The organism is Salmonella sp. 32120201201600049SM, assembly GCF_017572835.1.
Classification (GTDB): domain Bacteria; phylum Pseudomonadota; class Gammaproteobacteria; order Enterobacterales; family Enterobacteriaceae; genus Salmonella; species Salmonella enterica.
The window spans coordinates 1-57671 of record NZ_JAGESA010000010.1; the positions used below are offsets into that span (position 1 = coordinate 1).

Here is a 57671-nt window from a genome sequence, read left to right on the forward strand (position 1 = left end):
TCGACCTGCTCAACGACGGCTATTTTAAAGGATAGAGGATAATCGCGTTGGGTGCGTTTGAACTCAGTCATCATCACGTTCTCCGGATTTAAGTCTGGAACGTGTCAACGCTATTCAGGACGGGTCAAGCGAATAAAAAAAGCCCGTCCAGTGGCGGACGGGCAAATAAGGGTAACAAACAGGGTTAATGAGGGTTGGAGCAGTGGGTCTGTTGGCAAACAGACGAGGGTAATACCCGTCAGAATTCAAACAACAGCGATGTTACAGCCTGAAATCTGGCGGGCAGGTAAATTATTTATAAATCACCGCAGTGCCGCTCATTTTGTCATTACCTACGGCGGAGGTGATGTTATAAGCGCTTGCGCCAGCAGCGGCGGCTTTTTCAGCCAGTTTAGCTTCCAGGCCATCCAGCGTGGTGGCGCCATCGGCAGACACTACGCCGATTTTATGCAGGTTTTGCGTCTGAGACGCGCTAACCGGTTCTGCGGCAAAAGCGCCAAAAGAAAGGGTGGAAAGCGCGATGGCTGCAACAGCATATTTAATGGTTTTCATGATTAATCTCTCGCAGGTTATTCTGTTTATGGGACGATGTTCCGTCGATGTGATGAGTATCACGGTTTTTTGCGAAAGATAAAATCGAATAGAATTGACGGCCTTGCTCAAAATTTTTGAATGACAAATAACCTATTGATTATTAATTAATTCAACGGTGGAATTTACCGTTCTTGTCATCTGGCTTTACAGAGTCGAGGTTAACGGCACATTCTGCGACGCAGAACGCTAAAAAGCATGAGCGTAAAGGAATGGATGATACTGGCGGTTTCGGTAAAGAAAAGTCAGCGTAACTGGCTGTCTTTTGAACCTCTGCGATTATATCCTGAAAATGTTGCGTTATGTAAATCTTTCTCCTGCTGGCAGGATATGCATAACCGAACGCCCGGTACGGCTTTACGCCGCGCTTCAGGGATAGGGTCGCCGCACGATTCGCATTCATCGCGACTTTCGCCGTGAGGAAGTTCGCCGCGAGCGCGGGCAACAGCATCTTCAATAGTATTGTTGATTTGTTCATTCACTGCGTCGTCATTTGCCCAGCCGGATGCCATCACGCTCTCCTGATTTTAGGGTACCTGAGGTTAAGTGTAGCGCCGTCAGGTGAAAAAATCGCATCGCGCGATCTTTTCAGACCATGAGCAGAGCCAATGTCATTCAGATATCCGATAAAACGAGCGAGGCAGGGAATTCGCGGTGGTATATTTACCCCGTGGCGTTATACGGGTATCTTACGCCGCTGCTAAAAGGAGAATGCCATGTCCGCCCAGAAACCGGGGTTACACCCGCGCAACCGCCACCAACACCGTTATGATCTCGCCGCACTGTGTCAGACCACGCCGGAATTGACGTCCTTTCTTATCCGCACGCCCGCCGGTGAACAGAGCGTTGATTTTGCTAATCCGCAAGCGGTAAAAGCGCTCAATAAGGCGTTGCTGGCGCATTTTTATGCCGTTACACACTGGGACATTCCGCCAGGGTTTTTATGTCCGCCGGTGCCTGGTCGTGCGGATTATATCCATCATCTGGCGGATCTGCTTGGCGAAACGACAGGGAGTATTCCGGCGCAGGCAACTATTCTGGACGTGGGCGTGGGCGCCAATTGTATTTATCCGCTTATCGGCGTCCATGAATATGGCTGGCGATTTACCGGTAGTGAAGTCAGCGACGCAGCGATGTCCAGCGCGCAGGCTATCATTCAGGCTAATACGGGGTTAAGCCGCGCCATTCGTCTGCGTCGGCAAAAAGATCCGGCGGCCATTTTTACCGGTATCATTCATAAAAATGAATTTTATGACGCAACGCTTTGTAACCCGCCTTTTCACGACTCCGCCGCCGCAGCCCGCGCAGGCAGCGAGCGTAAGCGCCGCAATTTGGGGCAGAATAAAGATGATGCGCTGAACTTTGGCGGTCAACAGCAGGAGCTATGGTGCGAAGGCGGCGAAGTCGCCTTTATTAAAAAAATGATTGCTGAAAGCCAATCCTTCCGCCGTCAGGTGTTGTGGTTTACGACGTTGGTGTCGCGCGGCGAGAATTTACCGCCGCTTTACCGGGCGTTGACGGAGGCTGGCGCGGTGAAAGTGGTGAAAAAAGAGATGGCCCAGGGGCAAAAGCAAAGCCGCTTTATTGCCTGGACCTTTATGGATGACGACCAGCGTCGCCGTTTTATCACCCGTAAACGCTAAATCGTCGGTTCGCGCGGCGGCAGCGAATCAGGCGACGGGCCGCCGACGGGGGCGGGCAGAACCTGATACGTTTGCACCGGCGCGCGCACATTAGCCAGATCAAAATGCTTTTTCACCTGGCTATCAAGGGCAAAACGCACCGTCCACTGCTTGAGCGGTAGCGTGGTGAACGACACGCGTAAAGTAAACGCCGTGTTCGTTAAACCGACAATACCGGCGAACGTGGGTTCGCCGATAATCAGCCCGCGAATATCCTCCGTCTCCATCAGCGCCGTTACCGCGTCTTTCAGCGCCTGATTCGCTTTATCCGCATCCTCATGGCGATCCACGTCATAGTTGGCGACAACAGAGCCGATACCGCGCACAAAGTTGGCGAAAGTGGTGATCGAGGACCACGGGATAATATGGTATGCCCCGGTATCCTGCCGCACGCCGACGGAACGAATCGACATTCTTTCGACCGTCCCCGTCAGCGGGCCTATGGTGACTAAGTCGCCGGTATTCATCCCGTTTTCAAACTGAATAAAGACGCCGGTGATAATATCTTTCACCAGGGTTTGCGAACCGAAAGAGATAGCCAGACCTAACGCGCCCGCGCCAGCCAGCAATGGCGCGATATTGACGCCGATTTCCGATAACACGATCATGATGGTTATGGTACTGATAATCACTGCCAGCGCATTGCGGAACAGCGTCAGCAGCGTGCGCGTGCGGGCGCTGGGTAGCGGGCGGCCATGAATATCGGAGGCCAGACGATTCTCAATCAGACTGGCGAGGATCGTCCATCCCACGGCGGAGAAGAATAAGATTAACGCGATACGGATAAGGATATCGACCATCTTTTCCCCCGCGCCATAATGTAGCCAGTGCCAGAAATCGAATAGCCCCCAGGCGTTGAGCAACAGCATAACGGCGACGCAGACGGTCAAAAAGCGTGCGACTTTTAGCGCCGAGGAGAGCCAGCCGTTAAGCCGCTTTTGTAATTCCGGGTAATTGCGCTGCGTATGGGGCGACAGGGTGATGGTTTTCGCTATCCAGCGGGTAAACATACCGGAGATAAACGCCGCGATGCCAATAATCGCCAGACTGCGCACGGTCGCGCCCATCATAAACTTCAGGCTATTGCCTGGGTCGAATAACGAGAAGAAAAACAGCACGATAAAGTAAGCGCTGGCCAGCCAGTGCCACACCAGCGCAAAGGCGCGGATAAACAGGCTAAAAAAGGCTAATGATCGTTCCGCCAGACTTAATAAATGTTGCGTAATCTCCGCTTTGTTTTTAAAGATCAGGTACAGCGCCCAGATGGTGATGCAGAGCATGATCGCCACGTTCGCCATCGCGCCAACCTGAACATTCACCTGGTTGGAAATAATCGGAACGGCAACAATCAGCCCGTAGCCAATCAAACTGCTAAGGGAACTCATACGGCGATTCCAGTAACGCGCTGTCGCATCCTGAATCGCGAATGGGCGTAATTCCGGTACATTAGGGCAAAAAATAAGCCGCAGAATCGCTTTAAAGAACTCTATCAGCGCGAAGGCATTCAGGAACAGGCTTTGCTGAAAAGCGATAGTTCGACTTCCCGCATGGAAATTATCACTGAGCATCTGACCGATAAATAAGGTGAGCGCCAGTAGCAGCAGGTCGATAATAAACGCGCCGACGATCATCGCCGGGAGCTGTAACCAGTTGCTGCGTTCACGGTTTTTCTTGCGCGCCCACAGGCCCATTTTTCGATATAACGGCAGGGCGCAAAGCCGTATCACGCTATAAAAACCAAATACCGCGACGGCCAGAAATAAAAAGTGGGTTAACGCGTTGGTGAAGGTTTGCGAGTTAAACGGTTTGTGCGGCGCATCGGTGATGTTGCGATAAAGCTGGGCGAAACGGGTAGCGAAAGCATCGCCGTACTGACGGGTAACGGTGGTGACGTTCTCCAGTACCGTTTTCTCATCTTTGGCCGCAGGCGGCGCAAGCGCTGGCGCCGGCTCGGTCGGCGTGGTTGAGGCTTCGCGGAGTTGCGCTATCAATTCGTTACGTGAAGCCTCGTTCTCCAGTACGTCAGCCAGGGCCGCATAGGCCGCTTTTTTTTGTTCAGGACTGGGCTCTGGCGCTGCTTGCTGGCTGGTTGATGTCCCCGTGGTCACGCCGGGTATGGCGACCGCATGGGCAGGCGCGCCCAGTAGACAAAAAAGGATGAACAGGGTCCACCGCATGACTCCTCCAGTGAGAAAAGAGACGCAAAACACTAAGTATAGATGGCGCAGGGGAGGGAAAATGAAATGGGACTATTCCATGATGCCCTTCCTGCCGCAGGGCAGGAAGGGCGATATCTCAGGAGACGTGCTGTAAAAATTCCTGTAAACGTGGGCTTGGCGGGTTTTCGATCAACGCCTGCGGACTGCCATCTTCGGCAATACGGCCTTTATCGATGAAAATCAGCCGTGAGGCGACTTTTTCGGCAAAGCCGATTTCGTGAGTCACAATGACCATGGTCATGCCTTCTTCCGCCAGATCCTGCATGACTTTCAGCACTTCATGGCGCAGTTCAGGGTCCAGAGCGGAGGTTGGCTCGTCAAAGAGCATCATTTTCGGCTTCACTGCCAGCGCTCGGGCAATGGCGACGCGCTGTTGTTGACCGCCGGAAAGCTCGGAGGGGTAGTGGTGCGCCCGTTCCGCCAGTCCAACTTTCGCTAACAGAGCTTTCGCCTGTTTTTCCGCTTCTTCTTTCTTTACGCCGCGCACGCGCAGAGGACCGAACATCACGTTTTCGAGCGCGGTCAGATGCGGGAACAGATAAAACTGTTGAAACACCATGCCGGCTTCCTGGCGAATCAGCCGTTCGTCTACTTTAGGATCGTTGACTTTCAGACCATCGACAATCAGATCGCCGGAGGTGATCTCTTCCAGTTTATTGATACAGCGTAATAACGTGGATTTACCCGAACCGGAAGGGCCGATAATCACAACCACTTCGCCCTGACGGATGTTTAAATCAATGTTATGTAGCACCTGGGTGGGGCCAAAGTGCTTGGAGACGTTTTTAAATTCAATCACAGGATTTTCATCCTTCTTTCAAGACGACGCAAAATAAAGCTCAGCACCAGCGTAATGATCAAATAGAAGACGGCCACGGCGCTCCAGATTTCCAGGGCGCGAAAGTTACCGGCAATAATTTCCTGGCCCTGACGGGTCAGCTCGGCTACGCCGATAACAATAAACAACGAGGTGTCTTTGATGCTAATGATCCACTGATTGCCCAGCGGCGGCAGCATACGGCGCAGAGCAAGCGGTAAAATAACATGGCGGATGGTTTCCCGGCGAGAAAGGCCCAGCGCCAGACCCGCTTCGCGAAAACCTTTGTGAATGGATAGTACTGCGCCGCGAGTAATTTCCGCGATATAAGCGCCGGAGTTAATCATAATTGTCACGACCGCTGCGCTGAACGGATCAATACGCAAATCATTAAATGCCATCGGCAGGGCAAAGTAGATAAACATGACCTGGACAACGATGGGCGTGCCGCGAATAATTTCAATGAAAACCAGGGCGATGTGGTTGGCGAACCAGCCGCCAAACGTACGGGCAAAACCTGCCGCCAGTCCAATAACCAGGCCGCCAGCCAGACCGAGGACCGAGATCCACAGGGTCATTTTAGCGCCCTCAAGCAAAAGCGGAATGGCGGGCCAGATGGCGCTCCAGTCAAACTGCATATGTCGTTCCTGTTACCGTGGTGTAAATAGTCAAATGCTCTATCCGGCGCGGAAATGGCGTGAAAGTGTCTTATCCGTCACGGAAAAGAGCTGTAGGCCCGGTAAGCGTCCTCACTACCGGGCCACAAGCCAACATCAGGTCGTTTTATTTAGGTTCTGTACCGAACCATTTTTTGTAGATTTCGTTATAGGTGCCATTCTCACGCAGCGTTTTCAGCGCGCCGTTGACTTTCTCGCGCAGTTCATCGCTGCCTTTCGGGAAGGCAACTCCGTATTGCTGTGCTTCCAGCGATTCGCCTACCGCCTTGAACTGGCCGTTGCCTGCGGTTTTGATAAAGTACAGGATGTTCGGCGTATCGTGCAGAACGGCGTCTGCGCGGTTGGTGCCTAATTCCATGTACGCGTTATCAATGTTCGGGAACTGACGCAGGTCTTTGGTTTTGATATTCGCTTTCGCGTAATCCACCGACCCGGTTCCGCTCTTCACGGCCACGACTTTGCCATCGAGGTCTTTAACGCTTTTAATGTCGTTATTGTTGGCTTTCACCATCACGAGCAGACCGCTTTTGTAATAGCCATCGGAAAAGTCGATCGCTTTTTTACGTTCGTCCGTAATCGTAATACCCGCCAGCGCCAGATCGATATTTTTGGTTTGTAATGCCGGAATAATGCCGCTGAAATCCATCGGTTTCAGGGTGTAGTCCAGCTTCAGTTCTTTCGCGATAGCGTCCCACAGATCAACATCAAAACCGACGTATTTGTCGCCCTGTTTAAATTCAAACGGAACGAACGCCGTATCGGTTGCCACAACGAGTTTCTTATCCGCGGCGTGCGAAGACACCGCAAAAGCCAGGGTAAGTGCAGCCAGTGAAACTTTTAATAGAGACTTCATAGCATTTCCTTTTCTATCCACGGGGCGATCCCCTGCGAGAACATGTAGCGTAATGAAAAAATCATGCCAATTATGTAACTCATTGTTTTAACAGAAGCGTGAATCATTCCTGTGCACAATAAGTCGGGCAAAACCAGTATGCCGCACCGTTTTGGGGCACTGATTTAGTGCATGAATAACAAAGTAGAGATACAGGGTCTATTTAGCGTAAAAATTGTTGTTAAAACAATCTTTAATTAACGATTGTGTGATGTAATTATTACAAATAATTCACTTTTATCGGAGGGGAGTACAAGACGTGTGCACTATTTAAGTGCAAAACCCCTGTGCCAGGCAGGGGTATAGGGATGACTTATATACCTGTGTACATCAAGTTGCAGGTGCGTTCGCTTCAGTGACCGACGGAAGTCAGGCTTCTGCGGATTCGCTGCGTTTGTACCTTCCTGCAACTCGAAGTAGTCAGGGTAGAGATAGATTTATTCGATGTTGGATTCGATAAACCACAGGAATTTATCGAGGTCGCGTGATGCGGCGGTAAAGATATCGGCAGTGTCTTCATCTTTGGCTTCACCGATAGCTTTGCGAACATCATTAGCGACAACAGCGTAGCGATCGGCCAGTTCTTTTAAGTGATCCTGCACGTTATGGATGTCGAGCGGATAGCTTTTCAGTGGAGTTTTGCTGTTGATAACTTGCGTGGTGCCTAACGCCACACCGCCAAGCTGTACGGCGCGCTCGGCCATAGTATCCAGATGATCGGTCAGTGCGGTACGGAAGCCATCCAGCATCTCATGAACGGCAATAAAGTTAGCACCGCGCATGTTCCAGTGGGCCTGTTTCGTGATCAGCGACAGGTCAATGAACTGGATCACCTGACGATTAAGCAACTCAACCGTCGCTTTTTTATCGCTCTCTGATACATCGTTACGGGTATAAAGCAGATTAGACGCTTTTGTTTTTACCAGTTTAGCGGTACTCATAATCTCATATCCTCTTGATGTTTGTGTCCCAGGTAATTAACGAAAATAAGTATAGCACCGGTTTTTAACTTTGCTTTTTTGAATTTACCTATCACTTTAATAGTACAGACAAGATTTAATATTTATTTTGATTAAAAATCAATTAGTTAGATGGGTTTGCTGTTTGGTGGGTAATAATTCTCATTTTAATGTAAAAAATGAGAAAAAATATGACAAAAAATGACGAAGTAATAGCGCGATAATAAAAGGTGAATAACAAGGTGATATTCTGCATGATTATGCACATCATGCAGAATAAGAAACTATTTTACGTCAACTTGTTTAATTTGCGGTTCGCGTCGAATCGTTAGGGTAGATCCCATTGAGGCGGCAATGATGGCGCACAGGGCCAGGATTTGTATGCCCGTAAGCGTTTCGCCCAGAAAAATCATCCCGGAAACGGCGGCCAGCGCGGGTTCCATGCTCATCAGCGTACCGAAGGTGCGGGTTGGCAGGCGCGTCAGTGCAATCATTTCCAGTGAATAAGGCAGCGCCGTAGAAAGCACAGCGACCGCTAACCCTAAGGGAAGAATCGACCAGTGCCATAGCGCGTCGCCAGCCTGAACTGCGCCAATCGGCACGAAAATGATGGCGGCAATCAGCGAGCCTACCGCCACCGTGGCCGGACCATGTTCCGCGCCTGCTCGCTGGCCGGTAAGAATATAGACAGCCCAACAGGCGCCAGCGCCGAGCGCCAACGCGGCCCCGGTAAGATCGACGTGAGACATATCTTGCCCTAATGGCAGCAGGAACCAGAGCCCAAGCACAGCCAGTACGACCCAAATAAAATCTACCGGCCGCCGGGATGAAAACAGCGCGACCGCCAGAGGACCGGTAAATTCCAGCGCGACCGCAATACCCAACGGCACCGTCTGAATCGACAGATAGAATAGATAGTTCATCCCGCCCAGCGACAGACCATAAAACAGTAAAGGCAGCCGCTGCTCTTTGGCAAAACGCAAACGCCAGGGTTTGAAAAAGGCGATAAGGATAAGCGTTCCCAACGCCAGACGAAGCGCCGTTACGCCCGGCGCGCCGACAAGAGGAAATAACGATTTCGCCAGTGAAGCGCCACTCTGAATAGAGGACATGGCAATGAGCAAAACCAAAATGGGCAACCAGACTGGTAGTTTACGTGTTGACCCCGGCATCCTTTCTCCTGTCAAAAAATGTCAGTACGAGTAAAGGTGGCAGTGTAATGGAAATTCCCCGTGGCGGTTGAGGATTCGTTGAAAAAAAATTTCCAGGATTCCATAAAATGAACTTAAATTGATGGATAAATAGACTGTTAGTTTAGGAATAATCTGGATGAATGTATCGCGTCGCACGCGCATTATTGGTGCAATCAGCCGGAAAAGTGATGTTAATTGAATAAGATAGCGCGATATGGAAACGTTCTGTTACATGAAAGGCGCCCTTAGACACCGTGAATCGCAAAGAGTTTCCCATTAATTTTTGATATATTTAAAACTTAGGACTTACTTGAAGCACATTTGAGGTGGTTATGAAAAAAATTGCATGTCTTTCAGCACTGGCCGCTGTTCTGGCTTTTTCCGCAGGTACTGCAGTAGCTGCTACTTCTACCGTTACCGGTGGTTACGCTCAGAGCGACGCGCAGGGCGTAGCGAATAAAATGAGCGGTTTCAACCTGAAGTATCGTTACGAGCAGGACGACAACCCGCTGGGCGTAATCGGTTCCTTCACCTACACCGAAAAAGATCGTACTAACGGTGCGGGCGATTACAACAAAGGTCAGTACTACGGCATCACTGCCGGCCCGGCTTACCGTCTGAACGATTGGGCGAGCATCTACGGTGTAGTCGGTGTGGGTTACGGTAAATTCCAGACGACCGATTACCCAACCTACAAGCATGACACCAGCGATTATGGCTTCTCCTATGGCGCTGGTCTGCAATTCAACCCGATGGAAAATGTTGCTCTGGACTTCTCTTACGAGCAGAGCCGTATTCGTAGCGTTGACGTTGGCACCTGGATTGCTGGTGTGGGTTACCGCTTCTAATCACGTCGGTGAAAATGAAAAATCCGCCTTTCGGGGCGGATTTTTTTTGCCTGAAACATGCATTATTTTAGTGAAAAAATATCGCTGCCCAGATGGTTATAGTCCACTTTCTGTAATTTGAAATTGGTGATATAAACGGGCCCGGCTTTTTGCTCGGAAATAAATCGATAGCGATTTTTGATCTCTTTAGCGCTAATTCCTGTCCATTGCGAGAAAAAACTCAGGAAATCGTTCGCGGAACGGCGAGCTTTAATGATCCGATGCGCTTTACTGTCGCTGGATAGCACCATAAACGGCACCTGGAAGTTTTGCTGGAATTTGTCGTCATGCGCCAGGTACTGTACCGCTTTGCCGCGCTCTTTAAACGCCAGCCCGTGATCGGAGAAATAGACGAGCGAAAAACTGTCGCCGCTATGACGAAGCTGAGTATAGAGCTGACGGAGCAAATCGTCGGTTTGCGTCATGGTGTATAAATAACAAGACGTCTCTTTCGACTGGACAAACGTCGCGTATTTTCCCTGAGTACGGTCGCAGGCCTGGGGATGCGATCCCATTAAATGCAACACAATCAACTGCGGTTGCGTGCGTTCTGTCGCCAATACCTGCGCCGTCATGGTTAACAGCGCGTCGTCGCGAGTATTTTTATCCGCTTCAAAATCGCCGTTTTTCAGGAAATGCGCTTCATCGGCGCGTTTGGCGATACTGGCGATGGTCGTGTCGTATTCACCGATTTGCCCCTGATTGGAAAACCACCATGTCTGAAAACCGGCGCGGTTAGCCAGCGTGACGAAGTTATCCTGATACTGCGGTTTGTTATCCACCACGCGATTGAGCGTTAAACCGAGCGATTTTTGCGTTGAGCCGCTGGCGGCGATGTAATCCATAAAGAAGTCGCCATTCACATGGCTGGCGAAGGGGGTATTATCCCAGTGGCCGCCGAAAGCGCCCATGGCATCCCGTCGCGCGCTTTCACCTATCACCACGACATAGATGTGATATCTGGGTTTCACCGCAGTAACCGTCCAGCTATCTTTTATGCCGGATAGCTGCGCCATACGGTGCTGCTCTTCAATGACTTCGTTGTTATTGACGATAACGTCTTTAGCGAAGCGAAAAACCGGATAGCCGGTATCAATAACCTTAAAAACGCCGCCCCACGCCAGATTTTGTACCGGCGCGACGAAAAATGCCGCGACGCTGATCAGCAGGCACAGGCTGTCGAGGCTATTCCAGCGCGGCCTGACCTCTTCTTTTCGGCGGCGAAGCGCAATAATACCCAGCGCAAAAATAAAAAGTCCGGTCAGGTAGCTATACCACGGGAAGATGGTCAGGATTTCGCTCGACTCTTCCATATTGGTGGAGTGCAGCGCCAGCAGCGTATTAAAGTTCGGCGCGCCGTAAGCCTGGCCAAAGGGAAAATAGCAAGCAGCTACCAGCGAACAGATGCCGAGCAGCGCTTTTTGTCCGCGGGGCAGGTAGCGCCAGAGCAGCAGCAACAGGCAGGTAAACGCCGCGGTATAAAGCAGGCTAAAGGGGTAGCCGAGCGCGAGGTTAATCAGCAGCGACTGTAAAAAGTAGAGGCCCGCCCACGGGCTTACAGCCCGACGACGGGCGAGAAGTGAATCGATAAGGGTTGAATTCATATGCCACTATTGCAAAAACGCCATGTGCTAACCCTGGCGCGAAGGGTCATTACCTGCCTGATTATGCGTAAAAAAGGTATTGGGTTCGCAACGGCGAGTCGCAAAATATTCAGGGCTGCCAGAAGATAGAGCGTGCGGGTAAGAAGGTCAACCGCCGGAAAGAAAATGTTTTGCGAAGAGAATAGCAAAACCACAAAAAAACAGGGGAAATGGGCGCCATTTCCGTTGAGGATGCAAAATAAAGCGGCGTACCGCACCGCCGCGTTATTTCGTGGAAGGGTTATCCTGTTCCAGTTTGCCGTTGATCATTTCGCACAACATAGAGAGCAGCATTAACCGGACTTTAAAGGGAGAGTGACTGAACACGCGTATACACCTCTTAAATTCGTTCATATAAACCTCCTGATGTTTCTATCCCATCGATCCGTGAGGGATGTCTGCATTACATACAGATATAGCACAGGCTATGTTTTATAGCTATTGCTAAAACGTTAATTTTTTGTGCCCGGACAACTCTGGTTTACAATGAGCGCTCTGTCAGCTGACGCGTTAACGCGTCACAGAAACGAGGAAGCAAAATGGGTCGTCGCGCAGGTACGCCAACAACAAAAAAAGTGACGCAATTGGTGAACGTAGAAGAACACGTTGAAGGATTTCGTCAGGTCAGAGAGGCGCATCGCCGTGAGTTGATAGACGATTACGTTGAGCTGATTTCCGATTTAATTATTGAGGTAGGGGAAGCGCGTCAGGTGGATATGGCGGCTCGGCTCGGCGTCTCCCAGCCAACTGTGGCCAAAATGCTTAAGCGCCTGGCATCGTTAGGATTTATTCAAATGATCCCCTGGCGCGGCGTTTTTCTGACGCCGGAAGGGGAGAAGCTGGCGCAGGAAAGCCGCGAGCGGCACCAAATTGTCGAAAATTTTTTACTGGTGTTAGGCGTAAGTCCGGAGATCGCGCGTCGTGATGCGGAAGGGATGGAACACCATGTCAGCCAGGAGACATTGGATGCCTTTTTGGCCTTCACGCAACAGCATGGAACATCTGCAGAATGAATCTGGCCTTTTTACGGGCGCTGCGGCGTGACCGTTTTTTTCAGTTGTTGATCATTGTGGGGATGGCGCTAAGCCTGTTTGTTCCTTTTGCGCCCCGCGCCTGGCCTGGCGCGATTGACTGGCACACCATTATTACCCTCAGTGGGTTAATGTTGCTCACTAAAGGCGTTGAGCTGAGCGGCTATTTTGATGTGCTGGGACGCAAGATGACGCGCCGATTTCATACCGAGCGGCAACTGGCGATGTTCCTGGTGCTGGCTGCGGCGGCGCTGTCGACCTTTCTGACAAACGATGTCGCGCTGTTTATCGTTGTGCCGCTGACGATAACGTTAAAAAAACTGTGTGCGATTCCGGTCAACCGATTGATTATTTTTGAAGCGTTGGCGGTGAACGCCGGTTCGTTGCTGACGCCTGTCGGTAATCCGCAAAATATTCTGTTGTGGGGACGCTCCGGCTTAAGCTTTGCTGAATTTAGCGGGCAAATGGCGCCGCTTGCCGTCATGATGATGCTGACGTTACTGCTCCTGTGCTGGTTTTGTTTTCCGGGTAGGGCGTTACAGTACCATACCGGTACGCGTTCGCCGCAGTGGCAGCCCCGTCTGGTGTGGAGTTGCCTGGCATTATATGTCGTTTTTCTTACCGCGCTGGAGCTCAGGCAAGAGTTATGGGGACTGGTGTTGGTGGCGGCTGGGTTTATTGTGCTGGCGCGCAGGGTGATAGTCAGCGTGGACTGGACGCTGCTGCTGGTATTTATGGCGATGTTTATTGATGTCCATCTGCTAACGCAATTGCCGGCGTTGCAGGGCGTTTTCAACCAGGTTGGCGCACTGTCTCACCGGGGACTTTGGCTAACCGCTATCGGCCTGTCGCAGGTTATCAGTAATGTACCCAGTACCATTCTCCTGCTGAACTATGTACCGGCCTCGACGCTGCTGGCGTGGGCGGTGAATATCGGCGGGTTTGGTCTGCTGCCGGGGTCGCTGGCAAATCTTATTGCTTTACGGATGGCGAACGATCGCCGCATCTGGTGGCGATTTCATTTCTATTCGCTGCCGATGCTGGCATGGGCGGCGCTGGTGGGATATGGATTATTGCAACTGATGCCGTAAGAGAAGCCCGATAGTGTCTATCGGGCTTCGCAGGCAGAGTCTGTCAGTTCAGACGAACCGGCATCCCGGAACGATCCTGAACCGCCTGTTGTACGACGGTCTGATCAACGTCAGGCTCGTTGGTAACGGCCAGGATACTCTTATTAAGCGTGATCGGCACCGCTTCCTTACCTTCAAACTGCGCCTCCGTCGTTGACAGCGGGTTATGCACCTCAATGTAACGGCTACCGTCCGGCTCGGTGGTGGCTTTTACCGGTTCATCGATAAACTGCACGCGGGTACCGACCGGCACATTTTCAAACAGGAATTTGATATCGTCGTTGCGCAGACGCACGCAGCCGTGGCTCACGCGAAGCCCGATGCCGAAGTTGGCGTTGGTGCCGTGAATAGCATACAGGCGACCGATGTACAGCGCGTACAGGCCCATCGGGTTATCCGGGCCCGCAGGTACGACGGCAGGCAGCGGCTCGCCGGCGGCGCGATATTCAGCGTGCATTTTTGCCGTAGGCGTCCAGGTCGGACCGGCTTTTTTACGTTCAACTTTGGTCGTCCAGTTGATAGGCGTGTCTTTACCTAACTGACCGATCCCAATCGGCAGGACGATAACGGTGTTTGTGCCTTTCGGGTAGTAATAGAGGCGCATTTCCGCGCTATTGATGATAATGCCTTCGTGTACGGTATCCGGCAGGATCAGCTGCTGCGGAATATTCAGCACGGTACCGCCCTTCGGCAGGAAGGTATCCACGCCAGGGTTGGCTTCCAGCATGTTGGAGAGCCCCATCTGGTACTCCGCGGCAAAATACTCCAGCGGCTGGGTATTGCCCTCCGGAACGGTGATGACCTGATTTTGCCCAATTAAACGGCTACCATCGGTAGGCAGCGGGTAAGTGACTGCTGAGGCTGTTTTACAAAAACCAACTACAGCGAAAGCCGCCGCGAAAAGCGTTGTTAATTTCATATTCATGTTATGCGAGATTCTGTGCCAAGCAGGCTAGTAGGTTGAGAATTCTGTCATGTTGGGAGCGCATTATAGGTGCATTCCAGTAAACAGGGAATTCAGATGTGTACGAAATCACGTTTTTTTCCCTTACGATTCAGTGTAGCCCTTTGTACAGGGCGCGATCTTATTTCAGACTTGTGGCATAATAAGCGGTTTGTCACATCTTTTTTCAGGATAAGCCTGTGTTAGTTTCCAGCAACGTTACCATGCAGTTCGGCAGTAAGCCGCTGTTCGAAAACATTTCCGTCAAATTTGGCGGCGGCAACCGTTACGGCCTGATCGGCGCCAACGGTAGCGGAAAGTCCACTTTTATGAAAATCCTCGGCGGCGACCTGGAGCCGACGCTGGGCAATGTTTCCCTCGATCCGAATGAGCGCATCGGTAAGCTGCGTCAGGATCAGTTCGCTTTTGAAACATTCACCGTACTTGATACTGTCATTATGGGGCATGGCGAACTGTGGGAAGTCAAGCAGGAGCGCGACCGTATCTACGCCTTGCCGGAAATGAGCGAAGAAGACGGCTATAAAGTCGCCGATCTGGAAGTAAAATACGGCGAGATGGACGGTTATTCCGCTGAGGCGCGCGCGGGCGAACTGCTGTTGGGGGTGGGCATCCCGCTGGAGCAGCATTACGGTCTGATGAGTGAAGTCGCGCCAGGCTGGAAATTGCGTGTGCTGCTGGCGCAGGCGTTATTCTCTAATCCGGACATCCTGTTGCTCGACGAACCGACCAACAACCTGGATATTGATACTATCCGTTGGCTGGAGCAGGTGCTGAACGAGCGCGATAGCACGATGATCATCATTTCGCACGACCGTCACTTCCTGAATATGGTTTGTACGCATATGGCGGATCTGGATTACGGCGACTTGCGCGTCTATCCGGGTAACTATGATGAGTATATGACGGCGGCGACCCAGGCGCGTGAACGTCTGTTGGCCGATAATGCGAAGAAAAAAGCGCAAATTGCCGAGCTGCAATCTTTTGTTAGCCGTTTTAGCGCCAATGCCTCTAAATCGCGTCAGGCAACGTCGCGCGCGCGGCAGATTGATAAAATCAAGCTGGAAGAGGTGAAAGCCTCCAGCCGTCAGAACCCGTTCATCCGTTTTGAGCAGGATAAAAAACTGTTCCGTAACGCTCTGGAAGTGGAGGCGCTGACGAAAGGTTTTGATAACGGTCCGCTGTTTAAAAATGTCAATTTGCTGCTCGAAGTCGGCGAGAAGCTGGCAGTACTCGGCACCAATGGCGTGGGTAAATCTACGCTGCTGAAGACGCTGGTTGGCGATCTGGACGCCGATCATGGCACCGTTAAATGGTCGGAAAACGCGCGTATTGGTTACTACGCGCAGGACCACGAATATGAATTCGAAAATGACCTGACGGTGTTTGAATGGATGAGTCAGTGGAAGCAGGAAGGCGACGACGAGCAGGCAGTGCGCAGTATTCTGGGCCGCCTGTTATTTAGCCAGGATGATATCAAAAAGCCTGCGAAAGTCCTTTCCGGTGGCGAGAAGGGCCGTATGCTGTTCGGCAAACTGATGATGCAAAAGCCGAATATCCTGATCATGGACGAACCGACTAACCACCTGGATATGGAGTCGATCGAATCGCTGAATATGGCGCTGGAGCTGTATCAGGGCACGCTGATCTTTGTTTCGCACGACCGTGAGTTCGTCAGCTCGCTGGCAACCCGCGTCATTGAAATTACGCCGGAGCGCGTGGTGGACTTCAGCGGCAACTACGACGATTATTTGCGTAGTAAAGGGATTGAAAGCTAAACACTGACGCCCGGTGGCGTTGTGTTTACCGGGCCTACGTATCCTGGCGCGTAGGTCCGGTAAGACGGGTGCGCCCAGACAAAGGGCGCACCGCAGTTAAGCGGGCAGGGCGGTACGACCGTCAAACGTCCATACCTAATGCCCGTTTACCGTGAATATTCAGATCGCGCAGCGTGAAGCGCCCTTCCCAGGTGGTTTCATAGTCCTCGCGCGGGAAATCGCCCGGTGATGCGCCTGTCTCCAGCGCCGCTTTCACCTTACGCGCATAGGCCAGGTTTTTCTCACACATTGGCGCGGCAGGAATGTACATCACATTGCCCCAGCCCTGCTGATTTTCGACGGGGGCGACGGAGTGGATGACATCGCAATGCCACCACACGGAATCCCCGGCTTCCAGCGGCGGAATGCTGGTTAACGCCGCTATCAGTAAAGGATGCCACTGTTCAGAAATCGGCAGCACCCGGCCCGGCGCGACGCCGCATAATTCATCTTCCGGGACATCATCCAGCAGCGGGCGCAGCAGAATATACGCCATCGCCTCCGGGATAGGGACGACATGAAGCAACCCCTGACCGGGCAGCATATCGGAGAGCGCGGTCCAGCCCTGGAAGGTGCGAAATACCGAGCATTTGGTGGTGTTATCCACCGTATACTCTTCAACTTCGGTACGGTGCGCCGCATTCCACGGATCGTACTGCTCAACGTTGCCGTTAAACACGCTGGCGAATACCTGCTGATAGGCTGGTAGCAGCCAGCGCTCCAGCGCGCCGGAGTCGGTATGCGCTCCCAGTCCTTTGGATGTGGTGCCCGGCGGGCGGCGACGGATGCGATCCGGGTAAATGATGCTGATATCCGGATTAAACCATCGCTTGCCGTCGTGCTCTACCTGCCATAGACGGTTGAGGAACGACTGCGCCAGCGCCATCTCTTCACTTTGGCGGGCCTGCATTTGCGCCTGCGACCAGTAGACAGGATAGATTTCAGGCCGGGAGGCGCTCAGCGTACCGAAAAAATTATCCCCCGGTCCTTTATACACCTCGTCAAAATGGTTCTTGTCCAGATAGTCGAGCATCGACTGGTTCCATGCCAGCGCCTGTTCGCGTGGAAAATGACCTTTAATCACCGCGCACCCGCGGCGCTTAACCTCGGCGCGGGTGGCATCGCTAATGTTGCCCATCGCCAGTTCGCTAAAAGGGATAATTGGCCATACCGGCTGTCCCTGCGCCTTCAGATCGTTAATTTCCGCCACCCGGGCTGCTATGGTGGCACTCAAACGGTCGAACACCGCCTGTACGTCGCCGATTTGCGCGCGTAGCGCCTGCTTCATCTGACGAATGGCCGCTTTTGGGTCGGCGGGCAGCGTTTCGTGGGTAAAAGGAGTCGTCATATCAACCTCATCATCTTTCGTTCGAAAGTAAAATTAGTTATATATGATACTTTAAGTTAAAATAAGGTTAATGCAAGTTTAAAATATTGCAGGGGAACACAAAGAGGGAAGCGAGAGGAAAACGTAAGGTGGCCAGGACGCCTTAATGTCTTATGCGGCTATTCCTTTCGTTCAGCTACTTTTCATTCGAAATAAATTTGTGGTTCTGCTCACATTGTTATTAAAATGTTTCTGGTCGCAGTTACAGCCAGGAGCTTAAGTATGACCGTTAACGTTGTCGTTACCGATATGGACGGCACTTTTCTCGACGATGCCAAGCAGTACGATCGTGTACGCTTCATGGCGCAATACCAGGAACTGAAAAAACGTAATATCGAATTTGTGGTCGCCAGCGGTAATCAGTACTACCAGTTGATCTCCTTCTTCCCCGAGCTGAAAGACGAAATTTCCTTTGTCGCAGAAAATGGCGCGCTGGTGTATGAACATGGCAAGCAGTTGTTTCACGGGGAGCTAACCCGGCATGAATCGCGGATTGTGATTGGCGAACTGCTGAAGGATAAGCAGCTTAACTTCGTCGCCTGCGGTCTGAAAAGCGCTTATGTCAGCAAAAACGCTCCCGAGACTTTCGTGGCGCTGATGGCCAAACATTATCACCGCCTGCAGCCGGTAAACGATTATCACGACATTGACGATATCCTGTTTAAGTTCTCCCTGAATTTGCCCGATGAACAAATTCCGCTGGTTATCGACAAACTGCACGTATCTCTGGATGGCATCATGAAGCCCGTCACCAGCGGCTTCGGTTTTATCGACCTGATTATCCCGGGACTGCATAAAGCGAATGGCATCAGTCGTCTGTTAAAGCGCTGGAACAGGTCGCCACAGAATGTCGTCGCCATTGGCGACAGCGGTAATGATGCGGAAATGTTGAAAATGGCGCATTACTCTTTTGCCATGGGCAATGCCGCAGACAATATCAAAGCGCTTTCACGTTATCACACTGATGATAATAACCATCAAGGCGCGCTCAACGTCATTCAGGCCGTGCTTGACGGCACCGATCCCTTCTGATTAACAGGCCTGCGCAGGCCTGTTAAACGTAGCGCCATCAGGCAGTTCGGACATATTGCCGATGGCGCCTGGGCAAATTACAGCATATGTTCGGTACGGGCGATGATATCGTCCTGCGCATCCGGCGACAGCGCGGTGAAGAAGGCGGAGTAGCCTGCCACACGCACGACCAGATCGCGGTACTGGTCCGGATGTTTTTTCGCATCCAACAGCGTTTCGCGTGACACGATGTTGTACTGAATATGCCAGCCTTTATGCACCTCAAAGAACGTCCGTAGCAGAACCATCAGTTTCTGTTTGTCGGATTCGTTTTCCAGCGTCGTTGGGTTCAGTTTCTGATTGAGCAGCACGCCGCCGAGAATGGAACCGGTAGGTAATTTGCCTACGGAACCGATCACCGCCGTCGGGCCGAGATGATCCGTACCCGATGCAGGGCTTGCGCCTTCCGCCAGCGGTGTATGCGCTTTGCGACCATCCGGGGTAGCCATAGTCGCGGCGCCAAACGGCACGTTTGCTGAGATAGAGGACGTACCGGCGTAATAGTTGCCGCCCACAGGGCCACGACCGTAGCGCGGGTTATGGTATTGCTTCAGCTCATCAATATAGGTCTGATAAGCGCGCGCCAGCAGGGTATCGACACTGTCATCGTCGTTACCGTACTTCGGCGCGCCGTTAATCAGACGCTGGCGCAGCTGCTCATGGGTCAGCCCGTCAAAGTCATCGGCCAGCGCGGCGGCAAGCTGCTGTTGACCGATAACGCCCTGTTCGAAGACCAGTTTTTTCACGGCGGCGAGGCTGTTGCCCAGGTTGGCGATACCGACCTGGAGACCGGATACCCAGTCATATTTCGCGCCGCCTTGCTTGATACTCTTCGCGCGTTCAATACAGTCATCTACCAGCGCTGAGCACAGAATATCGTGGACGTTCTCTTCCAGCATGGTGTCGACCACATACTCAATTTCGATCGATTTGCGCGTGTAGTAGCGAATTTGGGTATCCCAGGCGGCCATCACTTCGTCAAAATTGTTAAAGTTGCCTGCGGAGAGCGCCTTTTCCTGCGGCAGAAATACCTTGCCGCTGGTGGCGTCGCGACCGCCTTCCAGCGCCGCCAGCATGACGCGGGCGAAGTTAATAAAGCTCATGCCGGTGCAGCGATAACCCCATTTCCCGCCGACGGCGGTTTCGATACAGCCGATCGCCGCATAATCGTAAGCGTCCTGCGGTTCGATCCCCAACTTGATAAATTCCGGGATGACGATTTCATCATTGTTAAACGCCGGCATCCCAAAGCCGCAGCGGATGACCTGGACGCAGGCGTCAAGGAAATCGTTACTCATTCCGGCGTGATAACGCACACTGAGGTTGGGCTGGGTAGAACGCAGACGTCCACAGGACTCCAGAATGGCGTAAGACAGCGGATTCACTGCGTCCATTGGCTGACCGTTGATGAGATTCTGACCGCCAATGGTGACGTTTTGATACAGCGGGCTGCCTGCGGAAGCTTTAGAGTGCGAACCGGAGCGGATCTTGTTTACTTCCAGCAGTTTCAGCCAGCAGCTGTGCAGCAGTTCAATGGCGTGCTCACGATCCAGCGTCTGGTTTAGTTCGACATCGCGACGATAATAGGGGTAAAGATACTGGTCCATACGACCAAATGACACCGAGTGACCGTTAGACTCAATTTGTAGAATCAGCTGGATGAAGTAGCACAATTGCAGTGCTTGCCAGAAGGTCTGCGGCGGTTGGTGGGCGATCACCTCGCAGTTTTCGGCGATGGTAAGTAGCTCTTTACGACGGCTTTCACGGGACTCTTCGCCCGCCATCTGGCGCGCCAGCGCGGCAAAGCGCGTGATGTGCTGGCTTACCGCGTCCAGCACAATATCAATCGCCTTCAGGAACTGCTCGCCATGCAGATCTTCCAGCACGGTCAGGTTGATGCGTGAGCGGCGCTCGGCGACTTTATCGCGCAGGCCATCAAGCCCTTTTTCCAGCAGCAGCGGGAAGTTCACCGCCAGGTGCGCGTCACCGGAGGTCATATTGCCTTCGGCTTTGATAATGCCAGTCGCCAGAAGCCCTTTTTGTTCATCGGTAAACATGCCGTAGCAGCGATCCTGGACGGTTTGACCGCGCCACCACGGACAAACGTCGTGCAGAATACGCTTGTTTTCTTCACTTACGGAAAAACCTGCGCCGGGTCGGTCCGCCAGGTCGTCGATCTCTTTTTCAATCCACGAGACGGTATATTCCGGGAAAATCGGCGCGGCGCGGACTTCACTTGCCTGGTTGCCGACGATCAGTTCATCGTGTTTTATCCAGATAGTGCGTTCCGCCAGGTGATGGGCCAGCGCCAGCGCACGGCGTACCGGAATCGGTTTATCCAGATGCTGCTGGTACATTTCGGTATAATGCTGCGCGCGCTCGGTACAGATCGGCGGTTTCACGATATGTACCAGCGCGGTTTTGTGCGCCTTAATGCGGTCACTGAGCGTGTCCAGTTTCAGTTGGGTCATGATAATTATCCTCGTAGGGTCGCGGTTAAACCTTTTTGGCAGGCGTACTTCTGGGCAAAATCAAGTAACGCCGGCGCATCCAGTGGTTTATCCGGGGCATGATAGGGTTGACTGAGTAAGTGGTATTTATTGATGCCCAGCGTGTGGTAGGGCAGAAAATGAATTTCCCCGACGTGCAGTTCGTCGGCGGCAAAGTCGGTAATGGCTTTAATGGCCTCCTCATCGGCATTAAATCCCTGAATCAGCGGGACGCGAATCACCATTTTTTTGCCCGCGGCGGCGAGTTTCCTGAGATTTTCCAGCACCCGCGAGGCGCTGCCATCGGTCCACTGCTTAAACGGCCCGTCGGCGACATGTTTCAAATCAGCCAGAAACAGATCGATATAAGGCAGTGAGGGCGCAATGTATTTCCATGGAACATGCAGACAGGTCTCAACCGCAGTATGAATACCGGCGTCATGGCTGGCTTTAAACAGCTCTGCCGCCAGTTCCGGCTGCATAAACGGTTCGCCGCCGGAAAGCGTAAGACCGCCGCCGCTGCGATCGTAAAAAGGTTTATCGCGCAGTACCGTCGCCATGATCTCATCCACGCTTTTTATTTCGCCGCACACGGTTAACGCCTGTGTGGGGCAGCAATGCGCCAGGATGGAAAAATGGGCGTCGGTCAGTTTCTCGCGATGGATGAGCAGGCCGTTTAGCGCGCGCTCAATGACGTCCGGCGCGGCTTGTGCGCACAGGTCGCATCCTTCGAGACACAGCCGCGCGTCGTATAACAGATCCTGAGCGCGGGCGCGGCTTTCCGGGTTCTGGCACCAGCGACAGCCCAACGAACAGCCTTTGAGAAATACTACGGTACGGATACCGGGGCCATCGTGGGTAGAATAGCGCTGAATATTGAAGATCATAAACGGCCTCTCTTATTTCATATAAAGATTAAATTACTTTCGAATGAAAGTTATCTTGATGTGCGTCAACGAATGGAGAGGTTCTGACAAAGAGGCGTTAAATGAGGTACAACATCACGGTTTGAGGTTGTGGTATGGTGTTTAAGATGATGCCGCGCTGCTTGAGCCGATCGTCAGTCGGAGCTTGGGTAAGCTGGCTTTGCGTCTGATGACAGTAATTATCTGTTGATACAGCACGGCCATAAACCGTGCTTCGGTATGTTTATCCGTAAAGTGGCTACTGTCCGCAGACTTCACAGCCGGGGTTGCGTATCAACTTCATTTCGCGGAACTGACAGGTCATCGCATCGTACATGACGATTTTTCCGCTGGCAGGCTGACCGTAATGCGCCAGCAGCTTAATGGCCTCCATTGCCTGTAGCGAACCGATCACGCCAATCAGTGGCGCCATCACCCCTGCCTCTACGCAGGTCAGAGCGTTTTCGCCAAACAGACGGCTCAGGCAGCGGTAACAGGGTTCGTTTTCCCGATACGTAAAGACGGTAACTTGTCCTTCCATACGAATTGCCGCGCCGGAGATTAGCGGCACTTTCGCGGTATAGCACCCGGCGTTAAGTTGATTACGTACGCTAACGTTATCAGTACAGTCCAGTACCAGCGAATGCCCGGCAATCAGGCTGGTCATAGCGTCGTCGTCCAGCCGCGCGTTAACGGGCGTAATGGTAATATGCGGGTTGATTCGCGCCAGCGCGTCGCGGGCGGACTCAACCTTTGGCTGCCCGACCGTGGCGTCGCTGTGCAAGGTTTGACGCTGGAGATTGGAAACGGAAACGGTATCAAAATCGAGTAGCGTCAGTTGCCCGACGCCAGCGCCGGCCAGATACTGCGTTGCCGCGCAGCCGAGTCCGCCCAGCCCGACCACTAATACCCGCGCATCTTTTAACGCTTCCTGCCCTTCAAAATCGAAGCCGCGCAGAATAATTTGTCGGTTATAGCGCAGCATCTCCTGGTCGCTAAGTTCCGCCATTACAGGCCTCCGAACAGAGCATTAAACGGCTCGACTTCCACCCATTCTCCCGGCTCAACATTGCCGCGTTCACGCTCCAGCACAATAAAGCAGTTGCCCAGACTAAACGAGCTGAAAATATGTGAACCCTGGTGTCCGGTGGTCGTGACCTCCAGTTCGCCGTTGGCGCTACGTTGCAGAATGCCGCGCTGGAAATCGAGACGCCCCGGCGTTTTCTTCAGGCGAGATGCTGTGCGTACACGCTGGCGCGGCGGCACTGCGCTTGCCGTGTTGCCGCCAAGCTTCGCCAGTAAGGGCTGAACCAGTTGATAAAAAGTGAGCGCCGCAGAGACTGGATTCCCCGGCAGGCCACAGAACCAGCTATTACTGAGTTTGCCGAAGGCAAACGGTTTGCCTGGCTTGATAGCCAGCTTCCAGAAGGCGATTTCGCCCAGCTCCTCAAGGATGGTTTTGGTATAGTCCGCTTCACCAACCGAGACGCCGCCGGAGCTTATCACTACATCGGCCTGGCTGTCGGCGTCGATAAATGCGGCGCGAAGCTTACCGGGATCGTCAGGAATAATGCCTAAATTGATCACTTCGCAGCCAAGCTGTTGCAGCATCAAATGTATAGTTAGACGGTTAGTGTCATAAATTTGTCCCGCCTCCAGCGGCTGGCCCGGAAGCTGGAGCTCGTCGCCGGTCGAGAACAGCGCTACGCGCACTTTACGTACAACCTGCGCATCGGCAATTCCCAGCGACGCCAGCACTGGCAGTTCGGCAGTAGTCAGGCGCGTACCGGCCGGAAAGACCACCGCATCCTGGCGAATATCCTCGCCGCGGCGGCGGATGTTTTGTCCGCAACGAACATCGGGGGTAAAACGCACGCCGTCATCGGTTTGTTCCGTCTGCTCTTGCATAACTACCGCCTCGCAACCTGTCGGCACCGGGGCGCCGGTCATAATGCGAATGCAGGTGCCCGCAGGCCACTCTCCCTGGTAAGGCTGACCGGCAAATGCTTTGCCGGCGACGGGCAGCGGCTTATCGGCGGACAAATCCGCCATACGTACCGCATAACCATCCATAGCTGAATTATCAAAGCCGGGAACATCGAGGGGAGAAACGATATCGGTCGCCAGGATGCGGCCAAAGCAGTTCACCAGCGGCAACGTTTCTACGGCGGTGAGCGGGGTAATACGTGAAAGCATCTGTGTCAGCGCCGTTTCAAGCGGCATCAATCCGGCGGAAAATTCCATGAACATACTCCTGCGAGGCAAAATCGAATCCGGCTATTATGTCAGAAAACAGTGGCGGGCAGTATGCTACCTCGGTCTTAGAGACGGCCTTGCGCCTTTACATACCTTACGCATCTTTCTATATTCAAAAATCGAATGAATAACTCACAACAATTCTGATAGTTATAGTAAAAGTTGTGTGCCACCGTAATGGACCCTAAAAATGAATAAAGCAGTGATTGCGATTCACGGCGGCGCAGGCGCGATTGCTCGCGCGCAAATGAGCCATGAGCAGGAGCTACGCTATATCCAGGCGTTGTCAGAGATTGTTGAAAGCGGGCAAAAGATGCTGGAAGCAGGTGACAGCGCGCTTGATGTAGTGACGGAAGCGGTGCGTCTGCTGGAAGCGTGTCCGCTCTTCAATGCGGGTATCGGCGCGGTCTATACCCGAGACGGGACTCATGAACTGGATGCCTGCGTGATGGACGGCAATACCCTGAAAGCCGGAGCCGTCGCGGGCGTGAGTCATGTTCGCCATCCTGTGCTCGCCGCCAGACTGGTGATGGAGCGCAGCCCGCATGTACTCATGGTGGGGGAAGGGGCGGAAAACTTTGCCTTTTCACAGGGGATGGCGCGCGTTTCGCCGGATATCTTTTCCACCCCGGCGCGTTACGAGCAATTGCTGGCGGCGCGTGCGGCGGGCGAAATGGCGCTCGATCACAGCGGCGCGCCGCTGGACGAAACGAAAAAAATGGGTACAGTCGGCGCGGTGGCGCGGGATAAATTCGGTAATCTGGCGGCGGCAACGTCTACCGGCGGGATGACCAATAAATTGCCCGGGCGCGTCGGCGACAGCCCGCTGGTCGGCGCTGGGTGTTATGCCAACAACGCCAGCGTCGCCGTTTCCTGTACCGGAACAGGAGAGGTCTTTATTCGCACGCTCGCGGCTTACGATATCGCCGCATTGATGGAATATGGCGGACTCAGCCTTGCCGACGCCTGCGAGCGCGTGGTGATGGAAAAATTACCGGCGCTGGGCGGCAGCGGTGGATTGATCGCCGTTGATCACGAAGGTAATGTCGCGTTGCCGTTTAACAGCGAAGGGATGTATCGCGCCTGGGGATATGCCGGGGATACGCCGACCACAGGAATTTACCGGGAATAAGGAGCCGCAGGTGCCGCACAGCGATGAACTGGATAGCCGCGATGTTCTGTCCGTAAGTGGCCTGAATATCGCGTTTCACCACGAAGGGCAACAGGTAGACGCCGTGCGTAATGTGTCATTACGCCTGAAGCGTGGAGAGACTCTGGCGATTGTCGGCGAGTCGGGCTCGGGAAAATCGGTGACGGCGCTGGCGTTAATGCGGCTGATTGAGCAGTCGGGCGCGAACGTGCGCTGCGGCGAAATGCTGTTGCGTCGGCGTAATCGCCAGGTGATTGAGTTGTCTGAGCAGAGTGACGCGCAGATGCGGCGTGTGCGCGGCGCGGATATCGCCATGATTTTCCAGGAGCCAATGACCTCGCTCAACCCGGTATTTACCGTTGGCGAGCAAATTGCCGAATCTATTCGTTTGCATCAGGGCGCCAGCCACGAAGAGGCGCTGGCGGAAGCGAAACGTATGCTCGATCAGGTACGGATCCCGGAGTCGCAGGCGATTTTATCGCGTTATCCGCATCAGCTTTCCGGCGGGATGCGCCAGCGAGTCATGATCGCGATGGCGCTATCCTGCCGTCCGGCGGTATTGATTGCCGATGAACCCACCACGGCGCTGGATGTCACTATCCAGGCGCAAATTCTGCAACTTATCAAAGTGTTGCAGCAAGAGATGTCGATGGGCGTGATTTTTATCACCCACGACATGGGCGTCGTGGCGGATATCGCCGATCGCGTGCTGGTGATGTATCAGGGCGAGGCCGTGGAAACCGGCAGCGTAGAGCAGATTTTCCATGCGCCGACGCATCCTTATACCCAAACGTTACTGGCCGCCGTCCCTCAGCTTGGCGCGATGCGCGGCCACTCGCTGCCACGCCGTTTCCCGTTGATTTCCGCTGACGAACCAGCCCTTTATGAATCGCAGATTGAGCAAGACACGGTGGTGGAAGGCGAGCCTATTCTCCAGGTTCGGGGGCTGGTGACGCGATTCCCGCTGCGTAGCGGTCTCTTTAACCGCGTTACGCGTGAAGTTCATGCCGTTGAGAATATCAGTTTCGATCTCTGGCCCGGCGAAACGCTATCGCTGGTGGGCGAGTCCGGTAGCGGAAAATCGACGACCGGACGCGCGCTGCTGCGGTTGGTTGAATCCCGGCAGGGGGAGATTATCTTTAACGGCCAGCGCATTGACACGCTGTCTGCGGGTAAACTCCAGCCGTTGCGCCGCGATATTCAGTGTATTTTCCAGGACCCTTACGCCTCGCTCGACCCGCGCCAGACCGTGGGGTATTCCATTATGGAACCTTTACGGATTCATGGCCTGGGGCAGGGGGACGCTGCGGCAAAGCGCGTGGCCTGGTTGCTTGAGCGTGTCGGATTACGTCCTGAACATGCCTGGCGTTATCCGCACGAGTTTTCCGGCGGTCAACGTCAGCGCATCTGCATAGCTCGCGCGCTGGCATTGAATCCTAAAGTGATTATTGCCGATGAGGCGGTCTCCGCGCTGGATGTTTCCGTTCGCGGGCAGATCATTAATTTACTGCTCAATTTACAACGGGAAATGGGGATCGCCTACCTGTTTATTTCGCATGATATGGCGGTCGTGGAGCGAATTAGCCATCGCGTGGCGGTGATGTATCTTGGTCAAATTGTTGAGATGGGGCCGCGGCGCGCCGTTTTTGAAAATCCGCAGCATCCTTATACGCGTAAATTGATGGCGGCGGTGCCGGTTGCCGATCCTTCCAGACACCGGCCGCGGCGCGTTCTGCTATCAGATGATATACCCAGCAATATTCATAAACGTGGCGAAGAGACGCCCGCCGTTTCATTACAGTTGGTCGGGCCGGGACATTATGTTGCGCGGCCGCTGCAGGATAATGCGCTCTCGCGCTTATAACATTCAGACAGGCAGGGTTTCAGGAGAACAACATGACGCAATTTATTACGCATAAATGGCTGGCGGCGCTGGGACTGGCCTCATCCATTGCGGTTTTTCCGGCCCTGGCGGCCAAAGATGTGGTGGTGGCTGTAGGGTCTAATTTCACCACGCTCGATCCGTATGACGCCAACGATACGCTCTCGCAGGCGGTGGCGAAGTCATTTTATCAGGGGCTGTTTGGCCTGGATAAAGACATGAAGGTAAAAAACGTCCTGGCGGAAGGCTATACCGTTTCTGATGACGGTCTGACCTACACCATTACCCTACGGCAGGGGGTGAAATTTCAGGACGGCGCGGATTTTAATGCGGCGGCGGTAAAAGCGAATCTCGATCGCGCCAGCAATCCGGATAACCACCTCAAGCGTTATAACCTGTATAAAAATATCGCAAAAACGGAGGTCGTCGATCCGGCAACGGTAAAAATTACCCTGAAACAGCCGTTCTCCGCTTTCATTAATATTCTGGCGCACCCGGCGACGGCGATGATCTCGCCGCAAGCGCTGGAAAAATATGGCAAGGATATTGGTTTTCATCCGGTCGGTACCGGTCCATACCAGCTTGAAACCTGGAATCAGACCGACTTTGTCAAAGTGAAGAAGTTCGCCGGTTACTGGCAGCAGGGCTTACCCAAGCTGGATTCTATTACCTGGCGTCCGGTTACTGACAACAATACCCGCGCGGCGATGCTGCAAACCGGCGAAGCGCAATTTGCTTTTCCTATCCCTTATGAGCAGGCCGCGTTATTGGCGAAAAATAAAAACCTCGAACTGGTCGCCAGCCCGTCCATTATGCAGCGTTATATCAGTATGAATGTGACGCAGAAGCCGTTTGATAATCCTAAGGTGCGTGAGGCGTTGAATTACGCTATCAATCGTCAGGCGCTGGTTAAAGTGGCGTTTGCCGGATACGCCACGCCGGCGACGGGCGTGGTGCCGCCGTCGATAGCCTATGCGCAAAGCTATCAGCCGTGGCCCTATGATCCGGCTAAAGCGCGCGAACTGCTGAAAGAGGCGGGGTATCCAGACGGTTTCAGTACCACGCTGTGGTCATCGCATAACCATAGCACCGCGCAAAAAGTGTTGCAGTTTACCCAACAGCAACTGGCGCAGATTGGCATTAAAGCCCGGATAACCGCGATGGACGCCGGCCAGCGCGCTGCGGAAGTCGAGGGCAAAGGGCAAAAAGAGAGCGGCGTGCGAATGTTCTATACCGGCTGGTCGGCGTCGACGGGCGAAGCTGACTGGGCGTTATCGCCGCTCTTCGCCTCACAAAACTGGCCGCCGACGCAGTTTAATACCGCTTTTTACAGCAACAAGCAGGTCGACAGCGATTTGGCGGCGGCCTTAAAGACCAACGATCCGCAGGAGAAAACACGATTGTACAAAGAGGCGCAGGATATTATCTGGAAAGAGTCGCCCTGGATACCGTTGGTGGTGGAGAAATTGGTTTCTGCGCACAGTAAAAATTTGACCGGTTTCTGGATTATGCCGGATACCGGTTTCAGCTTTGACGATGCGGATTTGAAGTAAGTAATGCGATGGGGCTGGATGGCGCGCGCGTTGTCCGCCATCCGGTAAAAGGTTCGTGTGATGCTTAACTATGTTCTCAAGCGCCTGCTGGGATTAATTCCTACGCTGTTGATTGTGGCAGTGCTGGTGTTTTTATTTGTTCATTTGTTGCCCGGCGACCCGGCGCGGCTGATAGCCGGACCGGAAGCCGACGCGCAGGTGATCGCGCTGGTTCGTCAGCAGCTGGGGCTTGATCAGCCGCTTCATGTCCAGTTTTGGCATTACATCACCCATGTTTTACAAGGCGATTTCGGGACGTCAATGGTTTCCCGCCGCCCGGTTTCTGAGGAGATCGCCAGCCGCTTTTTGCCGACGCTGTGGCTGACGATAACCAGTATGATATGGGCGGTGCTGTTTGGCATGGCGATCGGCATCGCCGCCGCCGTGTGGCGTAATCGCTGGCCTGACCGGGTAGGAATGACGCTTGCCGTGACCGGCATTTCTTTCCCGGCTTTTGCGCTGGGAATGTTGTTAATGCAGATTTTTTCCGTGGATCTGGGCTGGCTACCGACCGTGGGGGCGGATAGCTGGCAACATTATATTTTACCTTCCCTGACGCTTGGCGCGGCGGTGGCATCCGTCATGGCGCGTTTTACGCGCTCCTCGTTTGTCGATGTCCTGAGCGAGGATTACATGAGGACCGCGCGGGCGAAAGGCGTCAGTGAAACGTGGGTGGTGTTAAAACATGGCCTGCGCAATGCAATGATCCCGGTCGTCACCATGATGGGACTGCAATTTGGCTTTTTGCTTGGCGGCTCGATCGTCGTTGAAAAAGTGTTTAACTGGCCGGGGCTTGGGCGATTACTGGTCGACTCCGTCGACATGCGCGACTACCCCGTGATTCAGGCAGAAGTGCTGCTGTTTTCTCTGGAATTTATTCTTATCAACTTAGTGGTGGATGTCCTCTATGCCGCCATTAATCCGGCTATCAGGTATAAGTAAGGATGCGATTATTTAACTGGCGCCGTCAGGCGATTTTACATGCTATGCCGGTGGTAAAACCCGACCAGATACGCACGCCGTGGCGGGAGTTCTGGCGTCGTTTTCGCCGCCAGCATGTCGCGTTGGTCGCCGGGGGATTCGTACTGGCGTTAATTCTGGTGGCGATTTTTGCCCGTTGGCTGACGCCCTACGATGCGGAAAACTATTTTGACTACGATAGCCTGAACAATGGCCCCTCTTTGCAGCACTGGTTTGGCGTTGACTCGCTGGGAAGAGACATCTTTAGCCGGGTTCTCGTTGGGGCGCAGATCTCACTGGCTGCGGGCGTGTTCGCGGTATTTATCGGCGCGATAATCGGTACGGTGTTGGGATTGCTGGCGGGATATTATGAAGGCTGGTGGGATCGTTTTATTATGCGCATTTGCGATGTGCTGTTCGCCTTCCCCGGCATTTTGCTGGCGATTGCCGTTGTGGCGGTGTTAGGCAGCGGTATTGCTAATGTGATCGTTGCGGTGGCGATTTTCTCTATTCCGGCGTTTGCTCGTCTGGTGCGCGGAAATACCCTGGTCTTAAAACAGCAGACGTTTATTGAGTCTGCCCGCAGTATCGGCGCCAGCGACACGACGATTTTGTTTAGCCATATCTTGCCGGGAACGGTCTCGTCAATTGTGGTTTTCTTTACGATGCGTATCGGTACGTCAATTATTTCCGCGGCAAGCCTGTCATTTCTCGGATTAGGCGCGCAGCCGCCAACGCCGGAGTGGGGAGCGATGCTCAATGAAGCGCGGGCGGATATGGTCATCGCGCCGCACGTAGCGCTCTTCCCGGCGGTGGCGATTTTCCTGACTGTGCTGGCGTTTAACCTGTTAGGCGACGGGTTGCGCGATGCGCTGGACCCGAAGATTAAGGGGTAAGCCAGCCCGGTGGCGTTGACGCCTGGAGGGCCTGGAACGGGCTCGCCAGGTGGGGTGACACATCCGACACCCGCGCCGGGGGAGGTGGCGTTAAACCCGACTGCCCCACAAATCATATTCGTCGGCGTTTTCCACTTTCACGCGCACGATATCGCCCGGCTTGACGTTGGTTTCGCCGTTCAAATAGACCGCGCCGTCAATTTCCGGCGCATCCGCCATGCTACGCCCGATAGCGCCTTCTTCGTCAACCTCATCGACGATCACCAGAATTTCGCGGCCCACTTTTTCCTGCAAGCGCTCAGCGGAGATTTGCTGTTGCAGTTGCATAAAGCGGTTCCAGCGCTCTTCTTTCACCTCTTCCGGCACCTGATCCGGCAGGTCATTCGCGCCTGCGCCTTCCACCGGGCTGTACTTGAAGCAGCCTACACGATCGAGGCGCGCCTCTTTCAGGAAGTCGAGCAGCATCTGGAAGTCTTCTTCCGTTTCGCCGGGGAAGCCGACAATAAAGGTGGAGCGTAGGGTCAGTTCCGGGCAGATTTCGCGCCACTGCTTAATGCGCGCCAGTTGGCGGTCAACGGAACCGGGACGTTTCATCAGTTTAAGAATCCGCGGGCTGGCATGTTGCAGCGGAATGTCCAGATAAGGCAGGATTTTGCCTTCCGCCATTAGCGGAATCACATCATCAACGTGTGGGTAGGGGTAGACGTAGTGCAGACGTGTCCAGACGCCCAGTTTTGATAACTGCTCGCACAGGCTCACCATACTGGTTTTCACCGGTTCGCCATTATGGAATCCGGTGCGGTGCTTCACATCTACGCCGTAGGCGGAGGTATCTTGCGAAATCACCAGAATCTCTTTGACCCCGGCATCAACCAGACGTTTCGCTTCGCTTAATACGTCGCCAATCGGGCGGCTGACCAGATCCCCGCGCATCGACGGGATGATGCAGAACGTGCAGCGGTGATTACAGCCTTCAGAAATTTTCAGATACGCATAATGGCGCGGCGTCAGTTTTACACCCTGTTCTGGTACGAGGCTTAAAAATGGATTGTGCTTCGGCTTCGGTACATAATGATGTACGTGCTGCAGAACTTGCTCATAGCTATGCGGCCCGGTGATTTCCAGTACTTTCGGATGCACTTCGCGGATCTGATCTTCTTTTGCGCCCAGGCAGCCGGTGACGATTACCTTACCGTTTTCGTTCAGCGCTTCGCCAATGGCTTCCAGTGACTCTTGTACCGCGCTGTCAATAAAGCCACAGGTATTAACGATAACCATATCCGCATCGTCATAGCGTGGCACAACGTCATAGCCTTCGGTACGAAGCTCAGTCAGGATTCGTTCCGAATCAACGAGGTTTTTCGGACAGCCCAGGGAAACGAAGCCGATCTTTGGCTGGTGGGTTACATTACTCATAGCTTAAAAAGTGTTCATTTATTGGAATGGTCAGGGCAGGGATTCTACAGATATCCGAACAAAAATTGTATCGCAATCTCATCGGGAGCGGCGGCATCAACCGTTGTGGTTATCAGCAAAAGGTGAAAAAGGGCAATTCTAAGAAAATTCTTGATCTCTGACACCCCTTTGTCTAAAAAACGACCATACTATTAAGTTGAACCCTGGTAGAAAAGAGGAGGAAAAAAGGTATGGTCGTTGACAGACTGAGAACCGATCTTCTCAACAAGCTGATAAACGCGCGTATCGATCTTGCCGCTTATCTGCAATTGCGAAAAGCGAAGGGGTATATGTCAGTCAGCGAAAGTGACTCTCTGCGTGACAATTTTTTTGAACTGAATCGCGAGCTCCACGATCAATCCTTACGGCAGGGACTGCATCTCGATCAGGAAGAGTGGAACGCGCTGCGCCGTGCCGAAGGCGCGCTTGCAGCCGCCGCCGTTTGTTTAATGAGCGGACACCATGATTGTCCGACCTTTATTGCCGTCAACGCAGATAAACTTGAAAACTGTCTGACAACTTTGACGCTGAGTATTCAGAGTCTGAAAGCACATTCACCGCTTACACAGGTCTGAATAAGGGGGAGGCGACTCCTGAGGAATCCCCAGCAAACCAGGACAGGCATAGTGTTATGTGATCTAATTGATTGCGCTAACACTTTCAAGGAAATCATCACTATGCCTGCTCGTTCATTATGCCAAAAATCCTTTAAAAATATACTGGAGCCTTTGCACCTTTACCGCCGTCAATCTCTGATTGAGGCTACCAGTGTAGTGATTAACGGTGCATCTCTTACACTTATTCAGTATTGGGCGTGATTTGTCAGGAGTAGCATCGGTCAGGCACAAGATAAAACGTATCGATCGACTTCGGGGAAAGTCTCACTTGCAGAATGAAGTTTCAGATACTTTTTCAGCGTGTTACTAAAAAATCACGGAGGGAATGACCCGGGTTGTCATGCTCTCCTATATGCCAGCCTGTTTTCCGCCAAAGGTGACTAAATTCGGTTCACCAGACAATCGTTGATGTTCTTAGGGAACGGTATAGTCGAATTCACTCCTGAAACAGGTACGGAATGTCGGCCGTTTACTATTCTGAAACGTTATTTATATCAAATAATTAAATTTTATTTTTATCTTTGTTATTGTAACAATAAATTACATGTTTCTTTCTGTTATCAGCGAACCTGAACCAATTTTAATGGGGGGTTAGATAAAAGCTAATTCAGAAAATTATTTTTTTAAGATATATTGAATTATCAGATGCTCCATTCAAATGAGAGACGAGAATGCAAACGTTAGAACGGTTTTTTCTTTTCGTTACGGGGGACCAACCTGAACGATTTGAAAAAGCAAATAGCAGTTGTGCTGATAGCGTAATCCTTGATTTAGAAAATGCGGTGTCATCTGAGAAAAAAATAATTGCCAGAGAAAATGCTCTGAATTTCATGAGTAATGATGAAAAAGTACTGATTGCTGTACGTGCAAAAATTGTAATAACTTCACGCCTGGCTGGATCATATCCTTCTGTTGACGGTATCACAACTGAATTTATGAAAAACGAGTTGACAATACAAAATGCTATTCACTCCTGTAAAATGGGGTTCAGTGGCAAGGTATGTATTCACCCTCCACAAATTTCACATGTAAACAGAGCATTCAGCTATTTAAAACAAGAAATCGAGTGGGTTCCCCAGATTATGCGACTGGCTCAATATCCCCATGGAGCGTTCAGTCATGAAGGGCAAATGGTGGATAAACCGTTACTGGAAAAAGCAAAAAGGATTTTGGCTCATAGCATTTAGTAAATATATGAAGGAGTCACCAATGAAAGCTTTAGTTTGTGTAAAACAAGTTGTCGATCATAACGTTAGAATTAGAATAAAGCGAGATCATTCTGATGTTGATATTTCTGATTCAAAACTCAGTATCAATCCATTTGATGAAATTGCAGTTGAAGAAGCAGTACGTTTAAAAGAACGGGGATTAATCAGTGAGGTTGTTGTAGTGTCTATAGGAAACACAGGTGTAGGGGATGTATTGCGTACAGCACTGGCAGCGGGGGCAGACAGGGCAATACACATATTAACAAAAAACTCTCTTACACCACTAATTGTGGCCAAAACTATCACCGCTATTACCCGGAATGAAAAACCCGATATTATATTATTAGGCAAGCAAGCTATTGACGATGATTGTAATCAGGTAGGCCAAATGCTGGCAGCATTACTCGATCTTCCCCAAGCCACTAATGTTAGTGAAATTACTATTTCTGATAATTCATTAACTGCTGTTCGTGAGGTTGATGGAGGATTAGAAACGTTAAATTTATCCCTGCCTGCAGTACTCACTACAGATCTACGTCTGAATACACCGAGGAATATCAGCTTGCCGAATGTTATTAAAGCCAAAAAGAAACCTGTTAAGGAGATAGATTTCGATTCACTTGGTATTAACCCGTCATCCAGATTGACTATTATTAAAGTTGATGAGCCAGCAAGAAGGAAAGCAGGCATAATCGTTCCAGATATTAACACGCTGCTAGATAAATTAAAAAACGAAGAAAAAGTAATTTAAGGAGGAAAATATGGCTTCTTTAGTTATTGCTGAACATAACGGCAATACTCTTTTACCTTCAACACTCAGTACTATCACTGCGGCAAAAGCCATTAATAGTGATATAGATATACTTATGTTAGGATATGGTATAGAAAGTATTGCAGTTAAAGCCAGTCATATTCAGGGGATATCCACTGTATTTGTTGCTGACAGCCCACTATTCGAACACCTTCTGGCAGAGAATGTGGAAAAACAGATCAGCTATTTTTTGAATAGTGGGAAAAATCATTATCAGTCCATTCTTTTTCCTGCAAGCTCTTTTGGAAAAAACTGTGCGCCACGCTTAGCAGCAAAACTTGATGTATCTCAGATTAGTGATATTACGCGTGTCATTGATCAACATACCTTTGAACGTCCAATCTATGCGGGTAACGCTATTGCCACAGTACACAGTGATGATGAATATAAAGTGATAACTGTTCGTCCTACCTCATTTGCGGCTGCGGTTGCGGAAGATGAGGGAAAAGCCCCCATTGAATTTACAGAGGTTGTTCTTGGTTCAGATCAGGTAAAATTTATTAGCCAACATGTTAATAAAAGTAACCGTCCAGACTTACAATCCGCCAGAGTTGTAGTATCAGGTGGACGAGGAGTAGGAAGTGCACAGGCATTCAAAGAACTTGTTGATAACCTGGCAGATAAATTAGGCGCTGCCGTGGGGGCAAGTCGGGCTGCTGTAGATGCTGGTTATGCACCAAATGATTATCAGATTGGCCAGACCGGAAAAATCGTTGCGCCTCAACTTTATATTGCTCTGGGAATTTCTGGCGCCATACAACATCTTGCCGGGATGAAAGAGTCAGGCGTCATTGTCGCTATTAATAAGGATCCTGACGCTCCTATCTTTTCTATTGCGGATTATGGTTTGGTAGCTGATATTTTCAAAGCTGTACCTGAACTTATCGATAAATTATAAATCATATTTTTTCCTCCTTAAAGGTAACTTTTATGCAATATACTGATATTCAAATTTGGCAGCCTGGCATTCTGCGCAACACCGATTATCTTAACCCCGGTCCCGCTAAGCTGCTGGCCGCCACTCTGGATAAAGACATCAAAATCTTTAAAGAGGGGGGGCGTTCTGCCAGAATTATGGCACTGGCTCTATTTTCTTCCTGTCGACCGCCAGTCAGATCTATCTGCTGATGGTCATCCGATAAAAGGTCATTTTCTACCCCCTGTTGGCGCTGGTTTATTGAGGAAAAAATTATGAAAAGTATTGAAAGGGATAAATATCAGGATATTCGTGATGCGGTTCGTTCATTATGTAGTGAATTTGATGATAAATATCACCGTAAGATAGATGAAGCAAAAGCCTATCCTGAAGAGTTTGTTAATAAACTAACCAAAGCTGGTTGGCTGGCTGCGCTCATCCCGGAGGAATTTGGAGGGTCAGGGCTTGGTTTAACTGAAGCATCTATTATCATGGAAGAGATCAATAGATCGGGTGGAAACTCTGGAGCCTGCCATGGTCAGATGTATAACATGAATACGTTGTTACGTCATGGATCCGATAAACAGAAAGAATTCTGGCTGCCACGGATAGCTACTGGTGAATGGCGCCTGCAGTCGATGGGCGTCACAGAACCCACAGCAGGTACAGATACCACCAGAATTAAAACTACAGCTGTAAAAAGAGAAGACCGGTATGTGATAAACGGACAAAAAGTCTGGATTTCACGTGTTCAACATTCAGACTGGATGATTCTTCTGGTTCGAACTACTCCCCTTGCAAATGTAAAACGTAAATCCGAAGGGATGTCTATTTTCATGGTTGATATTAAAGAAGCTATGAAAAATGGAATGACAGTACGACCTATTCCCAATATGGTCAATCATGAAACCAACGAGCTCTTTTTTGACAACCTGGAAATTCCCGAAGAAAATCTTATTGGTGAAGAGGGTATGGGTTTTCATTACATACTTGATGGTTTAAATGCAGAGCGTACCTTGATTGCGGCAGAATGTATAGGCGATGGATATTGGTTTATGGATCGTGTTACCCGCTATACCTGCGAGCGTGAGGTTTTTGGTCGTCCCATTGGTCAGAACCAGGGGGTGCAGTTTCCTATTGCAGAAGCATTTATTGCAGTGGAAGCGGCTAATCTGATGCGTTTTAAAGCGTGCGAGCTTTTTGATCAGCATCTTGATTGTGGAGCACAGGCTAATATGGCGAAATACCTTGCTGCGAAAGCCAGCTGGGAAGCAGCCAATGCCTGCCTGCAATTTCATGGTGGATATGGTTTTGCCTGTGAGTATGATATCGAACGAAAGTTTAGAGAAACACGTTTATATCAGGTTGCTCCCATATCTACCAACCTGATCCTGAGCTATATCGCTGAGCATGTGCTGGAGATGCCACGTTCATTCTGATGTCAAATCAATTGGAAAAATATTATGAAACAGTTACCTCTGTCCGGAGTCATTATAGTCTCGATTGAACATGTCATTGCCACTCCCTTCTGTACCCGACAGTTGGCTGATTATTTCTCGCGGGTAACTATAATAGAATGCCAAGAAAACAGGGACTTTTCCTGCAATTATGATGAACGGCTTAAAAATGATTTGTGTATATTCTTTTTCATCTGAGGGAGAAAGCTAAATATAAATGTTATGGAATGCTTCATCATCACCGAAATTTTTTTAATAGTTGATAACTGGCTATATAGTCTTATAGGCACCTTTTTCTAAGGTTGAACATTCCTATACCATTTCATCTGTTTTATCACTATGATATTTATTTCATTGGTTACAATATGAATGCAATTTTATTTACATAATATAGCTGTTCCTACGGTGCTGAAAAATTAAGGAGTTAATAATGAACGATACACTTTCTAATACCCAGCAATCACGTGAGACAATAGAATGTGATGTTCTTATTGTGGGAGCAGGACCCGCCGGATTATCTGCAGCTCTTAAACTTAAATTACAGGCAAATGATGCAGGAAAAGAACTGTCCATTATCGTCCTTGATAAAGGAGCTGAGCCTGGTTCTCATATTCTCAGTGGGGCAGTCATGGATCCCCGAGCGCTGAATGAACTAATTCCTGATTGGCAGGAAAGAGGCGCACCCATTAAACAGCCTGTTACTCAGGATAAATTACTGTTACTGACGAATGAAAAATGTATTAATTTGCCGGATGCATTGATTCCTGATAATTTTCGCAACCATGGAAACTTTATCGTAAGCCTCGGTAATCTCATTAAATGGCTCGCCGGTCAGGCAGAAACGTCAGGCGTGGATATTTATGCAGGCTTTTCGGCAACTGAGATACTGTATGATCAGGATACTAACATTATCGGTGTAGTAACTGGTGATATGGGACGTCATCGGGATGGCAGCAAGAAAGAGGGGTTCCAGAGTGGAATAGAAATTCTGGCAAAATATACAATTTTTGCCGAAGGGGCCCGCGGTAGTCTGGCTAAAGAACTGATCAAAAAATTTCATCTTGATACAGGCAAAGCACCCCAGAGTTTTAGCATAGGCATAAAAGAGTTGTGGGAGGTTCCATCAGACCAGTCCCATCCGGGGCTTGTAATTCACACCACAGGTTGGCCTCTGGATAAAGAGTCGTTCGGGGGTGGGTTTCTCTATCATCTTAATGATAATAAAATTGCACTAGGTTTGGTTGTGGGACTTGATTATTCAAATCCCTGGTTAAGCCCTTTTCAGGAAATGCAGCGCCTGAAAACACACCCTTCTATACGCAAATACATTGACCGGGGTAAGCGTATTGGTTATGGCGCAAGAGCAATCAATAACGGCGGGATTGCGTCTATGCCTGATCCCTGTTTACCTGGTGGTCTGCTGATTGGTTGTAATGCCGGTACGTTCAATGCAAGTAGAATCAAGGGCATCCATACAGCTATCAAAAGTGGCATGATAGCGGCTGACGCTATATTTAATGCTTTGCTGGACAACAGGAAAAACGACATACTGACAGAATATCAAACATTACTGCGACAGAGCTGGCTTTGGCAGGAACTGGAAAATGGTAGTAATTTCAAACCCTGGTTTAAAAAAGGGCGTGTGATAGGTTTTATCATGACTGGCATTGAGCATTGGCTGCTTCCCCGAATGGGTATAAAAAAAATCCCCTGGCGTGTAAAAAATAACCGACCGGACAATATCACTCTGCAACCGGCCAACAAAAGCCAGAAAAAACTGTACGACAAACCTGACGGTAAACTGACGTTTGATATTTTGTCATCCGTCTATCTCAGTAACACCTGGCATGATGACGACCAGCCAGTACATTTGAAAATCAGTGATCAGAATATCCCTATATCCATTAATCTGGATATTTATGGTGGCCCCGAAGAACGATATTGCCCTGCCGGAGTATATGAATTTTTACAGGATAGTGAAACACAAAACATGCGTCTGCAAATAAATTCACAGAACTGTATTCACTGTAAAGTTTGTGACATTAAAGATCCTAAACAAAATATAACCTGGACTACGCCTGAAGGTGGCAACGGACCAAATTATACAGGGATGTAACGCTATCACTCAGTCTGAGCTGTGAGCATAGTAACCAGTTTTTGTGTGAAACCGGGTAATTTGTCAAAGCTTCTGGCGCAGATTTGTAATTTTCTTAATGACCAAAATTCATCAAGATCAATAATCGAAAATTCATGCAACTGACGCAAACGGGATGCAGCAGAGTGAGGCATTATACCAATGCCCACTTTTGCTTCAACCATACGGCAAAATGTTTCAAAGTTGCCGACCTGTATTCTAATTTTCAGTTTAGATGGTACTAGTTCTGCCTTTTTTCGGATAAATTCAAACATTCCTGTCCCTTCAGGCAGGCTGATTTGTTCATATTGAATTAATTCATGAAAGGTCACGCTTTTTCTGTCAGCAAAGGGATGGTCTGTCGCGGTGATAAGCACTAGCCTATCAGTACGGAACGGCAGTATTTCAAGATTATCTGTTGTAATATTACCAGCAACAATTCCGAGATCAGTTTTCCCCTCAATAACAGAACGTACAATTTCCGGACTTGGATACTCCCTGAGATCAATATTCACATCGTTATATAGTGTAAGGAAATGGCTCAACAATGGGGGGAGATACTCTGCAATAGCAGTTATACTGGAAAATATTCTGACATGTCCTTTGATGCCTTTAACATGCTCCTGCATATCGCTACGTAACATTTCCATCTGATTCACAATAAGGCTGGCGTGGTGTTTAAATGTTTCACCAGCAGAGGATAACGTTATCCCCTTGCTACTACGATACAGCAATCTCAGATTGATACTCTGTTCAAGATTACGTATACGCACGCTACCAGATGCGGCAGACATGTAAGTTTTTTCCGCTCCACGTGTTAAGCTCCCTTCTTCACTGATAGCAAGGAATAATTTTAAATCTTTTATATCAAAGTGCATCGTTGTGGCTCATAATTAACGTATAATACAGTGTGCTGCTTTTTTATAGACTCAGTCAGACTGAGTATTTCGGCCTATCCGAATTCCTGTCACGTCGAGATAACTACAAAATGTAGGCTGACGGTGTCACCGCCCTACCATGATCCGGGGCGGATCTGGTAGGACGCTGGTGACCGCTGACAGGGGGTCAGGTCAGACATATTGTCGGAACCGTTGTAACGTAGATGCTAATACCTGCTCCCCGTGGTCATCAGGTTAACCCGTTTACAGCGGTTTTTTCAGCCCCGGCAGATTTATCATAAACTGATCACCGTAAATATGTGGAATCAGCCAAGTAAAGAACAGATTGGCAAACGCCACCACAAACAATGATACGCCTCCATAGGTCAATAAAGCGCATACAAGAATAATCATCGGCATGGCTTTGTTCTGGCCCACCATACAGGTCACAGCACTGACAATTGAGTAGTAAAAACCAGCAAATTCAATCAGCTTGCCAAATACTGCCCCCAGCAGAAAGACAGGAAAATAAAGTTTTACAAAACCGATCAACTTATCCATAAATATATCACTGAAAACCGGGGCGACCGTCACTGGACGGGTGAACAGAACTGCGCCAAGTGCTACCAGCGGAGCAAAAAGGATCACACTGTAACCACGATAAGCGACCAGCATCAGTAATGAATACATTCATTGTCTTATCTCGCTAGCATGACTACCCATTTTATCCATGTTATGCAACAGCTTGTGTCATATTTTTCTGATCTCCATTTTAGATCAGACAGGCTATTACTCAGGGATTCCGGCGCGAAGAATGGAACATACTCTAAAAAGTACTCGGCGGATTCAAGTCGGTATCACTCCGTTAATAATCTTTATTCTCGACCCGCTGCATGTTGATTTTATGGTTAAACGCCGTTCTCTTATTCATCGCAGGAGTAAACCATCATGACATGCAGTGAAATCCCCAGAAAACGATCATGTATTCAATCGTTGATTATCGTTTCGAATACCGACTTTTATCGCAGGATTTATGATGGCTAAAGTCGATGTGAAATGCCCGTTTTGCGCGCAAACGGCATCCGTTAAAAAGTATGGTCCGGGGAGTGCAGGGCACCAGCATTACCGCTGTCAGGCATGTTGCCGCAGCTTTCAGGTCGACTATGAATACCGCGCCTGTCAGCCCGGCATGAAAGGGCAGGTTGTTGATCTTGCCATGTACAATGCCGGTATTCGTAATCCGCAGGGGTTGGCCATCAATCCCTGGAGCGGCGCGCTATGGCTGCATGAACACGGTCCGCGCGGCGGCGATGAAATTAACATCCCGGAAAAAGGCAAAAATTATGGCTGGCCGCTGGCCACATGGGGCGTCAACTATAGTGGTCTGAAAGTGCCGGAAGCCAAAGGTGAAATTGTCGAGGGAACGGAGCAACCGGTTTACTACTGGAAGGATTCTCCGGCGATCAGCGGGATGGCTTTTTATGCCAGCGACGTTTTTGCGCCGTGGCGGCACAAACTGTTTATCGGCGCGCTAAAAGATAAAGAGGTCATTGTGATGCGCGTCGATGGCAATACGGTGACGGAAGAAGGCCGTATTCTGGGTGACAGAAATCAGCGTATTCGGGATGTGCGTGTCGGACCTGACGGCTACTTATATGTGTTAACCGATGAGTCCGACGGGCAGTTACTCAAGGTAAGTCCTGCAGCCACGCGTTAGGTCACCGGGATCATCACCACTTTGCGAAAAGCAGGGCGCTCGGTAAGCTGCTGATACCAGCGCTCCAGATTCGGGCGCGGCGTCCACTTCAGACCCACGTTCAACAGGTTATAGACGAAAGGCGCAATAGCGATATCGCCGGTGCCAAAGTTATCCCCGGAGAACCACGGCTGGTGGGCCAGAGCATCATCAAGAAGCGCAAACAGGCTGTCACACTTTTCGATACCGGCTTCAATTGCCGCCTGATCGCGTTTTTCCGGCGGGGTTCTGACCAGTCCCATCAGGATCACGCGGTGCGCCGGGCTCAACGTTTGATTCGCCCAGTCCATCCATTTTTCGCCCTCCGCACGCCGCGCCGGATTATCAACCCATAGCCGGTTCTGGCCGTATTGCGCCGCCAGATAGCGGACAATGGCATTGGATTCCCACAATAACAGGTCGGTTTCATCATCTTTAAGCAGCGGCACCAGCCCATTAGGATTCATCGCCAGATAGTCGGCATCCTGGTTAACGCCGAATTTTCCGCCTGCCAGAATTTGATCGTATGGCAGTTCCAGCTCTTCAAGCGTCCACAACACTTTTTTAACATTAGTCGAGTTGTTCCGGCCCCACAGCGTAATCATATTAACCCCTTCCGTTTTATCAGGATGATGACAGTAATCGGCCTACCGTGAGATAAACCTAACATTTACACAATGGTCTGTAAAAAAATCGTTATGAAGGAAGCGTAACGGGATGTTATTGCATAAACTTTAAAAACTTTACCAAGTTACGGTTTCTTTAACGTCGTGAGTGCGTTATTACTCACCGCACTTATTACACGGTGGTGTGACGTGTGTTTTTGGAATGGATACTCGGGTGGTACTATGACGCAATACGCTTCTTCCCTTCGTAGCCTCGCGGCAGGTTCGGTTCTCTTATTCCTTTTCGCTTCGCCTGTAAAGGCAGAGGAACAAACGATCGCGCCGCCGGGCGTTGATGCGCGAGCCTGGATCTTAATGGATTACGCCAGCGGTAAAGTACTGGCGGAAGGCAACGCCGATGAGAAACTCGACCCTGCCAGTTTGACAAAAATTATGACCAGCTACGTGGTGGGCCAGGCGCTGAAGGCAGGGAAAATCAAGCTGACCGATATGGTGACGGTGGGCAAAGATGCCTGGGCGACGGGGAACCCGGCGCTACGTGGGTCGTCGGTGATGTTTCTGAAGCCAGGCGATCAGGTGTCGGTTGCGGATCTTAATAAAGGCATCATCATTCAGTCAGGTAACGATGCCTGTATCGCGCTTGCCGACTACGTCGCCGGAAGCCAGGAGTCCTTTATCGGCCTGATGAACGCCTATGCGAAACGACTGGGATTAACGAATACAACCTTCCAGACGGTACACGGTCTTGATGCGCCAGGGCAGTTCAGTACCGCTCGCGATATGGCGTTGCTCGGCAAGGCCTTGATTCACGATGTGCCTGACGAATACGCCATTCATAAAGAGAAAGAATTTACTTTTAATAATATTCGTCAACCAAACCGCAACCGCCTGTTGTGGAGCACCAATCTGCATGTCGACGGCATGAAAACGGGGACAACGGCAGGCGCTGGGTATAACCTTGTCGCCTCCGCCACCCAGGGCGATATGCGCCTGATCTCTGTCGTGCTGGGGGCGAAAACGGACCGTATTCGCTTTAATGAGTCAGAAAAACTGCTGACCTGGGGTTTCCGCTTCTTTGAAACGGTCACGCCGATTAAACCTGACGCGACATTCGTGACGCAACGGGTCTGGTTTGGCGATAAGCGTGAGGTCAATTTGGGGGCGGGCGATGCGGGGTCTGTGACGATTCCGCGTGGGCAGCTTAAAAACCTGAAGGCCAGCTTTACGTTGAACGAACCACAGCTCACGGCGCCGTTGAAGAAAGGGCAGGTTGTCGGCACCATCGATTTCCAGCTTAACGGAAAATCCATTGAGCAACGCCCGTTAATGGTGATGGAAAACGTCGAGGAGGGGGGATTTTTCAGCCGGATGTGGGATTTTGTGCTGATGAAACTCCATCAGTGGTTTGGCAGTTGGTTCTCGTAAAATAACTCCGTTGCCGGGTGCGCGTCGCATCCGGCAACGGGCGGTTAATACATCAGAGTAATTTGTTGCGCTTTAGCGTAGGCCACAAAGGCCTCGTCGGGACGGCGGTCGCTGATAATCGTATCAAAGCGTGATAATTCCCCCATCCGCGCCGGACGTACCTTGCCGAATTTACTGTGATCCACCACCAGTACATGGCGCTGTGCCATTGTCATTGCCCAATGTTTTACCGGCAGCTCTTCCAGATTAAAGCAGGTAGCGCCTTTACTGGTATGAACGCCGGCGGCGGAATAAAACGCGATATCCGGACAAATATTGTTTAACGTTTCATGGAAATCAAGCGGTTTGAAAATGGCGTTGCTGGCGTGAAACTCCCCGCCGCTGAGGATGGCGCGGCAATGGGGTTTGTCCTGCAGCGCCAGAAAGGTATTAAGTGAATAGCACACCGCCGTAAAGGGAAGGTCATTATCAATGGCTTCAATGATCCACGGCGTGGTGGTGCCGCAGTCAATAAATACCGTCTGATGCGCTTGTACCAGGCCCGCAGCCAACTGAGCGGCTCGGCGTTTTTCTTCCACCAGACGAGATTTTTGATCGCTTAACAGATAATGGCTGGCGCTGCGGGGCTCCAGTACGATATAGCCGCCCAGCAATACGACAGGCGCGCTTTTATGGTTCAGGTCGCGACGAATGGTCATTTCAGAGACGCCCAACAGGGTCGCGGCTTCTTTAAGATGAAGTTTATCGCTGCGTTTTAAGGCCTGCAGCAATTGACCAATACGCTCGTCGCGTCGCGTTTCCATAGTTCCCCTGGAGAGTTAAATAAGCGCTCCGCACCATACAGAGCGCTTAATATTACTCTTTTTTTCGCTATTTAGTCACGTACCCAGCCTTTTCGAATGGGCAATGCGAAACAGAAACGGTAACAACGTTGCAGCGCCTGGTAGAGCGGCGCGCCGTACCATTGCCAGATCAGCTGTGCGCTCAGGCAGCCAAGCATCGCTACCAGCAGCGCGCCAATCATATCTAACGGCCAGTGTACGCCGAGATAGACGCGCGACCAGGCGATGGTCATGGCTATCGCCATCATCACGATGCCTGACCAGAGGCGGTGCCAGAACAAAAACGCCAGCGCAAAGGTAAAAATCACCGTACCGTGATCGCTGGGGAACGAGTCATCGGCGGCATGATGCAGGAAGTTATAGCCGATATGATCGACAAATGGACGGTCGTGCGGGAAAAGGTGTCCCATTGTCCAGGAGACCGCCAGACTGATAATCAGCGCGATGCCGATTTTAACGATCAGCTGACGCTGGGCGCAGACCCGATCGCGGGGACCCCACAGCCAGAGTACCACGGCTAAGAGCGGGACGATGTTGATGACATCTTTGGCGATAAAGATAGCGAGCGAAATCGTCCACTGCGCGGAATCAGGCGTGGCGTTAATAAAATAAAACAGCGAGTTGTTAAGGTTTTCCAGCATAACATCCAGGCTCGGAGCAATGAAATCAAAAGGGATAGCCAGCTCATCCCCGTGCAAACTGAGCATAAATGCAGCGTAACAGGGAGGAAAAGCAGTATTGTCTTATTTGGCGGCAACATGAAGAGATTTAAGACAATGGCATAAAATAATGTCGATGATAACGGCGCAAACTTAAATTAACCTTAAAGTACGCAAGCGCTAAGCGGCTTTCTGTAAAAATGTGCGCTATTTCCCTTGCAGCCTCATAATTCGCTATCTCAGTTCCCCGACTTTCATTACACTCTGCGCGGTTTTTATTGGCGAAGAGATGGTATGCAGAATCGTTTACAATCAGGCGGCAGGCTGGGACGTCAGGCGCTACTTTTTCCTCTCTGTCTGGTGCTGTACGAATTTTCTACTTATATTGGCAACGACATGATCCAGCCGGGTATGCTGGCGGTGGTTGAGCAGTATCAGGCGGGCCTGGACTGGGTTCCGACGTCCATGACCGCTTATCTGGCGGGCGGTATGTTCTTACAGTGGCTGCTTGGCCCGTTGTCTGACCGGATTGGCCGTCGTCCCGTGATGCTGGCGGGCGTCGTGTGGTTTATTGTCACCTGCCTGGCGACGTTACTGGCGAAAAACATCGAACAATTTACCTTCCTGCGTTTTTTGCAAGGGATTAGCCTGTGTTTTATCGGCGCTGTAGGGTATGCCGCTATTCAGGAATCCTTTGAGGAAGCGGTGTGTATAAAAATTACCGCGCTGATGGCGAACGTGGCGTTAATCGCGCCGCTACTGGGACCACTGGTTGGGGCGGCGTGGGTGCATGTTCTGCCGTGGGAGGGGATGTTTATTTTATTTGCCGCACTGGCCGCTATCGCCTTTTTCGGGCTACAGCGCGCAATGCCGGAGACCGCCACGCGGCGGGGCGAAACGCTGTCATTTAAGGCGCTTGGCCGGGATTATCGGCTGGTGATAAAAAACCGGCGGTTCGTCGCAGGGGCGTTAGCGCTGGGATTTGTCAGCCTGCCGCTGTTGGCCTGGATTGCGCAGTCGCCGATTATCATCATTAGCGGCGAACAGCTCAGCAGCTATGAATATGGTCTGCTGCAGGTGCCCGTTTTTGGCGCGCTCATTGCCGGTAATCTGGTGTTGGCGCGTTTAACCTCCCGACGTACGGTTCGCTCGCTGATCGTGATGGGCGGCTGGCCTATCGTCGCGGGGCTGATCATCGCCGCGGCGGCGACGGTGGTTTCATCCCATGCTTATTTATGGATGACGGCGGGATTAAGCGTATACGCTTTTGGCATTGGGCTGGCGAATGCCGGACTGGTGCGTCTGACGCTCTTTTCCAGCGATATGAGTAAAGGAACGGTCTCGGCGGCGATGGGAATGCTACAAATGCTGATTTTTACCGTTGGCATTGAAGTCAGTAAACACGCCTGGTTAAGTGGCGGCAATGGTCTATTTAGCCTGTTTAATCTGGCAAACGGTATTCTTTGGCTACTGCTGATGCTGGTCTTCTTAAAAGATAAGCGGACGGGCAATTTGCAAACAGTCTGAGAGAGCGGCTACGCCTGATAAGCTTTCTGTTATCAGGCATAGAGAGGCATCCGCTAGATGTTAAACGGCGGCTCGTTGTTTAATACGCTGTCGATGATATCCAGCACGCCTTCCTGGTTGTTCGATCCGGCGCGGTATTTCGCCGCCGCCGCGACCGCTTCGCTGGCGTGCGACATGGCAAAACTAAACCCGGCCTGACGCAGCATCTCAATATCGTTGCCGCCGTCGCCGAATACCACCACTTCACTATCATGAATGCCCCAGCGCTGCTGTAACAGACGCAGGCCGTTGGCTTTATGCACGCCGGGAATTATTAAATCAATACTGCCATAGCCGGTATGAACGGGGACCATGATATCGCCAATGGCGTCGTGCAGCGCCGCCTGTACTTCCGGTATCCGTTCATCGGTAATATTAAGGCCGAATTTGAAAAAGACATCGTTGATGTTATTAAAATTATCCACAAACTCCAGACGATGATAATACATTGCCGCAACGGCTTTTAACGCATCGTTGTACCGTTTCAGCGTATAGGCGCTGTTTTTTCCACAGGCGATAATCTCCACATCGGCGCGTGTGAGCAGGTGTTCGACAACCGTCTGGAAGTCGGCTTTTGTCAGCTCGCCGTTAAAAATATCCTCTCCTTCGCTGACCACCCAACCGCCGTTTTCCGCGACAAAAGCGATTTCGTGCGCAATTTCCGGAAAGAACGAGATTAACTGGTAATACTGGTTGCCGCTGGCCACGACAAAGCGAATGCCTTGCCGCTTCATTTGTTGGTACTGCGCCATAAACCGGTCACGGTTATAGGTTTTTTGATCGCTCAGAAAAGTGCCGTCCATGTCGACGGCGATTAATTTGATACTCATGCGTTATGCTCCATCACCGGTTGCGGAGTCGATACAGGTTTGGCGACGGCCTTCGCCACCAGCGCCGCCAGAATAACCAGCGCCAGCACAACCATCATGGCGCTGCGTAATCCATAATGCTCTCCCAGATAGCCCAACAGCGGCGGCCCGACCAAAAACGCCAGATAGCCGGTCGTGGCGACAACGCTCACGCGCGTCGGCGCGTCGGGACCGGTATCGCTGGCGGCGGAAATGGTCAGCGGGAAGCCGAGCGAAGCGCCTAAGCCCCAAAGAATGACCGAGACGCCGGCAACCCAGTCGCTATCGACAAAAATAATCAGGCCAATGCCCAGCGCTCCCATCAACGCGCTGGCGCGAACAACCGTCACCCGGCTATAGCGGTCAATAAACCAGCCGCCGGTAAAGCGGCCAACGGTCATACCAAGCGTGAAACCGGCGTAGATCAGAGAGCCGGAGGTTGGGCTAAAACCGTGTCCGTCTACCATCAGTAGCGGCAGCCAGTCATTCGCAGAGCCTTCGGCGAATGCCATTGCCAGCACCACCACGCCAATAAGCAAAAGCTGGATGTCCCGATAAAAAGGTAATCCTTTTTCCTGAAGGTGAGCATCTTCCGATGCGTTTTTACCCGTACCGTCAGGGATCGCCCGAATGGCGATAAAAATGGGCGCGATCGCCACGGCAGCCGCGAGGATGATATGGATGTTAGCCGGGACGCTTAATGCGGTTAACGCCATGCCGACACCAGCGCCCGCCAGCGTGCCGAAACTGTAGAAACCATGCATCATCGGCAGAACGGTTTTATTCAGCTCGCGTTCGACCGCCGCGCCTTCGACATTAATCGCCACTTCGGCGGCGCCAAAACTGGCGCCGAAAACGGCTAATCCAAGGGCAAAAATCAGCGGCGAGGCGCACCACAGCGCGACGCTAAGAATAACCATCCCGGTTACTGCGCAGGTCATCGTCGTGCGAATAACCTTCCGGGTGCCAAATCGTTTCACCAGCCAGGCGGAACAAAGAATACCGCTCATTGAACCGATAGAAAGCCCGAATAAGACCGCCCCCATTTCCGCGGTAGAGACGGAAAGAATATCCCGAATAGCAGGCGTTCGGGTTGCCCAGGAGGCCATCAGCAGTCCGGGTAAAAAGAAGAACATAAACAGCGCCCAGGTACGGCGTTTTAAGGCGTTACGTGAGGAGAGGACGGTCATAGCGTCAGGCCAGAAAATAGAAGCGAGAGGTAAACATTAGCAAGCTTGTGTACATTTGTACATATCGTCGTCATACTTCGTTGTGCAGACAGTTTTTACTGTCTGTTTTTTCAGCGTAAGCGGCAGGCTACTATCGCCTGCATCCTGAATGAGATGTGGAACTCATCATGAAAGAAAATGCCGTAAGACGCGCCAATGATCCTAAGCGACGGGAAAAAATAATTCAGGCCACACTGGAAGCGGTAAAGACCTATGGCGTTCATGCCGTGACGCACCGGAAAATCGCCGCTATCGCTCAGGTGCCGCTTGGCTCAATGACCTACTATTTTACCGGTATGGATGCGTTATTGAGTGAAGCTTTTACACTTTTCACCGAGAACATGTCGCGTCAATACCAGGATTTTTTTGCGCAGGTGACGGATGCGGAGGGGGCGTGCCAGGCGATAACGGAAATGATTTACGGCTCGCAGGTTACGACGCCGGATAATATGGCGTTAATGTATCAGTTATATGCCTATGCCAGCGATAAGCCAGCGTTAAAAATAGTCATGCAAAACTGGATGCAGCGTAGCCAGAATACGCTGGCGCAGTGGTTTGACGCGCAGACCGCCCGCGCGCTGGATGCGTTTATCGAGGGGATGACGCTGCATTTTGTAACGGATAGAACGCCGCTGGCGCGTGAAGCGATTTTACAGATGGTAAAGCGAATCGCCGGAGAGTCAATGTCGTGTCACTCTGCGTCAGGCAACAAAAAACCCACCAACCTTGAACCGAAATGGCGGGGTTGATGGGCTCCACAAAATGGGGACATCAAAGAAAAGCAGTGGCAATAGGTATGACTGATGCTTTAACGAAAAGTTCGACCTATTGGCAAAATTTTTTCACTTAAAGGCAAACTTCAGTTTTATCCTAACCCCGGCCAGATGATGACAATAAGCGTCCCCGCCAGCGTTAGCAGAACGTTGGCGATGGCGTAAGTCCCCGCATAACCCAGCGCTGGAATATTGCTGCGCGCTGTATCGCTAATGATTTCCATCGCCGGGGCGCAGGTACGCGCGCCCATCATGGCGCCGAACAGCAGCGCCCGGTTCATGCGCAGCACATAAGCGCCAAACAAGAAGCAGATCACCACCGGTACCAGGCTGACGACAAGCCCGGCGATCAGCATTTGTCCGCCGACCGCGCCCAGACCGTTGCTGATACCGCTGCCGGCGCTTAAACCAACGCCTGCCATAAACACCATCAAGCCAAATTCTTTCACCATATTAAGCGCGCCCTGTGGAATATAACCAAAGGTAGGATGGTTAGCGCGCAGGAAACCGAGCATGATCCCGGCGAACAGCAATCCGGCCGCGTTGCCGATGCCGAAACTAAAATTGCTGAACTGGAAGGTAATCATCCCGATCATTAACCCGATGATAAAAAAAGCGCAGAAGGCGAGCAGGTCCGTCACCTGACTATGGATCGAAATAAAACCAATGCGATCGGCGATGGTTTTTACGCGTCTGGCGTCGCCGCTCACCTGTAACACGTCGCCTTTATTCAGCACGACGTTATCGTCGATAGGCATTTCGATCTGGCTGCGGATGACGCGGTTAAGGAAGCAGCCATGATCGGTCAGCTTGAGCTGAGCGAGGCGGCGACCGACCGCATTGTGGTTTTTCACCACAATTTCTTCCGTCACGATGCGCATATCAAGCAGATCGCGATCAAACACTTCCTTACCATTACGAAAGCTGGGATCGAGCCTGGCGTGCGCGTCCGGATAGCCGACCAGCGCAATCTCATCGCCCATTTGCAGCACCGCATCGCCATCCGGGTTCGCCAGAATACCGTTACGACGAATACGTTCTATATAGCAGCCTGTCTGGCGGTAAATACCCAGCTCGCGCAGGTTTTTGCCGTCAGTCCAGGCCACCAGTTCCGGACCAACCCGATAGGCGCGGATAACCGGCAAATAAACCTTGCGATTAGCATCGGTATCCAGACCGCGCTCGCGGGCAATTTGCTGGGCGCTGGTTTGCAAATCCTGATGCTGTAGTTTAGGCAAGTAGCGCGCGCCCACGATCAGACTGACCAAGCCAATCAGATAGGTCAGGGCATAGCCCAGGCTCAGATTATCAAGAGCGGAGGAGAGTTGGGTGCTGGCGATGCCGGAATGTCGCAGGGTATCGCCTGCGCCAACCAGCACGGGCGTGGAGGTCATTGAGCCAGCCAGCATACCGGCCGTCAGGCCGATATCCCAGCCGAATAGCTTACCAAGGCCTAAGGCGATTAGCAGAGCGCTACCGACCATGACCAGGGCAAGCATCAGATAATTTTTACCGTCGCGAAAAAAAATCGAAAAAAAGTTGGGGCCAGCCTCGACGCCGACACAAAAAATAAACAGCATAAATCCCAGATTTAGCGCGTCGGTGTTAATACTGAAGTGTTGCTGCCCTAATAATAGAGAGACCACTAAAACGCCAATGGAATTACCAAGTTGGACTGAACCCAGACGTAACTTGCCAAGACACAGGCCAAGAGCCAGGACCACAAATAATAACAGGATGTAATTCCCATTTAACAAATCTGCGACGTTTATATTCACGGAGACTAACTTCTTGTTTACGAGTAAGCTGTTGAAAGAAATGGTAATTTACGCTACTGTTTTTATCATGAATTAAGGGTGCAATCGTATTGCATACAGCATCCAAATAAAAACAACACAACAATATATCCTGCTAGTTTAATCTTATTGCGTACTAACGGCTATAAGAATCGTGCAGGTGTGTTTTTGGCATGGAATGCCACATGACTTTATCTGACTGGATGCCTCACGGCGGAAAGCGTGTTCGATAGAGAGTGTCAGGAGGAACGATTGAAACATAAACACGGGTGGGCAAGCGTTGTCTGCTGCTTTGTACTCTTTATTGTGGTGTGTCTTTCATTAACTATGCATGTACAAGGCGCTTTTCGCGCGGCAGGGCATCCTGAGATTGGACTGTTATTTTTTACGTTGCCTGGTGCGGTGGCCAGTTTTTGTTCTCACCGACGCGAGGTGATCCGACCGCTGATCGGGGCGATGCTGGCGGCGCCGTTTTGCCTGGTGTTAATGCGCGTGGTATTTATGCCTACCCGATCGTTTTGGCAAGAACTGGCGTGGTTATTTAGCGCCGTATTCTGGTGTGCGTTAGGCGCGCTCTGTTATTTGTTTATTAGCAGCCTGTTTAGCCACCGGCGAAAAAAACGCCGATAGCGCCCTCCGTCAGAGGGCGTTGCCAGAGCAATCAGGCGAAAAGATTCAGATTTTCTTTTGCCCATGCTTCAAAATCCGTACAGCCGCCGATATGTTTTTGATCGACAAAAATCTGCGGTACGGTTTCTACAGGTTTACCTACGGTTTTTTCCAAATCCGCTTTAGTAATGCCTTCAGCATGGATATCAATATAGCGGTAGTTGAAATCGTCGCGTTCTTTGCTCAGTTTTTCCGCCAACTCTTTTGCACGCACGCAATAAGGGCACCCTGGACGGCCAAAAATAACAGTAAACATATCTCTCCTCGAACATAAAGCCAGACGGCGAACAGGTGTTATCATGCCGCGATTTACGGCAGATGAAAAGCAGGTTACGCCTGTTCCTTTGATAACCCAGGGCTATATCTGTTAAGCACGCCGGACCAGAACGTTCTACACTGTGCGTCAGTTAACCGGGAGGCTTGATATGCGCACGATTGGCGTGTTACCCAAAAGCGTACTGATACTGGAATACCTCGGTATGATTTTGCTGGCGCTTGCTCTGCTATCGCTTAATCATTACCTTACGCTGCCCGCGCCGTTCAATACGCCGCTGGCTGGCGTATTGATGGTTTTCCTGGGCGTCGTGTTGATCCTCCCCGCCGCGGTGGCGATGATGTGGCGTATTGCGCAGTTACTGGCGCCGCAGTTGATGAAACGTCCACCCGACATTTCTTCCCGTTCAGATAGAGAAAAGCATAATGAGTCCGACCATTGAACTTCTTTGTGGCCATCGTTCTATTCGCCATTTCACCGATGAACCCGTGACTGACGCGCAGCGAGAGGCCATTATTGCCGCCGCGCGCAGCACGTCCAGTTCCAGTTTTTTACAGTGCAGTTCTATTATCCGTATTACCGATCGGGCGCTGCGCGAGGCGTTAGTGCCCCTGACGGGCGGGCAAAAGCATGTGGCGCAGGCCGCTGAGTTCTGGGTATTTTGCGCCGATTTTAATCGTCATTTGCAGATCTGTCCTGACGCGCAGTTGGGGCTTGCCGAACAACTGCTGCTCGGTGTCGTCGATACGGCGATGATGGGGCAAAATGCGCTGACGGCGGCGGAATCACTGGGGTTAGGCGGCGTGTATATCGGCGGCATCCGTAATAATATTGAATCTGTTACCGAACTATTAAAATTGCCGAAGCATGTATTGCCGCTCTTTGGCCTGTGTTTGGGATGGCCTGCGGATAATCCGGATCTGAAACCGCGCCTGCCTGCCGAGCTTGTGGTTCATGAGAACCAGTATCAACCGCTTGATGAAAAGCTGCTGGCGCGCTATGACGAGCAGTTGGCTGAGTATTATCTGACCCGCGGCAGTAATACGCGACGCGATACCTGGAGCGATCATATCCGTCGCACCCTGATTAAAGAAAATCGCCCATTTATCCTTGAATATTTGCATAAACAGGGCTGGGCGACGCGCTAAAACCTGCGGGCCAGTGTATGATACGCGGGCTTTTCAGGGTTTTCAGCGAGGTGCAGGGTGAAAATTGCCATATTGTCCAGGGATGGAACGCTCTATTCTTGCAAACGTCTGCGCGAAGCGGCGATGCGGCGCGGCCATCTGGTCGAGATACTCGATCCTCTTTCCTGCTATATGAATATTAATCCGGCTGCGTCGTCGATCCATTACAAGGGGCGTCGTCTGCCCCATTTTGACGCCGTTATTCCCCGTATTGGTTCGGCCATTACCTTTTATGGTACCGCTGCGCTACGTCAGTTTGAGCTACTGGGTAGCTATCCGCTGAATGAATCCGTCGCTATTACCCGCGCGCGCGATAAGCTGCGATCGCTACAACTTCTGGCGCGCCAGGGGATCGATCTCCCCATTACCGGGATCGCCCATTCGCCGGATGATACCAGCGATCTTATTAAGATGGTTGGCGGGGCGCCGCTGGTCGTGAAGCTGGTAGAAGGCACGCAAGGGATCGGCGTGGTATTGGCGGAGACGCGTCAGGCTGCTGAAAGCGTTATTGATGCGTTTCGGGGGCTCAATGCCCATATCCTGGTTCAGGAATACATTGCCGAAGCTAAAGGATGCGATATTCGTTGTCTGGTCGTCGGCAATGAGGTTGTGGCGGCGATTGAGCGGTGCGCGAAAGCCGGTGATTTTCGCTCCAATCTTCATCGTGGCGGGGTGGCCAGCATCGCGACGATCACGCCCCGTGAACGGGATATCGCCATCAAAGCCGCACAAACGCTGGGGCTGGATGTGGCGGGTGTCGATATTTTACGCGCCGCGCGCGGGCCGCTGGTGATGGAGGTGAATGCCTCGCCGGGACTGGAAGGTATCGAAAAGACTACGGGCGTAGATATCGCGGGGCGAATGATTCAGTGGATAGAACGTCACGCTACGCCTGAATTTTGCCTTAAAATCGGCGGCTAATCGCAATCGTGGATTCCGCCGTAGTACGAAGCACGCTTTTTGCGTAAGCTGTGCCGGTAATTTTTTCATCGTCATCGTAAGAGGTAGCACATTATTATGATATCACTGGTCGTTCCCACTCTGGATACGTTGCGTCAATGGCTCGACGACCTGGGCATGAATTTCTTCGAATGTGATACCTGCCAGGCGCTGCATTTGCCGCATATGCAGAATTTTGACGGCGTCTACGATGCTAAAATCGATTTGGTGGACAACACCGTTCTTTTTTCCGCGATGGCGGAGGTCAGGCCTTCCGCGTTGCTGCCGCTGGCGGCCGATCTCTCTGCTATCAACGCCAGTTCGTTGACGGTAAAAGCCTTTCTCGATATGCAGGATGATAATCTGCCAAAACTGGTTGTGTGCCAGTCTTTATCCGTTATGCAAGGCGTCACCTACGAACAGTTCGAATGGTTTGTTCGCCAAAGTGAAGAGCAGATTTCTATGGTGATCCTTGAGGCCGGGGCGCATCAGCTTCTGTTTAACGCGGAAGAAGACGCGCAAAAAACCAGCGCAGTTGACCATTTTCTTCACTAATCCCTTCCGATAATCAGGCAGTCGCTGCCAGCGCGGCTGCTGTTTACACTTTTTTATGCTGCTATTAACCTTTATTTAAAGAATTATTCACCTCCTTTCTGACCATTTCGCTTTATCACATAGACAAAACCTGCATAAAAAATTGATAAAAGGCGTTTTTTAATCTGGGCTATAGCCTCAAACCTTAGCTAAAGTTATTCTTGCGAAGCTTCTATAGCGAGCTTGATGGCAGGGAGGGCGACCTCTCTTCTTCATTTGTATCAAATGAAAAGGTATGCACATTTCAGGCATGTTTTAAACCACGCCTAATGGGTTCATTTGTTAACGGATTTCAGAAGGAAAGCGATGATGACCGCCTTAAAGAAAAAATGGCTATCGGGTCTGGTTGCGGGTGCTCTGATGGTCGTCTCTGTCGGCACGCTCGCTGCCGAACAAAAAACGCTGCACATTTATAACTGGTCAGATTATATCGCGCCGGACACGGTGGCGAACTTTGAAAAAGAGACCGGGATTAACGTTATCTATGATGTCTTTGACTCTAACGAAGTGCTGGAAGGCAAGTTAATGGCAGGCAGCACCGGGTTCGATCTGGTGGTGCCATCGGCCAGTTTTCTTGAGCGCCAGCTCACCGCGGGCGTTTTTCAGCCGCTGGATAAAAGCAAACTTCCCGGCTGGAAAAACCTCGATCCTGAACTGCTGAAACTGGTAGCGAAGCACGATCCTGACAACAAATACGCCATGCCCTATATGTGGGCCACGACGGGCATTGGCTATAACGTTGATAAAGTGAAAGCGGTGCTGGGGGATGATGCGCCAGTGAATAGCTGGGATTTAGTCCTCAAGCCGGAAAATCTGGAGAAGCTAAAAAGCTGCGGTGTCTCTTTCCTTGATGCGCCTGAAGAAATTTTTGCCACCGTGCTGAACTATCTGGGTAAAGATCCGAATAGCAGCAAAGCGGATGACTACACCGGCCCGGCAACCGATCTGTTGTTGAAGCTACGGCCAAACATTCGCTATTTCCACTCCTCGCAATACATTAACGATCTGGCTAATGGCGATACCTGTGTGGCCATCGGCTGGGCGGGCGATGTCTGGCAGGCCGCTAACCGAGCGAAAGAGGCGAAAAATGGCGTCAATATCTCTTTCTCGATCCCCAAAGAGGGGGCAATGGCGTTTTTTGATGTGTTTGCCATGCCGGCTGACGCCAAAAATAAAGACGAGGCCTACCAGTTCCTTAATTATCTGCTGCGCCCTGATGTGATTGCCCATATTTCCGATCACGTTTTCTACGCCAATGCGAATAAAGAGGCGACGGCGCTGGTCAGCCAGCAGGTGCGCGATAACCCGGGAATTTATCCGCCGGCGGATGTGCGGGACAAGTTGTTTACCCTGAAAGTGCAGGAGCCGAAGATTGATCGCGTCCGCACCCGCGCATGGACGAAGGTGAAAAGCGGTAAGTAATTTATTAACGGTATGGCCTGATAAGCGTGCGCTATCGGGCATTCCACCGTTTGTATCGTTTGATTGTGTTATGCCGGAGAGCGCCTTGTGAATGATGTCCCCCACCGCCCGCAGGTGAAAACCCGTAAAGCGCTGACGCCGCTTCTGGAAATTCGCAACCTGACGAAGTCATTCGACGGGCAACATGCTGTCGATGATGTCAGTCTGACTATCTATAAAGGCGAGATTTTTGCCCTGCTGGGCGCGTCAGGTTGTGGAAAATCGACCCTGCTACGGATGCTGGCAGGTTTTGAACCGCCGAGCAGCGGGCAAATTATGCTCGACGGCGTCGATCTGGCGCATGTTCCGCCGTATCAGCGTCCGATTAATATGATGTTTCAGTCCTATGCGTTGTTTCCGCATATGACGGTAGAGCAGAACATCGCTTTTGGTCTGAAGCAGGACAAACTGCCGAAGGCGGAGATTACCAGCCGCGTCAATGAGATGCTGGGTCTGGTGCACATGCAGGAGTTTGCGAAACGTAA

At 51.2% G+C, this 57671-nt stretch carries 54 protein-coding genes and 3 pseudogenes (1 of these 57 running past the window's edge); 31 read left to right on the forward strand and 26 right to left on the reverse strand.

Translation table 11 applies throughout. The annotated features are described in order from the left end of the window. Window positions 1-291: 291 nt before the first annotated feature. Both ybiJ and J4650_RS17615 read right to left on the reverse strand, forming a co-directional pair. Window positions 292-552 (reverse strand): DUF1471 family protein YbiJ, encoded by a 261-nt coding sequence (gene ybiJ, locus J4650_RS17610; protein ID WP_000849089.1) that lies wholly within the window; start codon window positions 550-552, stop codon window positions 292-294. Between the two features lie 284 nt (window positions 553-836). Then, window positions 837-1103, reverse strand: a complete 267-nt coding sequence (locus tag J4650_RS17615) for a DksA/TraR family C4-type zinc finger protein (RefSeq protein ID WP_000146332.1) — start codon at window positions 1101-1103, stop codon at window positions 837-839. A 204-nt stretch (window positions 1104-1307) separates the two neighbouring features. Between J4650_RS17615 and rlmF the strand changes: the two genes are divergently transcribed. Then, window positions 1308-2234, forward strand: coding sequence for a 23S rRNA (adenine(1618)-N(6))-methyltransferase RlmF (gene rlmF, locus J4650_RS17620; protein ID WP_001275962.1), 927 nt, complete (start codon window positions 1308-1310; stop codon window positions 2232-2234). Here rlmF and ybiO read toward each other — a convergent pair. The 6 genes from ybiO to rhtA form a co-directional block, all read right to left on the reverse strand. Beyond that, on the reverse strand, window positions 2231-4450 hold the full coding sequence (gene ybiO / locus J4650_RS17625; protein ID WP_023993603.1) for a mechanosensitive channel protein: 2220 nt from the start codon (window positions 4448-4450) through the stop codon (window positions 2231-2233). The genes rlmF and ybiO overlap by 4 nt on opposite strands. Window positions 4451-4568: 118 nt before the next feature. Then, window positions 4569-5291 carry a glutamine ABC transporter ATP-binding protein GlnQ gene (glnQ, locus tag J4650_RS17630; RefSeq protein ID WP_000569093.1) on the reverse strand — a complete coding sequence of 241 codons (723 nt, stop codon included), beginning with the start codon at window positions 5289-5291 and terminating at the stop codon, window positions 4569-4571. After that, window positions 5288-5947 (reverse strand): glutamine ABC transporter permease GlnP, encoded by a 660-nt coding sequence (gene glnP, locus J4650_RS17635; protein ID WP_001159076.1) that lies wholly within the window; start codon window positions 5945-5947, stop codon window positions 5288-5290. The genes glnQ and glnP overlap by 4 nt, the downstream gene beginning before the upstream one ends. 145 nt (window positions 5948-6092) lie before the next feature. Further along, entirely contained in the window at window positions 6093-6839 is a 747-nt protein-coding gene (gene glnH, locus J4650_RS17640; protein WP_000838671.1) for a glutamine ABC transporter substrate-binding protein GlnH, read from the reverse strand. A gap of 476 nt (window positions 6840-7315) precedes the next feature. Beyond that, complete coding sequence (dps, locus tag J4650_RS17645) at window positions 7316-7819, reverse strand: DNA starvation/stationary phase protection protein Dps (protein WP_000100805.1); 504 nt, start codon at window positions 7817-7819, stop codon at window positions 7316-7318. Window positions 7820-8121: 302 nt separating this feature from the next. Next, entirely contained in the window at window positions 8122-9009 is an 888-nt protein-coding gene (rhtA, locus tag J4650_RS17650) for a threonine/homoserine exporter RhtA (RefSeq protein WP_001119554.1), read from the reverse strand. A 353-nt stretch (window positions 9010-9362) separates the two neighbouring features. On the opposite strand from rhtA, the gene ompX reads away from it, so the two are divergent. Further along, the gene (gene ompX / locus J4650_RS17655; protein ID WP_000716763.1) at window positions 9363-9878 is read left to right on the forward strand and encodes an outer membrane protein OmpX; all 516 of its coding nucleotides are present in this window, start codon (window positions 9363-9365) and stop codon (window positions 9876-9878) included. Between the two features lie 62 nt (window positions 9879-9940). On the opposite strand, the gene J4650_RS17660 is transcribed toward ompX, so the two are convergent. Both J4650_RS17660 and mntS read right to left on the reverse strand, forming a co-directional pair. Next, a complete protein-coding gene (locus tag J4650_RS17660; protein WP_023993604.1) occupies window positions 9941-11521 on the reverse strand; it encodes a phosphoethanolamine transferase in 1581 nt (526 codons plus the stop codon). 264 nt (window positions 11522-11785) lie between these two features. Beyond that, window positions 11786-11914: a manganase accumulation protein MntS gene (gene mntS, locus J4650_RS17665; RefSeq protein ID WP_058799727.1), complete on the reverse strand. Its 129-nt coding sequence runs from the start codon at window positions 11912-11914 to the stop codon at window positions 11786-11788. Window positions 11915-12099: 185 nt separating this feature from the next. Here mntS and mntR point away from each other — a divergent pair, with 185 nt between their 5' ends. After that, window positions 12100-12573, forward strand: a complete 474-nt coding sequence (gene mntR / locus J4650_RS17670; RefSeq protein WP_000533542.1) for a manganese-binding transcriptional regulator MntR — start codon at window positions 12100-12102, stop codon at window positions 12571-12573. After that, complete coding sequence (locus J4650_RS17675; protein ID WP_023993606.1) at window positions 12570-13682, forward strand: anion transporter; 1113 nt, start codon at window positions 12570-12572, stop codon at window positions 13680-13682. The genes mntR and J4650_RS17675 overlap by 4 nt, the downstream gene beginning before the upstream one ends. Window positions 13683-13725: 43 nt before the next feature. Here J4650_RS17675 and ldtB read toward each other — a convergent pair whose 3' ends face one another. Further along, a complete protein-coding gene (ldtB, locus tag J4650_RS17680) occupies window positions 13726-14646 on the reverse strand; it encodes a L,D-transpeptidase (RefSeq protein ID WP_001056404.1) in 921 nt (306 codons plus the stop codon). Window positions 14647-14864: 218 nt separating this feature from the next. On the opposite strand from ldtB, the gene J4650_RS17685 reads away from it, so the two are divergent. Further along, window positions 14865-16460 (forward strand): ABC-F family ATPase, encoded by a 1596-nt coding sequence (locus J4650_RS17685; RefSeq protein ID WP_000961480.1) that lies wholly within the window; start codon window positions 14865-14867, stop codon window positions 16458-16460. A gap of 121 nt (window positions 16461-16581) precedes the next feature. On the opposite strand, the gene J4650_RS17690 is transcribed toward J4650_RS17685, so the two are convergent. After that, window positions 16582-17847: a DUF1479 domain-containing protein gene (locus J4650_RS17690; protein ID WP_023993607.1), complete on the reverse strand. Its 1266-nt coding sequence runs from the start codon at window positions 17845-17847 to the stop codon at window positions 16582-16584. Window positions 17848-18108: 261 nt separating this feature from the next. Here J4650_RS17690 and J4650_RS17695 point away from each other — a divergent pair, with 261 nt between their 5' ends. Further along, on the forward strand, window positions 18109-18918 hold the full coding sequence (locus J4650_RS17695; RefSeq protein WP_000217910.1) for a Cof-type HAD-IIB family hydrolase: 810 nt from the start codon (window positions 18109-18111) through the stop codon (window positions 18916-18918). 77 nt (window positions 18919-18995) lie between these two features. Here J4650_RS17695 and J4650_RS17700 read toward each other — a convergent pair whose 3' ends face one another. From J4650_RS17700 to moeA, 4 genes are all read right to left on the reverse strand, one after another. Then, window positions 18996-21428 carry a glycyl radical protein gene (locus tag J4650_RS17700; protein WP_023993608.1) on the reverse strand — a complete coding sequence of 811 codons (2433 nt, stop codon included), beginning with the start codon at window positions 21426-21428 and terminating at the stop codon, window positions 18996-18998. Between the two features lie 5 nt (window positions 21429-21433). Then, window positions 21434-22333: a glycyl-radical enzyme activating protein gene (locus J4650_RS17705; RefSeq protein ID WP_000576947.1), complete on the reverse strand. Its 900-nt coding sequence runs from the start codon at window positions 22331-22333 to the stop codon at window positions 21434-21436. 277 nt (window positions 22334-22610) lie between these two features. Then, complete coding sequence (moeB, locus tag J4650_RS17710) at window positions 22611-23360, reverse strand: molybdopterin-synthase adenylyltransferase MoeB (protein WP_000829278.1); 750 nt, start codon at window positions 23358-23360, stop codon at window positions 22611-22613. Beyond that, window positions 23360-24595, reverse strand: coding sequence for a molybdopterin molybdotransferase MoeA (gene moeA, locus J4650_RS17715; RefSeq protein WP_023993609.1), 1236 nt, complete (start codon window positions 24593-24595; stop codon window positions 23360-23362). Before moeA ends, moeB begins: the two co-directional genes overlap by 1 nt. A 202-nt stretch (window positions 24596-24797) precedes the next feature. On the opposite strand from moeA, the gene iaaA reads away from it, so the two are divergent. Genes iaaA through gsiD form a run of 5 tightly spaced genes read left to right on the forward strand, consistent with a single transcriptional unit; the run spans window position 24798 to window position 31087 of the window. After that, window positions 24798-25739, forward strand: coding sequence for a beta-aspartyl-peptidase (gene iaaA / locus J4650_RS17720; RefSeq protein WP_001030503.1), 942 nt, complete (start codon window positions 24798-24800; stop codon window positions 25737-25739). Window positions 25740-25749: 10 nt separating this feature from the next. Beyond that, on the forward strand, window positions 25750-27621 hold the full coding sequence (gsiA, locus tag J4650_RS17725; protein WP_023993610.1) for a glutathione ABC transporter ATP-binding protein GsiA: 1872 nt from the start codon (window positions 25750-25752) through the stop codon (window positions 27619-27621). A gap of 32 nt (window positions 27622-27653) precedes the next feature. After that, window positions 27654-29192, forward strand: coding sequence for a glutathione ABC transporter substrate-binding protein GsiB (gsiB, locus tag J4650_RS17730; RefSeq protein WP_023993611.1), 1539 nt, complete (start codon window positions 27654-27656; stop codon window positions 29190-29192). 60 nt (window positions 29193-29252) lie between these two features. After that, window positions 29253-30173 (forward strand): glutathione ABC transporter permease GsiC, encoded by a 921-nt coding sequence (gene gsiC, locus J4650_RS17735; protein WP_000936066.1) that lies wholly within the window; start codon window positions 29253-29255, stop codon window positions 30171-30173. 2 nt (window positions 30174-30175) lie between these two features. Continuing rightward, window positions 30176-31087, forward strand: coding sequence for a glutathione ABC transporter permease GsiD (gene gsiD, locus J4650_RS17740; protein WP_001236024.1), 912 nt, complete (start codon window positions 30176-30178; stop codon window positions 31085-31087). 90 nt (window positions 31088-31177) lie between these two features. On the opposite strand, the gene rimO is transcribed toward gsiD, so the two are convergent. Then, the gene (rimO, locus tag J4650_RS17745; RefSeq protein ID WP_000073314.1) at window positions 31178-32503 is read right to left on the reverse strand and encodes a 30S ribosomal protein S12 methylthiotransferase RimO; all 1326 of its coding nucleotides are present in this window, start codon (window positions 32501-32503) and stop codon (window positions 31178-31180) included. A gap of 230 nt (window positions 32504-32733) precedes the next feature. Here rimO and bssR point away from each other — a divergent pair, with 230 nt between their 5' ends. From bssR to J4650_RS17780, 8 genes and pseudogenes are all read left to right on the forward strand, one after another. Next, window positions 32734-33117, forward strand: coding sequence for a biofilm formation regulator BssR (gene bssR, locus J4650_RS17750; protein WP_000259648.1), 384 nt, complete (start codon window positions 32734-32736; stop codon window positions 33115-33117). Between the two features lie 102 nt (window positions 33118-33219). After that, window positions 33220-33466: pseudogene (locus J4650_RS22875) on the forward strand (IS4 family transposase); the annotation flags it as partial. A 364-nt stretch (window positions 33467-33830) separates the two neighbouring features. Then, entirely contained in the window at window positions 33831-34346 is a 516-nt protein-coding gene (locus tag J4650_RS17755) for a CoA ester lyase (RefSeq protein ID WP_001521476.1), read from the forward strand. 22 nt (window positions 34347-34368) lie between these two features. Next, window positions 34369-35118 carry an electron transfer flavoprotein subunit beta/FixA family protein gene (locus J4650_RS17760; RefSeq protein WP_001521753.1) on the forward strand — a complete coding sequence of 250 codons (750 nt, stop codon included), beginning with the start codon at window positions 34369-34371 and terminating at the stop codon, window positions 35116-35118. Between the two features lie 10 nt (window positions 35119-35128). Beyond that, window positions 35129-36076: an FAD-binding protein gene (locus tag J4650_RS17765; protein ID WP_000157776.1), complete on the forward strand. Its 948-nt coding sequence runs from the start codon at window positions 35129-35131 to the stop codon at window positions 36074-36076. 32 nt (window positions 36077-36108) lie between these two features. After that, a complete protein-coding gene (locus J4650_RS17770) occupies window positions 36109-36306 on the forward strand; it encodes a hypothetical protein (protein ID WP_001200424.1) in 198 nt (65 codons plus the stop codon). Between the two features lie 63 nt (window positions 36307-36369). Then, on the forward strand, window positions 36370-37533 hold the full coding sequence (locus J4650_RS17775; RefSeq protein ID WP_000835399.1) for an acyl-CoA dehydrogenase family protein: 1164 nt from the start codon (window positions 36370-36372) through the stop codon (window positions 37531-37533). Window positions 37534-37981: 448 nt separating this feature from the next. Continuing rightward, a complete protein-coding gene (locus J4650_RS17780; RefSeq protein ID WP_124234996.1) occupies window positions 37982-39667 on the forward strand; it encodes an electron transfer flavoprotein-ubiquinone oxidoreductase in 1686 nt (561 codons plus the stop codon). Window positions 39668-39672: 5 nt separating this feature from the next. Here J4650_RS17780 and J4650_RS17785 read toward each other — a convergent pair whose 3' ends face one another. Then, entirely contained in the window at window positions 39673-40563 is an 891-nt protein-coding gene (locus tag J4650_RS17785; protein ID WP_000545335.1) for a LysR family transcriptional regulator, read from the reverse strand. Window positions 40564-40827: 264 nt separating this feature from the next. Beyond that, a complete protein-coding gene (locus J4650_RS17790) occupies window positions 40828-41253 on the reverse strand; it encodes a GntP family permease (RefSeq protein WP_000287110.1) in 426 nt (141 codons plus the stop codon). Window positions 41254-41599: 346 nt separating this feature from the next. On the opposite strand from J4650_RS17790, the pseudogene J4650_RS17795 reads away from it, so the two are divergent. Then, window positions 41600-41800: pseudogene (locus tag J4650_RS17795) on the forward strand (IS1 family transposase); the annotation flags it as partial. Beyond that, window positions 41780-42280 (forward strand): annotated as a pseudogene (locus J4650_RS17800) (PQQ-dependent sugar dehydrogenase); the annotation flags it as partial. The pseudogenes J4650_RS17795 and J4650_RS17800, both read left to right, overlap by 21 nt. On the opposite strand, the gene J4650_RS17805 reads toward J4650_RS17800, so the two are convergent. Next, window positions 42277-42903, reverse strand: coding sequence for a glutathione S-transferase family protein (locus tag J4650_RS17805; protein ID WP_000631907.1), 627 nt, complete (start codon window positions 42901-42903; stop codon window positions 42277-42279). The pseudogene J4650_RS17800 and the gene J4650_RS17805 sit on opposite strands and share 4 nt — an antisense overlap. Before the next feature lie 243 nt (window positions 42904-43146). On the opposite strand from J4650_RS17805, the gene dacC reads away from it, so the two are divergent. Continuing rightward, the gene (dacC, locus tag J4650_RS17810) at window positions 43147-44349 is read left to right on the forward strand and encodes a serine-type D-Ala-D-Ala carboxypeptidase (RefSeq protein WP_000195712.1); all 1203 of its coding nucleotides are present in this window, start codon (window positions 43147-43149) and stop codon (window positions 44347-44349) included. Between the two features lie 44 nt (window positions 44350-44393). Here dacC and deoR read toward each other — a convergent pair whose 3' ends face one another. Both deoR and ybjG read right to left on the reverse strand, forming a co-directional pair. Continuing rightward, on the reverse strand, window positions 44394-45152 hold the full coding sequence (deoR, locus tag J4650_RS17815) for a DNA-binding transcriptional repressor DeoR (protein WP_000450104.1): 759 nt from the start codon (window positions 45150-45152) through the stop codon (window positions 44394-44396). 71 nt (window positions 45153-45223) lie between these two features. Next, window positions 45224-45832 (reverse strand): undecaprenyl-diphosphate phosphatase, encoded by a 609-nt coding sequence (gene ybjG, locus J4650_RS17820; RefSeq protein WP_023181381.1) that lies wholly within the window; start codon window positions 45830-45832, stop codon window positions 45224-45226. Window positions 45833-46144: 312 nt separating this feature from the next. Here ybjG and J4650_RS17825 point away from each other — a divergent pair, with 312 nt between their 5' ends. Continuing rightward, a complete protein-coding gene (locus J4650_RS17825) occupies window positions 46145-47377 on the forward strand; it encodes an MFS transporter (RefSeq protein WP_001181284.1) in 1233 nt (410 codons plus the stop codon). Window positions 47378-47430: 53 nt separating this feature from the next. Here the strand turns inward: J4650_RS17825 and J4650_RS17830 are convergent, their stop codons facing one another. Then, window positions 47431-48246 (reverse strand): Cof-type HAD-IIB family hydrolase, encoded by an 816-nt coding sequence (locus J4650_RS17830; RefSeq protein ID WP_000023553.1) that lies wholly within the window; start codon window positions 48244-48246, stop codon window positions 47431-47433. After that, a complete protein-coding gene (locus J4650_RS17835) occupies window positions 48243-49454 on the reverse strand; it encodes an MFS transporter (RefSeq protein ID WP_000217430.1) in 1212 nt (403 codons plus the stop codon). The genes J4650_RS17830 and J4650_RS17835 overlap by 4 nt, the downstream gene beginning before the upstream one ends. 167 nt (window positions 49455-49621) lie before the next feature. On the opposite strand from J4650_RS17835, the gene J4650_RS17840 reads away from it, so the two are divergent. Continuing rightward, window positions 49622-50242: a TetR/AcrR family transcriptional regulator gene (locus J4650_RS17840; RefSeq protein ID WP_023993613.1), complete on the forward strand. Its 621-nt coding sequence runs from the start codon at window positions 49622-49624 to the stop codon at window positions 50240-50242. 116 nt (window positions 50243-50358) lie between these two features. Here J4650_RS17840 and J4650_RS17845 read toward each other — a convergent pair whose 3' ends face one another. Further along, window positions 50359-52044 (reverse strand): aspartate:alanine antiporter, encoded by a 1686-nt coding sequence (locus J4650_RS17845; RefSeq protein ID WP_001024853.1) that lies wholly within the window; start codon window positions 52042-52044, stop codon window positions 50359-50361. A 270-nt stretch (window positions 52045-52314) separates the two neighbouring features. On the opposite strand from J4650_RS17845, the gene J4650_RS17850 reads away from it, so the two are divergent. Continuing rightward, a complete protein-coding gene (locus J4650_RS17850; protein WP_000680850.1) occupies window positions 52315-52692 on the forward strand; it encodes an inner membrane protein YbjM in 378 nt (125 codons plus the stop codon). 31 nt (window positions 52693-52723) lie between these two features. On the opposite strand, the gene J4650_RS17855 is transcribed toward J4650_RS17850, so the two are convergent. Beyond that, the gene (locus J4650_RS17855; protein WP_000495513.1) at window positions 52724-52987 is read right to left on the reverse strand and encodes a GrxA family glutaredoxin; all 264 of its coding nucleotides are present in this window, start codon (window positions 52985-52987) and stop codon (window positions 52724-52726) included. Window positions 52988-53156: 169 nt separating this feature from the next. Here J4650_RS17855 and J4650_RS17860 point away from each other — a divergent pair, with 169 nt between their 5' ends. The 6 genes from J4650_RS17860 to potG form a co-directional block, all read left to right on the forward strand. Beyond that, window positions 53157-53447, forward strand: coding sequence for a YbjC family protein (locus J4650_RS17860; RefSeq protein ID WP_001259137.1), 291 nt, complete (start codon window positions 53157-53159; stop codon window positions 53445-53447). Next, window positions 53431-54153 (forward strand): nitroreductase NfsA, encoded by a 723-nt coding sequence (gene nfsA, locus J4650_RS17865; protein ID WP_000075300.1) that lies wholly within the window; start codon window positions 53431-53433, stop codon window positions 54151-54153. Before J4650_RS17860 ends, nfsA begins: the two co-directional genes overlap by 17 nt. A 57-nt stretch (window positions 54154-54210) precedes the next feature. Next, window positions 54211-55113, forward strand: coding sequence for a 30S ribosomal protein S6--L-glutamate ligase (rimK, locus tag J4650_RS17870; protein ID WP_000684361.1), 903 nt, complete (start codon window positions 54211-54213; stop codon window positions 55111-55113). 96 nt (window positions 55114-55209) lie between these two features. Continuing rightward, on the forward strand, window positions 55210-55686 hold the full coding sequence (locus tag J4650_RS17875) for a YbjN domain-containing protein (protein WP_000624814.1): 477 nt from the start codon (window positions 55210-55212) through the stop codon (window positions 55684-55686). A 348-nt stretch (window positions 55687-56034) separates the two neighbouring features. After that, complete coding sequence (gene potF, locus J4650_RS17880; RefSeq protein ID WP_023138441.1) at window positions 56035-57147, forward strand: spermidine/putrescine ABC transporter substrate-binding protein PotF; 1113 nt, start codon at window positions 56035-56037, stop codon at window positions 57145-57147. Window positions 57148-57234: 87 nt separating this feature from the next. Further along, on the forward strand, window positions 57235-57671 hold the start of the coding sequence (gene potG, locus J4650_RS17885; protein ID WP_001000698.1) for a putrescine ABC transporter ATP-binding subunit PotG. 697 nt of this gene lie beyond the right edge of the window; only the first 437 of its 1134 coding nucleotides appear in the window; the start codon lies at window positions 57235-57237; its stop codon lies off the right edge, out of view.

Coding starts and splice junctions, on each gene's coding strand:
- J4650_RS17805 (WP_000631907.1), bottom strand. CDS start 42,903: ATGATTACGCTGTGGGGCCGGAACAACTCGACTAATGTTAAAAAAGTG.
- J4650_RS17755 (WP_001521476.1), top strand. CDS start 33,831: ATGCAAACGTTAGAACGGTTTTTTCTTTTCGTTACGGGGGACCAACCT.
- J4650_RS17615 (WP_000146332.1), bottom strand. CDS start 1,103: ATGGCATCCGGCTGGGCAAATGACGACGCAGTGAATGAACAAATCAAC.
- J4650_RS17765 (WP_000157776.1), top strand. CDS start 35,129: ATGGCTTCTTTAGTTATTGCTGAACATAACGGCAATACTCTTTTACCT.
- deoR (WP_000450104.1), bottom strand. CDS start 45,152: ATGGAAACGCGACGCGACGAGCGTATTGGTCAATTGCTGCAGGCCTTA.
- ompX (WP_000716763.1), top strand. CDS start 9,363: ATGAAAAAAATTGCATGTCTTTCAGCACTGGCCGCTGTTCTGGCTTTT.
- potF (WP_023138441.1), top strand. CDS start 56,035: ATGACCGCCTTAAAGAAAAAATGGCTATCGGGTCTGGTTGCGGGTGCT.
- J4650_RS17855 (WP_000495513.1), bottom strand. CDS start 52,987: ATGTTTACTGTTATTTTTGGCCGTCCAGGGTGCCCTTATTGCGTGCGT.
- J4650_RS17830 (WP_000023553.1), bottom strand. CDS start 48,246: ATGAGTATCAAATTAATCGCCGTCGACATGGACGGCACTTTTCTGAGC.
- J4650_RS17840 (WP_023993613.1), top strand. CDS start 49,622: ATGAAAGAAAATGCCGTAAGACGCGCCAATGATCCTAAGCGACGGGAA.
- J4650_RS17660 (WP_023993604.1), bottom strand. CDS start 11,521: ATGAATTCAACCCTTATCGATTCACTTCTCGCCCGTCGTCGGGCTGTA.
- J4650_RS17825 (WP_001181284.1), top strand. CDS start 46,145: ATGCAGAATCGTTTACAATCAGGCGGCAGGCTGGGACGTCAGGCGCTA.
- ybjG (WP_023181381.1), bottom strand. CDS start 45,832: ATGCTGGAAAACCTTAACAACTCGCTGTTTTATTTTATTAACGCCACG.
- J4650_RS17780 (WP_124234996.1), top strand. CDS start 37,982: ATGAACGATACACTTTCTAATACCCAGCAATCACGTGAGACAATAGAA.
- ybiJ (WP_000849089.1), bottom strand. CDS start 552: ATGAAAACCATTAAATATGCTGTTGCAGCCATCGCGCTTTCCACCCTT.
- J4650_RS17675 (WP_023993606.1), top strand. CDS start 12,570: ATGAATCTGGCCTTTTTACGGGCGCTGCGGCGTGACCGTTTTTTTCAG.
- dacC (WP_000195712.1), top strand. CDS start 43,147: ATGACGCAATACGCTTCTTCCCTTCGTAGCCTCGCGGCAGGTTCGGTT.
- J4650_RS17835 (WP_000217430.1), bottom strand. CDS start 49,454: ATGACCGTCCTCTCCTCACGTAACGCCTTAAAACGCCGTACCTGGGCG.
- J4650_RS17775 (WP_000835399.1), top strand. CDS start 36,370: ATGAAAAGTATTGAAAGGGATAAATATCAGGATATTCGTGATGCGGTT.
- mntR (WP_000533542.1), top strand. CDS start 12,100: ATGGGTCGTCGCGCAGGTACGCCAACAACAAAAAAAGTGACGCAATTG.
- J4650_RS17790 (WP_000287110.1), bottom strand. CDS start 41,253: ATGTATTCATTACTGATGCTGGTCGCTTATCGTGGTTACAGTGTGATC.
- ldtB (WP_001056404.1), bottom strand. CDS start 14,646: ATGAATATGAAATTAACAACGCTTTTCGCGGCGGCTTTCGCTGTAGTT.
- iaaA (WP_001030503.1), top strand. CDS start 24,798: ATGAATAAAGCAGTGATTGCGATTCACGGCGGCGCAGGCGCGATTGCT.
- rlmF (WP_001275962.1), top strand. CDS start 1,308: ATGTCCGCCCAGAAACCGGGGTTACACCCGCGCAACCGCCACCAACAC.
- gsiC (WP_000936066.1), top strand. CDS start 29,253: ATGCTTAACTATGTTCTCAAGCGCCTGCTGGGATTAATTCCTACGCTG.
- J4650_RS17705 (WP_000576947.1), bottom strand. CDS start 22,333: ATGATCTTCAATATTCAGCGCTATTCTACCCACGATGGCCCCGGTATC.
- J4650_RS17690 (WP_023993607.1), bottom strand. CDS start 17,847: ATGACGACTCCTTTTACCCACGAAACGCTGCCCGCCGACCCAAAAGCG.
- J4650_RS17695 (WP_000217910.1), top strand. CDS start 18,109: ATGACCGTTAACGTTGTCGTTACCGATATGGACGGCACTTTTCTCGAC.
- J4650_RS17785 (WP_000545335.1), bottom strand. CDS start 40,563: ATGCACTTTGATATAAAAGATTTAAAATTATTCCTTGCTATCAGTGAA.
- moeB (WP_000829278.1), bottom strand. CDS start 23,360: ATGGCGGAACTTAGCGACCAGGAGATGCTGCGCTATAACCGACAAATT.
- gsiD (WP_001236024.1), top strand. CDS start 30,176: ATGCGATTATTTAACTGGCGCCGTCAGGCGATTTTACATGCTATGCCG.
- ybiO (WP_023993603.1), bottom strand. CDS start 4,450: ATGCGGTGGACCCTGTTCATCCTTTTTTGTCTACTGGGCGCGCCTGCC.
- J4650_RS17875 (WP_000624814.1), top strand. CDS start 55,210: ATGATATCACTGGTCGTTCCCACTCTGGATACGTTGCGTCAATGGCTC.
- moeA (WP_023993609.1), bottom strand. CDS start 24,595: ATGGAATTTTCCGCCGGATTGATGCCGCTTGAAACGGCGCTGACACAG.
- dps (WP_000100805.1), bottom strand. CDS start 7,819: ATGAGTACCGCTAAACTGGTAAAAACAAAAGCGTCTAATCTGCTTTAT.
- J4650_RS17700 (WP_023993608.1), bottom strand. CDS start 21,428: ATGACCCAACTGAAACTGGACACGCTCAGTGACCGCATTAAGGCGCAC.
- nfsA (WP_000075300.1), top strand. CDS start 53,431: ATGAGTCCGACCATTGAACTTCTTTGTGGCCATCGTTCTATTCGCCAT.
- bssR (WP_000259648.1), top strand. CDS start 32,734: ATGGTCGTTGACAGACTGAGAACCGATCTTCTCAACAAGCTGATAAAC.
- rhtA (WP_001119554.1), bottom strand. CDS start 9,009: ATGCCGGGGTCAACACGTAAACTACCAGTCTGGTTGCCCATTTTGGTT.
- J4650_RS17860 (WP_001259137.1), top strand. CDS start 53,157: ATGCGCACGATTGGCGTGTTACCCAAAAGCGTACTGATACTGGAATAC.
- rimO (WP_000073314.1), bottom strand. CDS start 32,503: ATGAGTAATGTAACCCACCAGCCAAAGATCGGCTTCGTTTCCCTGGGC.
- mntS (WP_058799727.1), bottom strand. CDS start 11,914: ATGAACGAATTTAAGAGGTGTATACGCGTGTTCAGTCACTCTCCCTTT.
- J4650_RS17770 (WP_001200424.1), top strand. CDS start 36,109: ATGCAATATACTGATATTCAAATTTGGCAGCCTGGCATTCTGCGCAAC.
- gsiB (WP_023993611.1), top strand. CDS start 27,654: ATGACGCAATTTATTACGCATAAATGGCTGGCGGCGCTGGGACTGGCC.
- glnP (WP_001159076.1), bottom strand. CDS start 5,947: ATGCAGTTTGACTGGAGCGCCATCTGGCCCGCCATTCCGCTTTTGCTT.
- glnH (WP_000838671.1), bottom strand. CDS start 6,839: ATGAAGTCTCTATTAAAAGTTTCACTGGCTGCACTTACCCTGGCTTTT.
- J4650_RS17760 (WP_001521753.1), top strand. CDS start 34,369: ATGAAAGCTTTAGTTTGTGTAAAACAAGTTGTCGATCATAACGTTAGA.